Annotated in this window: 48 protein-coding genes and 3 tRNA genes (1 of these 51 running past the window's edge); 24 read left to right on the forward strand and 27 right to left on the reverse strand. The window is 61.8% G+C overall.

The annotated features are described in order from the left end of the window. Positions 1-79: 79 nt before the first annotated feature. From C6W91_RS14660 to C6W91_RS14675, 4 genes are all read left to right on the forward strand, one after another. A tRNA-Asp gene (locus tag C6W91_RS14660) sits at positions 80-156 on the forward strand. 81 nt (positions 157-237) lie between these two features. Then, positions 238-314 (forward strand) — tRNA-Asp (locus C6W91_RS14665). 75 nt (positions 315-389) lie between these two features. Beyond that, positions 390-466: transfer RNA gene (locus C6W91_RS14670), tRNA-Asp, on the forward strand. A gap of 41 nt (positions 467-507) precedes the next feature. Beyond that, on the forward strand, positions 508-732 hold the full coding sequence (locus C6W91_RS14675) for an RND transporter (RefSeq protein WP_274837236.1): 225 nt from the start codon (positions 508-510) through the stop codon (positions 730-732). A gap of 136 nt (positions 733-868) precedes the next feature. On the opposite strand, the gene C6W91_RS14680 is transcribed toward C6W91_RS14675, so the two are convergent. Further along, positions 869-1,747, reverse strand: coding sequence for an alpha/beta fold hydrolase (locus C6W91_RS14680; RefSeq protein WP_274837235.1), 879 nt, complete (start codon positions 1,745-1,747; stop codon positions 869-871). A 100-nt stretch (positions 1,748-1,847) separates the two neighbouring features. Next, positions 1,848-3,239, reverse strand: a complete 1,392-nt coding sequence (locus C6W91_RS14685; RefSeq protein ID WP_274837234.1) for a M20/M25/M40 family metallo-hydrolase — start codon at positions 3,237-3,239, stop codon at positions 1,848-1,850. Positions 3,240-3,624: 385 nt separating this feature from the next. On the opposite strand from C6W91_RS14685, the gene hemA reads away from it, so the two are divergent. The 3 genes from hemA (at position 3,625) to ispG (ending at position 7,417) form a co-directional block, all read left to right on the forward strand. Then, positions 3,625-4,848 (forward strand): 5-aminolevulinate synthase, encoded by a 1,224-nt coding sequence (gene hemA / locus C6W91_RS14690; RefSeq protein WP_274838992.1) that lies wholly within the window; start codon positions 3,625-3,627, stop codon positions 4,846-4,848. Positions 4,849-4,977: 129 nt separating this feature from the next. Then, a complete protein-coding gene (locus C6W91_RS14695; RefSeq protein ID WP_274828942.1) occupies positions 4,978-6,189 on the forward strand; it encodes a helix-turn-helix domain-containing protein in 1,212 nt (403 codons plus the stop codon). Between the two features lie 103 nt (positions 6,190-6,292). Next, positions 6,293-7,417, forward strand: a complete 1,125-nt coding sequence (gene ispG / locus C6W91_RS14700) for a flavodoxin-dependent (E)-4-hydroxy-3-methylbut-2-enyl-diphosphate synthase (protein ID WP_065270615.1) — start codon at positions 6,293-6,295, stop codon at positions 7,415-7,417. A 109-nt stretch (positions 7,418-7,526) separates the two neighbouring features. On the opposite strand, the gene C6W91_RS14705 is transcribed toward ispG, so the two are convergent. Further along, complete coding sequence (locus tag C6W91_RS14705; RefSeq protein ID WP_274836496.1) at positions 7,527-8,291, reverse strand: DsbA family protein; 765 nt, start codon at positions 8,289-8,291, stop codon at positions 7,527-7,529. Beyond that, the gene (locus C6W91_RS14710) at positions 8,288-9,667 is read right to left on the reverse strand and encodes a M48 family metalloprotease (protein WP_274836499.1); all 1,380 of its coding nucleotides are present in this window, start codon (positions 9,665-9,667) and stop codon (positions 8,288-8,290) included. Before C6W91_RS14710 ends, C6W91_RS14705 begins: the two co-directional genes overlap by 4 nt. Between C6W91_RS14710 and C6W91_RS14715 the strand changes: the two genes are divergently transcribed. The 6 genes from C6W91_RS14715 (at position 9,666) to C6W91_RS14740 (ending at position 18,433) form a co-directional block, all read left to right on the forward strand. Next, the gene (locus C6W91_RS14715) at positions 9,666-10,808 is read left to right on the forward strand and encodes a pyridoxal phosphate-dependent aminotransferase (protein WP_370570979.1); all 1,143 of its coding nucleotides are present in this window, start codon (positions 9,666-9,668) and stop codon (positions 10,806-10,808) included. The two genes, C6W91_RS14710 and C6W91_RS14715, sit on opposite strands and share 2 nt — an antisense overlap. Positions 10,809-10,886: 78 nt before the next feature. After that, positions 10,887-12,107 (forward strand): N-acetylmuramoyl-L-alanine amidase, encoded by a 1,221-nt coding sequence (locus C6W91_RS14720; RefSeq protein WP_274837232.1) that lies wholly within the window; start codon positions 10,887-10,889, stop codon positions 12,105-12,107. Between the two features lie 201 nt (positions 12,108-12,308). Further along, a complete protein-coding gene (locus C6W91_RS14725) occupies positions 12,309-14,810 on the forward strand; it encodes a penicillin-binding protein 1A (protein ID WP_274837231.1) in 2,502 nt (833 codons plus the stop codon). Positions 14,811-14,981: 171 nt separating this feature from the next. Further along, the gene (gene prfB / locus C6W91_RS14730; protein ID WP_065270609.1) at positions 14,982-16,106 is read left to right on the forward strand and encodes a peptide chain release factor 2; all 1,125 of its coding nucleotides are present in this window, start codon (positions 14,982-14,984) and stop codon (positions 16,104-16,106) included. A 107-nt stretch (positions 16,107-16,213) separates the two neighbouring features. Continuing rightward, a complete protein-coding gene (locus C6W91_RS14735) occupies positions 16,214-17,617 on the forward strand; it encodes an amidase (RefSeq protein ID WP_274836493.1) in 1,404 nt (467 codons plus the stop codon). A gap of 45 nt (positions 17,618-17,662) precedes the next feature. Then, positions 17,663-18,433: a DUF2189 domain-containing protein gene (locus C6W91_RS14740; RefSeq protein WP_274828954.1), complete on the forward strand. Its 771-nt coding sequence runs from the start codon at positions 17,663-17,665 to the stop codon at positions 18,431-18,433. A gap of 19 nt (positions 18,434-18,452) precedes the next feature. Here C6W91_RS14740 and C6W91_RS14745 read toward each other — a convergent pair whose 3' ends face one another. Continuing rightward, on the reverse strand, positions 18,453-19,211 hold the full coding sequence (locus C6W91_RS14745) for a helix-turn-helix domain-containing protein (RefSeq protein ID WP_065270606.1): 759 nt from the start codon (positions 19,209-19,211) through the stop codon (positions 18,453-18,455). 277 nt (positions 19,212-19,488) lie between these two features. On the opposite strand from C6W91_RS14745, the gene C6W91_RS14750 reads away from it, so the two are divergent. Beyond that, positions 19,489-19,896, forward strand: coding sequence for a hypothetical protein (locus C6W91_RS14750; protein ID WP_274837230.1), 408 nt, complete (start codon positions 19,489-19,491; stop codon positions 19,894-19,896). Between the two features lie 181 nt (positions 19,897-20,077). Here C6W91_RS14750 and ilvN read toward each other — a convergent pair whose 3' ends face one another. The 4 genes from ilvN to C6W91_RS14770 all read right to left on the reverse strand — a co-directional run bounded on the left by ilvN (position 20,078) and on the right by C6W91_RS14770 (position 25,002). After that, positions 20,078-20,638 carry an acetolactate synthase small subunit gene (gene ilvN, locus C6W91_RS14755; protein ID WP_065273495.1) on the reverse strand — a complete coding sequence of 187 codons (561 nt, stop codon included), beginning with the start codon at positions 20,636-20,638 and terminating at the stop codon, positions 20,078-20,080. 81 nt (positions 20,639-20,719) lie between these two features. Continuing rightward, on the reverse strand, positions 20,720-22,471 hold the full coding sequence (locus C6W91_RS14760) for an acetolactate synthase 3 large subunit (protein WP_274828959.1): 1,752 nt from the start codon (positions 22,469-22,471) through the stop codon (positions 20,720-20,722). 367 nt (positions 22,472-22,838) lie between these two features. Further along, positions 22,839-23,471, reverse strand: a complete 633-nt coding sequence (locus tag C6W91_RS14765) for a response regulator transcription factor (protein WP_274833384.1) — start codon at positions 23,469-23,471, stop codon at positions 22,839-22,841. 91 nt (positions 23,472-23,562) lie between these two features. After that, positions 23,563-25,002: a cache domain-containing protein gene (locus C6W91_RS14770; protein WP_065270602.1), complete on the reverse strand. Its 1,440-nt coding sequence runs from the start codon at positions 25,000-25,002 to the stop codon at positions 23,563-23,565. Between the two features lie 280 nt (positions 25,003-25,282). Here C6W91_RS14770 and C6W91_RS14775 point away from each other — a divergent pair, with 280 nt between their 5' ends. The 3 genes from C6W91_RS14775 (at position 25,283) to C6W91_RS14785 (ending at position 29,834) form a co-directional block, all read left to right on the forward strand. Then, positions 25,283-26,365 carry a TRAP transporter substrate-binding protein gene (locus C6W91_RS14775; protein ID WP_370570982.1) on the forward strand — a complete coding sequence of 361 codons (1,083 nt, stop codon included), beginning with the start codon at positions 25,283-25,285 and terminating at the stop codon, positions 26,363-26,365. A 149-nt stretch (positions 26,366-26,514) separates the two neighbouring features. Beyond that, on the forward strand, positions 26,515-27,462 hold the full coding sequence (locus C6W91_RS14780) for a TRAP transporter small permease subunit (protein WP_370570983.1): 948 nt from the start codon (positions 26,515-26,517) through the stop codon (positions 27,460-27,462). A 17-nt stretch (positions 27,463-27,479) separates the two neighbouring features. Continuing rightward, on the forward strand, positions 27,480-29,834 hold the full coding sequence (locus C6W91_RS14785) for a TRAP transporter large permease subunit (RefSeq protein ID WP_065270599.1): 2,355 nt from the start codon (positions 27,480-27,482) through the stop codon (positions 29,832-29,834). 224 nt (positions 29,835-30,058) lie between these two features. Here C6W91_RS14785 and C6W91_RS14790 read toward each other — a convergent pair whose 3' ends face one another. From C6W91_RS14790 to C6W91_RS14805, 4 genes are all read right to left on the reverse strand, one after another. Beyond that, the gene (locus C6W91_RS14790) at positions 30,059-30,874 is read right to left on the reverse strand and encodes an arginyltransferase (protein WP_274837229.1); all 816 of its coding nucleotides are present in this window, start codon (positions 30,872-30,874) and stop codon (positions 30,059-30,061) included. A gap of 145 nt (positions 30,875-31,019) precedes the next feature. Continuing rightward, the gene (locus tag C6W91_RS14795; protein WP_065270597.1) at positions 31,020-31,460 is read right to left on the reverse strand and encodes an RDD family protein; all 441 of its coding nucleotides are present in this window, start codon (positions 31,458-31,460) and stop codon (positions 31,020-31,022) included. 95 nt (positions 31,461-31,555) lie between these two features. Beyond that, positions 31,556-32,002, reverse strand: coding sequence for a DUF2852 domain-containing protein (locus C6W91_RS14800; RefSeq protein ID WP_274837228.1), 447 nt, complete (start codon positions 32,000-32,002; stop codon positions 31,556-31,558). Positions 32,003-32,344: 342 nt separating this feature from the next. After that, the gene (locus C6W91_RS14805; RefSeq protein WP_065270595.1) at positions 32,345-32,827 is read right to left on the reverse strand and encodes a MarR family winged helix-turn-helix transcriptional regulator; all 483 of its coding nucleotides are present in this window, start codon (positions 32,825-32,827) and stop codon (positions 32,345-32,347) included. A gap of 217 nt (positions 32,828-33,044) precedes the next feature. Here C6W91_RS14805 and ectA point away from each other — a divergent pair, with 217 nt between their 5' ends. Genes ectA through C6W91_RS14825 form a run of 4 tightly spaced genes read left to right on the forward strand, consistent with a single transcriptional unit; the run spans position 33,045 to position 36,745 of the window. Further along, entirely contained in the window at positions 33,045-33,575 is a 531-nt protein-coding gene (ectA, locus tag C6W91_RS14810) for a diaminobutyrate acetyltransferase (RefSeq protein WP_065270594.1), read from the forward strand. Between the two features lie 55 nt (positions 33,576-33,630). Next, positions 33,631-34,917 carry a diaminobutyrate--2-oxoglutarate transaminase gene (gene ectB, locus C6W91_RS14815; RefSeq protein ID WP_274828982.1) on the forward strand — a complete coding sequence of 429 codons (1,287 nt, stop codon included), beginning with the start codon at positions 33,631-33,633 and terminating at the stop codon, positions 34,915-34,917. A gap of 4 nt (positions 34,918-34,921) precedes the next feature. Further along, complete coding sequence (locus C6W91_RS14820; protein ID WP_065270592.1) at positions 34,922-35,323, forward strand: ectoine synthase; 402 nt, start codon at positions 34,922-34,924, stop codon at positions 35,321-35,323. A gap of 3 nt (positions 35,324-35,326) precedes the next feature. Further along, entirely contained in the window at positions 35,327-36,745 is a 1,419-nt protein-coding gene (locus C6W91_RS14825; protein WP_274837227.1) for an aspartate kinase, read from the forward strand. 169 nt (positions 36,746-36,914) lie between these two features. Here the strand turns inward: C6W91_RS14825 and C6W91_RS14830 are convergent, their stop codons facing one another. Then, complete coding sequence (locus C6W91_RS14830) at positions 36,915-37,412, reverse strand: MarR family winged helix-turn-helix transcriptional regulator (RefSeq protein ID WP_274837226.1); 498 nt, start codon at positions 37,410-37,412, stop codon at positions 36,915-36,917. Positions 37,413-37,574: 162 nt separating this feature from the next. On the opposite strand from C6W91_RS14830, the gene mnmH reads away from it, so the two are divergent. Beyond that, positions 37,575-38,642: a tRNA 2-selenouridine(34) synthase MnmH gene (gene mnmH / locus C6W91_RS14835; RefSeq protein WP_274837225.1), complete on the forward strand. Its 1,068-nt coding sequence runs from the start codon at positions 37,575-37,577 to the stop codon at positions 38,640-38,642. Here mnmH and selD read toward each other — a convergent pair. The 7 genes from selD to C6W91_RS14870 are packed head-to-tail and all read right to left on the reverse strand — an operon-like array spanning position 38,639 to position 46,774. Beyond that, positions 38,639-40,801, reverse strand: a complete 2,163-nt coding sequence (selD, locus tag C6W91_RS14840; protein ID WP_274837224.1) for a selenide, water dikinase SelD — start codon at positions 40,799-40,801, stop codon at positions 38,639-38,641. The two genes, mnmH and selD, sit on opposite strands and share 4 nt — an antisense overlap. A 54-nt stretch (positions 40,802-40,855) precedes the next feature. Beyond that, positions 40,856-41,242, reverse strand: a complete 387-nt coding sequence (locus C6W91_RS14845) for a Na+/H+ antiporter subunit G (RefSeq protein ID WP_065270587.1) — start codon at positions 41,240-41,242, stop codon at positions 40,856-40,858. Between the two features lie 7 nt (positions 41,243-41,249). After that, positions 41,250-41,519: a K+/H+ antiporter subunit F gene (locus C6W91_RS14850; RefSeq protein ID WP_065270586.1), complete on the reverse strand. Its 270-nt coding sequence runs from the start codon at positions 41,517-41,519 to the stop codon at positions 41,250-41,252. Beyond that, positions 41,516-42,013: a Na+/H+ antiporter subunit E gene (locus C6W91_RS14855; RefSeq protein ID WP_274835946.1), complete on the reverse strand. Its 498-nt coding sequence runs from the start codon at positions 42,011-42,013 to the stop codon at positions 41,516-41,518. Before C6W91_RS14855 ends, C6W91_RS14850 begins: the two co-directional genes overlap by 4 nt. Continuing rightward, positions 42,010-43,563 carry a monovalent cation/H+ antiporter subunit D gene (locus tag C6W91_RS14860; RefSeq protein ID WP_274835945.1) on the reverse strand — a complete coding sequence of 518 codons (1,554 nt, stop codon included), beginning with the start codon at positions 43,561-43,563 and terminating at the stop codon, positions 42,010-42,012. Before C6W91_RS14860 ends, C6W91_RS14855 begins: the two co-directional genes overlap by 4 nt. Beyond that, entirely contained in the window at positions 43,560-43,910 is a 351-nt protein-coding gene (locus C6W91_RS14865) for a Na+/H+ antiporter subunit C (RefSeq protein WP_274835944.1), read from the reverse strand. The genes C6W91_RS14860 and C6W91_RS14865 overlap by 4 nt, the downstream gene beginning before the upstream one ends. Positions 43,911-43,912: 2 nt before the next feature. Continuing rightward, a complete protein-coding gene (locus tag C6W91_RS14870; RefSeq protein WP_274837223.1) occupies positions 43,913-46,774 on the reverse strand; it encodes a monovalent cation/H+ antiporter subunit A in 2,862 nt (953 codons plus the stop codon). 297 nt (positions 46,775-47,071) lie between these two features. Between C6W91_RS14870 and C6W91_RS14875 the strand changes: the two genes are divergently transcribed. Beyond that, complete coding sequence (locus C6W91_RS14875) at positions 47,072-47,578, forward strand: rhodanese-like domain-containing protein (RefSeq protein WP_274833396.1); 507 nt, start codon at positions 47,072-47,074, stop codon at positions 47,576-47,578. A 59-nt stretch (positions 47,579-47,637) separates the two neighbouring features. After that, positions 47,638-48,453, forward strand: a complete 816-nt coding sequence (locus C6W91_RS14880) for a PHB depolymerase family esterase (protein ID WP_370570984.1) — start codon at positions 47,638-47,640, stop codon at positions 48,451-48,453. A 21-nt stretch (positions 48,454-48,474) separates the two neighbouring features. Here C6W91_RS14880 and mdoH read toward each other — a convergent pair whose 3' ends face one another. The 6 genes from mdoH to C6W91_RS14910 all read right to left on the reverse strand — a co-directional run. Next, the gene (gene mdoH / locus C6W91_RS14885; RefSeq protein ID WP_274837221.1) at positions 48,475-50,394 is read right to left on the reverse strand and encodes a glucans biosynthesis glucosyltransferase MdoH; all 1,920 of its coding nucleotides are present in this window, start codon (positions 50,392-50,394) and stop codon (positions 48,475-48,477) included. Then, the gene (locus C6W91_RS14890; protein WP_274837220.1) at positions 50,391-51,896 is read right to left on the reverse strand and encodes a glucan biosynthesis protein; all 1,506 of its coding nucleotides are present in this window, start codon (positions 51,894-51,896) and stop codon (positions 50,391-50,393) included. Before C6W91_RS14890 ends, mdoH begins: the two co-directional genes overlap by 4 nt. Then, positions 51,893-53,194 carry an OpgC family protein gene (locus C6W91_RS14895; protein ID WP_274837219.1) on the reverse strand — a complete coding sequence of 434 codons (1,302 nt, stop codon included), beginning with the start codon at positions 53,192-53,194 and terminating at the stop codon, positions 51,893-51,895. The genes C6W91_RS14890 and C6W91_RS14895 overlap by 4 nt, the downstream gene beginning before the upstream one ends. A gap of 103 nt (positions 53,195-53,297) precedes the next feature. Continuing rightward, positions 53,298-54,665, reverse strand: coding sequence for a tetratricopeptide repeat protein (locus tag C6W91_RS14900; protein ID WP_274837218.1), 1,368 nt, complete (start codon positions 54,663-54,665; stop codon positions 53,298-53,300). 248 nt (positions 54,666-54,913) lie between these two features. After that, entirely contained in the window at positions 54,914-56,113 is a 1,200-nt protein-coding gene (locus C6W91_RS14905; protein ID WP_370570985.1) for a CaiB/BaiF CoA transferase family protein, read from the reverse strand. Beyond that, positions 56,100-57,200 carry the 3' portion of a thiamine pyrophosphate-binding protein gene (locus tag C6W91_RS14910; protein WP_274837216.1) on the reverse strand. 519 nt of this gene lie beyond the right edge of the window, so the window shows 1,101 of its 1,620 coding nt (coding positions 520-1,620); its start codon lies beyond the right edge, outside the window; it ends in the stop codon at positions 56,100-56,102. Before C6W91_RS14910 ends, C6W91_RS14905 begins: the two co-directional genes overlap by 14 nt.

A 57,200-nucleotide genomic window follows, 5' to 3' on the forward strand; every position in this document is an offset into this window, starting at 1 on the left:
GCTGCCTGCCCGCCTTGGGCAATACCAGGGTCCGCTCCGGATGGGGGATGCCGAAAGGCAGATGATATGAGATCCATGCGCGGTTGTAGCTCAGCTGGTTAGAGTACCGGCCTGTCACGCCGGGGGTCGCGGGTTCGAGCCCCGTCAACCGCGCCACTGCTGCCTGCCCGCCTTGGGCAATACCAGGGTCCGCTCCGGATGGGGGATGCCGAAAGGCAGATGATATGAGATCCATGCGCGGTTGTAGCTCAGCTGGTTAGAGTACCGGCCTGTCACGCCGGGGGTCGCGGGTTCGAGCCCCGTCAACCGCGCCACTCATACGTCTGGTCCCATGTGACAATGGGAATTCCCGAAATGGGACCGGTCGGAACGCCTTATATAGGCCATGCGCGGTTGTAGCTCAGCTGGTTAGAGTACCGGCCTGTCACGCCGGGGGTCGCGGGTTCGAGCCCCGTCAACCGCGCCACTTCCTTTTTCCTCGAAAAATCAGGACCAGGTGCGAGCGTCATGAAACTGCTGGATTCCATCGACTGGACGACTGCGATCATTGTCGCACTGCTTCTGGGGCTGGCGCCTTTCTTCCCCGAACCGCACCTGTGGGAAAAGCTCAGGATGCTGTTTGCAGGCGAATTGCAGCGCGCCCTCGACTGGTTCGATCTACTGATGCACGGAACCCCCTTGGTGCTGTTGGTGCTCAAGGCCGCAAGAGACCTGCGCGCACGCAAGGGGTAGACTGCCTGCAGAGCGGGGTATTGGCAGTAAGGGTGGGTGGCCGCGCTGTGCCTTCTATCATCGGCCAAGGCCGCGAGAGTCTGCACAGGCTCAGTGCCCATGTAGCCGACACCATCGGCGCCAAGACCACCGGGTGTCAGAACGCTGGTTGTTCACTGAGAAAGTCCAGGAGCGCTTCCGCGGTTTCCGATGGGTGCTGGTCCACGAAGAAATGCCCGCCCGGAATGGCCGCAGCGCCCATGTTGGCTAGGCGGGGCGCCCAGGTTGCGTCCACATCGTATTGTTTCGCCATTGCGCCGGTGGCGCCATAAAGGACCAGCGCGGGGCAGGAGACCTGACGGTCCAGATCAGCGGCATCTAGCGCGAAATCCACATCGATTGCGGCGCGGTAATCGTTGCACATCGCATGGATGCAGGCCGGATCACGCCAGCTCTGGCGGTAGGCCTCCAGCGCCTCGGCCGGGAAATCCTCCAGCGTCGCGCCGCCCCAGCCCAACAGGCAGCTTTCAAAATAGTAATCAGGGTCCGCCCCGATCATCCGTTCAGGAAAAGGGGCGGGCTGCGCGAGGAAGAACCAATGGTAGTAAGCGCGGGCGACCTCCTGATGCAGATCGGCCAGCAGCAGGTGGGTGGGGACGATGTCCATCACCGTTAGGCTAGCGATGGCGTTTGGGCTATCAAGCGCCATCCGGTGTGCTGTACGCGCGCCGCGGTCATGGCCGACGAGGTGAAAGCTCTCATGGCCGAGTGAGCGCATCAGGGCCACCTGATCGGCGCCCATCTCGCGAAAGCTCATCGCGGCCATATCGTCTGGCTTACTGCTGTCGCCATAACCGCGCAGATCGGCGGTCACCACGGTGAACTGTTCGGCAAGGCGTGGTGCCACGGCATCCCACATGGCGCGGGTTTGCGGGAACCCATGCAGCAGCAGAACGGCAGGTCCGCTGCCTTGTCGGGTGTAGGCAATCGTTTGGCCGTTCACCTCGGCGCGGCCTGTTTCGATTTCTGTGGCCATCCACCTGACCTCCCTGAGTGGTGTGACTTCCCTGAATGAGGGATGCCCGGCCCACAGGGTCGGGCATGGCGGGGAGCCGCCGCTCCCCTATCTTGGCCCCTTACGACTTGGTCAGTGCCTCCAGAACCCGCGCCCAGGAGCGGATGCCTTTGTGAAAGCTCTTGAGGTCGTATTTCTCGTTCGGCGAATGGATCGCGTCATCTTCATTGGCAAACCCGATCAGCATCGATTCCATGCCGAGGATGGATTTGAAAAAGCCCGCGATCGGGATCGATCCGCCCATGCCGCAGAAGACCGCCTCGCGCTCCCATTCGTCGCTCAGCGCGCCGCGGGCGGCGGTGAATTCGGGGCGGGTGATATCCATCACCGAAGCGCGCGACCCTTCCAGATCGTTGTCCCAGACCACCTTGCAGTCGGGTTTCAGGCGATCTTCGATATGCTTGCGGATTTTCACGCGCAACGCGTCGGGGTCCATGTCCCCCACCAGACGGCAGGTGATCTTGCAATGCGCTTCGGAGGGGATCACGGTTTTCGATCCGGCGCCGTTATAGCCGCCCCACAGGCCGTTGACTTCCAGCGTCGGGCGCGCCCATTGCTGCTCTAGGATGCTGCGGTCCTTTTCTCCATGGGCCTGAGTGTATCCGGCGTTGCCAAGGTAGTCGTCTGCGTCAAAGCCGCAGCCTTCCCACTGGCGCATCTGGTCCTCGGGCACCTCTTTCACGCCCTCATAGAAGCCTTCGACGGCGATCTTGCCGGTGTCCTCGTCATAGAAAGAGGCGACGATGCGGCTGATTTCGCGCAGCGGGTTGAGGCCCGGGCCGCCATAGTGGCCGGAATGCAGGTCGATGCGCGGGCCGACCAGGGTGAATTCATCCTTCAGCATCCCGCGCAGCTGCGAGGCGATGGAGGGCACGCCGCGCGACACCATGGAGGTGTCACAGATCAGCGCGATATCCGCTTTCAGCTCTTCGGCGTGTTCTTTCATGAAGGGCACCAGCGACGGCGACCCCGATTCCTCTTCGCCTTCGAAGAAGAAGGTGATGCGGCAGGGCAGGGAGCCGTGGATCGCCTGCCAGGCACGGCAAGCCTCGACAAAGGTCATCAACTGGCCCTTGTCGTCGGATGCGCCACGGCCCCGGATGACGGTGCCGTTTTCTGTCTCTTCCAGCTGCGGCTCGAACGGCGGTGTCTTCCACAGGTTCAGCGGATCGACCGGCTGCACGTCATAGTGGCCGTAGAACAGGACATGCGGCGCGTCCTTGTTTTCCTGCCCCACGTGGCCCACCACCATAGGGTGACCGGGGGTTACGCGCTTTTCGGCGTCGATGCCGATGGATTTGAGATCTGCCACCAGCCAGTCAGCCGCCTTTTCGCATTCTGCCTTGTAGGCCGGGTCGGTCGAGACGGACTGGATCCGCAGAAGGTCCAGCAGCCGGTCCGTTGCTGCGTTCACATCGGCGTCGATCCGGTCCAGCACTTCATTCAATGACATGTCTCACTCCTGCGTTCTGATTATGGTTTGTGATGATTTGTCGCGGACCGTAGCAGCGCCGTCAAAGAGGCGCCAGTGGGGAAGCTGGACGAGGGGATGAACCGCCATAGCCGGCTGTCCATGCAGGTATTTTCCAGAGTTTCCGATCCTCTATGCCCGGCGCCTTTCAGCGCCGCGTGCCACGCAATTGTCAGGAAATAGCCGCCCGCGCCGGGTTGTGGGCTCAGTTGCTTAGGTCTATTTGACCTGCATCAATGTTGCGCAACATGCCTTTTGCGTAAGCAGTTGATCAAAATCGGCGTCTAGGGTAGTTATTCATAAATGTGAATGGGACTGCCTTCGCGCCAGCGCCCTGGGTGCCAGACTTACAGCTATGGAGATGCCGGTGGACTATACCGCGAAACTCGACGCAGCGATTGAAAGCCTTCACGAAGAAGGCCGCTACCGGACCTTCATCGATATCGAACGGAAGAACGGACAGTTCCCGCATGCGGTCTGGACCCGTCCCGATGGCAGCGAAAGCGATATCACCGTCTGGTGCGGTAACGATTACCTTGGCATGGGGCAGCACCCGGTGGTTCTGGCCGCGATGCACGAGGCGATCGATGCAACTGGCGCAGGCTCCGGCGGAACCCGCAACATCTCGGGCACCACCGTCTATCACAAACGCCTTGAGGCTGAACTGGCGGATCTGCACGGTAAGGAGGCATCCTTGCTGTTCACCTCGGCCTATGTGGCCAATGACGCAACGCTTTCGACCCTGCCCAAGCTGTTTCCCGGTCTGATCATCTATTCCGATGCGTTGAACCATGCTTCGATGATCGAAGGCGTGCGCCGCAACGGCGGTGCCAAGCGTATCTTCCGGCACAATGACGTGGCTCATCTGCGCGAACTGCTGGAAGCAGACGATCCGGAGGCGCCCAAGCTGATTGCCTTCGAATCGATCTACTCCATGGATGGCGATTTCGGTCCCATCGAAGAGATCTGCGATCTGGCCGATGAATTTGGCGCGCTGACCTATCTCGACGAAGTGCATGCGGTGGGGATGTACGGCCCGCGCGGCGGCGGTGTGGCTGAGCGCGACGGTCTGGCAGACCGTATCGACATCATCAATGGAACCCTGGCCAAGGCATTTGGCGTGATGGGTGGTTATATCGCGGCTTCGGCCAAGATGTGCGACGCCATCCGTTCTTATGCACCCGGCTTTATCTTCACCACCTCGCTGGCCCCGACGGTTGCAGCCGGGGCGGCGGCCTCGGTGGCTTTCCTGAAAACCGCGCCCGAGCTGCGCGAGAAGCATCAGGAACAGGCAAAGATCCTGAAAATGCGCCTAAAGGGGCTGGGCCTACCGATCATCGATCACGGCAGCCACATCGTGCCGGTCATCGTCGGCGACCCGGTTCACACCAAGAAGTTGAGCGATATGCTGCTGTCGGATTTCGGCATTTACGTTCAGCCGATCAACTTCCCCACAGTCCCGCGCGGCACCGAACGGCTGCGGTTTACCCCGTCGCCGGTGCATGGGCCGCTGGAAATCGACGCTTTGGTCAAGGCAATGGACGGTCTTTGGTCGCATTGTGCGCTGAATCGCGCCGAATTGGCCGGGTAGTGCACAGTTCTGTGTTCAAAACTGTTGAGTGTGTTATCGTTTCATCAACGGATTGGTCAGCTTGAGTCGTTAGGGTGATTCTGCAGACATCAAAATCCGGTTGCGGCAGGTAAAGATGGGACAGCAGGCATGATCGGGCGCCTTACTCAGCGCAAATCAAAAGAGCAGGGTGAGCCATCCGCGCCCAAAAGTTTTGACGACTTTGAGCTGCGGCTTGGCGACATGATGCGCGGCGAGCGCGCAACCATGGGGAAATCCCTGCTTGATGTGCAACGAGAGTTGCGCATCAAGGCGTCTTACATCGCTGCGATTGAAAATTCCGATCCTTCAGTTTTTGACACGCCCGGCTTCATCGCCGGGTATGTGCGCTCTTACGCGCGCTATCTGAACATGGATCCCGAAGAGGCGTTTGAGACCTTCTGCCGCGAAAGCGGCTTTACGGTTGCCCACGGCATGTCGGCCGAGGCCTCGGTGCGAAAGGCAAAGGCTGCACCCGGTGCACAAGCGGCAAATGCCAGTGGGCTGGGCAGCGACCCGTTCACCTCGCCCAACACGCCCTTTGCCCCCTCTGCGGGTGGTCTGTTCAGTCATGTGGAGCCACGCGCCATCGGATCGCTGATGGTGCTGGCGGCGCTGATCACTGGCATCGGCTACGGTGGCTGGAGCATCCTGAAAGAAGTGCAGCAGGTGCAGTTCGCACCGGTCGATCAGACGCCGCTTGTGCTGGCGGATGTGGACCCGCTGGAAGGCGCGCAGCTGAACCTGGCGAATGCGGATACGGATCCTGCGGCAGCGGCGCTGGACCGGCTCTATCGCCCCCAGGCGCTGGATATTCCGGTTCTCGAAGCCCGGGACGCGCCGATTGCAACGCTTGATCCGCGCACCTTTGGCAACTTTGCCGAACCCGATCTGCCATCCATCCAATTGGCCGAGGCCAGCCTGCCTGCGGACATCGCCGGGCAGCAGCTGACGGTACCGCAGGTCGTCGAAGAGGTGGCGCCGAGCGCGGAAATGCTTGCCGTACGTCCGGCATGGGTCGAGGTGACCGCCGCGGATGGCAGCGTCATCTTCGAAGGGATCATGGAGCCGGGCGACCGGTTCGAGATTCCCCTGACCGAAGTTGCGCCGACCCTGAAGACCGGGGAAAGCAGCGGCATCTATTTCGCGGTCAATGGACAGCATTTTGGTCCCGTGGGCCAGCGTGGACGGGTAACCAAGAATGTCGATCTGTCCCCGGATGCGATTTCGGGCCGGTTCGAGGTCGCCGATCTTGAGGATGACCGCAACCGCGCCCTTGCGACCCTGGTGGCGCAGCTGCAGGTCGACAGCGCACAGGACTGATCCTTTTTCCGCTTTTACTGTGTCTGACCGCGCCTGCCATTGCAGACGCGGCCCGCAGCACGTATCTACCGGCTGAGCAGCAGGACCATAGGGGACGGACCGCATGTCGCTGAATCACATTCGACCCTGGCGCCATATCGAGCGCCGCAAGAGCCGCCAGATCCATGTAGGGAACGTGCCGATTGGCGGGGATGCGCCCATCGCGGTGCAGACCATGACCAATACGCTGACCACCGATGTCGCCGCGACCATCGCCCAGGTGCAGGCCGCCGCGGAGGCGGGCGCGGATCTGGTGCGCGTCTCTGTCCCGGATGAGGCTTCGTCCAAGGCACTGAAGGAAATCGTGCGCGAAAGCCCGGTGCCCATCGTTGCGGATATCCATTTCCACTACAAACGCGGGATTGAGGCAGCCGAGGCAGGCGCCGCCTGTCTGCGCATCAATCCCGGCAATATCGGCGATGAAAAACGCGTCGCCGAAGTGATCAAGGCCGCCCGCGACCACAATTGTTCGATCCGGATTGGCGTCAACGCCGGCTCATTGGAAAAGCACCTGCTCGACAAATACGGTGAGCCTTGCCCCGAAGCGATGGTCGAAAGCGGTCTCGATCATATCCGCATCCTGCAGGATCACGATTTCCACGAGTTCAAGATTTCAGTGAAGGCCTCTGATGTCTTCATGTCGGCAGCCGCTTATCAGCAACTGGCCGAGGCGACGGATGCGCCGATCCACCTTGGGATTACCGAGGCAGGGGGCTTTGTCTCCGGCACCATCAAATCGGCCATCGGTCTGGGGCAGCTTTTGTGGATGGGCATTGGTGATACCCTGCGCGTCAGCCTCTCTGCGGATCCGGTCGAAGAGGTGAAGGTCGGCTTTGAGATCCTGAAATCTCTGGGCTTGCGCCACCGGGGCGTCAATATCATCTCCTGCCCCTCCTGCGCGCGGCAGGGGTTTGACGTGATCAAGACGGTCGAAGCGCTCGAAGAGCGTCTGGCTCATATTCACACCCCGATGAGCCTGTCGATCATCGGCTGCGTCGTGAATGGTCCGGGTGAGGCGCTGATGACCGATGTTGGCTTCACCGGCGGCGGGGCCGGGGCCGGGATGGTTTATCTGGCGGGCAAGGCCAGCCACAAGATGAGCAATGAAGAGATGGTCGACCATATCGTTGAACAGGTCGAACAGAAGGCTGCAGAAATCAACGCGGCTGAGGCAGCCGCCGCTGAATAAGCAGAGAGCCCGATACCGGTGCAATATGCAGGACTAACAAAAACGGGGCGCCAAGGGCGCCCCGTTTTGCGTTTCACCATGATGGCTCGGGCCGAAGCCGCAGCGCGGGTCAGCCGCGGTTCTTGCGGTTCTCCGCCACCAGGGCTTCCATCTGATCGGCAGGCAGGTAGCCGCGCAGCAGTTCCCCGCCCAAAACAAACGTCGGCGTGCCGGAGATCGACAGACGCTGGGCCAGATCGCGGGTCTGGCGCAATTCGCGGGTGACGTCCTCGGAATCCATATGGGCGAGGATGGCGTCGGCATCCAGATCAAGCCCGTCGGCCAGACGGCGCAGGGCAACTTCGCCCGGCTCGCCAGTCATTTCCATCAGGGCTTCGTGCACGGATTTGTAGGCAGCGTCGCCAGCCAGCTGTTTGGTTGCAACAGCAAAGCGCGACGACAGCACCGAGGCTTCGCCCAGGATCGGGAATTCCTTCACCACCCAGCGGATGTTGCCATCCTTGGCAAGCAGCTCCGCCACCTCGGGCGCGGCGCGGCGGCAATAACCACAGCGATAGTCCATGAACTCGACCAGGGTGATGTCGCCCTCGGGGTTGCCACCGACCCAGGAATAGCCGTCGTTTTCCAACTCCTGCAGGTTGTCGGCCACCAGCGCCTGATCGCGGGTGGCTTCGGCGGCGGCCTGACGCTGCTCCAGCAGGTTCACGGCCTCAAGGATCACCTCAGGGTTTTCCATCAGGTATTCGCGCACCTGAGCGCCAAACGCCTCGCGTTCGGCGGCGCTCATGTTCGAAAGGTCCAGCGCCTGCGCGGGGGCGCCAAGCAGCGCAAGAGCAGTGGCAGCACCTGCTGCTGCACGTGTAACACGGATCATTTTCGTTTCCTTTTCTGTGTTTTCTCATAGGCCACCAGCACGTCTTGCGCCCGGCGCCAGGCTGGCGATCCGGTGGGCAAAAGCGCGGTGGCGCGTTTGGCATGCAGACCGGCGTCGTCCAGACGCCCCTGCAGGGCATAGCGTTCCGCTGTCACCAGCGCGGCAAGCCCGGTCTGTTTGGTTTTGGCATAGGCCTGCGCCATGTCCCGCAGCAGCACCGTGTTGCGAAAATCGATGCCGCGGGATTTTTCCAGCGATTTGAGCGCGGCCCGGGGCTGCCCGGCAGCAAGTTGCGCCCGGCCATAACTGGCCAGAACCAGCGGGTCCGAGGGGGCCAGCGCGACCGCCTGCCCGTAACTGGAAAGCGCGGCATTCCAGTCGCGGTTTTCCATCAGGATCTGACCTTTGAGATCGTGATAAAACGGATCCTTGGGGCGCAGCGCGATGGCGCCGTTTATGGCGGTCAGCGCCTTCTTGCGATTGTTGAGCCGGTGATAGGCGATCGCCTCCCGCATGAGCCGGACATCCTTGTGGCTCTCGCTGCTTGCGCGCCGCAGCGTCCACTTCGGAGAGCGGACAAAGGCAGACAGCTTGCCGCGCAGCCGGGCGAACCAATACTCGGCCGCTGGGTCGGTCGCGATGTCGGTGCCGTGGCTGGCGACATAGGCCTGCGCCGCGCGGATGCGGTCGCGGCTGAGTGGATGCGAGCGCATGTAGGGGTCCTGATGCTGCGCGCTCAGCACTTCTTGTCCGGCAAATGTCTGGTGCAGATCAACCAGCCCCTGCGGATTGACGCCGGCGCGGCTCAGATACCCCGCCGCCGAGCGGTCGGCCGAAGCTTCCTCGGCGCGGGTGTGTGACAGGAAGCCGCGCAGGGCCGAACTTTGCGTGCCGATAGCGATCCCGGTCGAAGCCTCGCTTCCAGCGCCCGCAGCGGCGGCCAGAACCGCCAGCGCCATGCCCAGCCCGGCGGCACTTCCGGCCGAACGCATGTTCTGCATCCGCCGGGCCAGATGGCCGTTTGCGATATGGGCTGCTTCATGGGCCAAAACGGCCTGCAGCATCTCGGGGCTGTCGGACTTGAGGATCAGGCCGTAATGCACGAAAATCGTGCGGTTATCCAAAACAAAGGCGTTGTAGCTGGACTCGTTGACCACAAGGATCTTGGTGCGCCGCGCATTGAGCCCCGCCGCCTGCAGAACCGGCGCCGCAAGCCGGTTCAGCGCCTGTTCCACATCTGCGTCCCGCAACAGGGTGATCGATGCCGCCTGCACAGCCGTCGCCGCATAGGCCAGCAGGCAAAACACCAGAGCCGGGATTGACGCCAGACGAGAGAAACGGTCAAAAGTCATGCGCGCACCATGGGAGAACATCATGCGAAACTCAACCCGCTCAGAGGTCGATCCGTTTATTGTGATGGATGTCATGGAGGCCGCCCGCAAGGCCGAAGAGGCCGGGCGCCGTATCATTCACATGGAGGTCGGCCAGCCTTCGACCGGGGCGCCGGAGGCGGCGCAGCAAGCGCTGGTCAGGGCGCTTGAAAACGATGCGCTGGGATATACCGTGGCGCTGGGGATTCCGGCGCTGCGCGAACGTATCGCACGCATGTATGGCGAATGGTATAACGTGGATCTGGATCCCGGGCGCGTGGTGGTGACCTCCGGCTCGTCCGGGGCGTTCCTGCTGGCCTTCACGGCGCTCTTTGACAGCGGTGACAGGGTCGGCATCGGCGTGCCGGGCTATCCGTCCTACCGGCAGATCCTGCATGCACTGGGGCTAACGCCGGTGGATATTGAAACGGCAGCGGAAAACCGCCTTCAGCCGGTGCCAAGCGATCTTTCCGGGCTTGATCTCGCCGGGCTGATGGTGGCCTCTCCGGCGAACCCGACCGGCACGATGCTGAACCGCGATGCCATGGCGGCGCTGATCGGCGCGACGCAAGAGGCTGGCGCAGCCTTCATCTCGGATGAGATTTACCACGGGATCGAATATGAGGCCAAAGCGGTCACCGCTCTGGAGCTGACCAATGATGCCTATGTGATCAACTCCTTCTCCAAGTATTTCTCGATGACTGGCTGGCGCGTTGGCTGGATGGTGGTGCCTGAGGATCATGTGCGGGTGGTGGAACGTCTGGCTCAGAACATGTTCATCTGCGCGCCGCACGCAAGCCAGGTGGCGGCGCTGGCCGCGATGGATTGCGAGGAGGAACTGCAGGCAAACCTGGCGGTCTATGCCCGCAACCGGCAACTAATGCTGGAGGGGCTGCCCAAGGCGGGTTTCAGCAAGATCGCACCGCCGGACGGGGCATTCTACGTCTACGCGGATGTGTCGGAGCTGACGCAGGACAGCCGTGCATTTGCCGCCGAAATTCTGGAAAAGGCCGGGGTTGCGGTGACGCCGGGGCTGGATTTCGATCCGGTCCGGGGCGCCACAACGCTGCGGTTCTCTTATGCGCGCTCCACCGCCGATATCGAAGAAGGGCTGTCGCGTCTGCGCAGTTTCATGGAAAACCGTTAAGGTCCCCGTCAAAGGCGATGGGGGCGGTGGGTGCAAACACCCGCTGGTCAGAAGCAAAACAGAATGGGCAGGAACAGGATGACAGGCAGGATATTGGCGATCATCGCGGCGCTGTTTCTGGGCGGCGCGGCTATGGCGCAGGGGTTTTCCGGGCTCGCGCGCATTGATGCCGAGCAGAGCCGCATCAGGGACGCGGGGCAGGGGGCAGAGATTGATCTGCACCTTAGTCAGGGGGTGCCCTACCGCCTTTTCACGCTCGACAACCCTCCGCGTCTGGTGCTCGACTTTCAGGAGGTGGACTGGACGGGGCTGCGCCGGGAGAACCTGATCCAAGGCGAAAACCTGCGCGATGTGCAGTTCGGAACCTATGTGCCGGGCTGGTCGCGCATGGTTCTGGCGCTGGTCGGACCGATGCAGGTTAGTGCTGCTGGGATGGAGGTTGATCCGGTGACAGCGGGCGCGATCCTGTCGGTCACGCTGGACAAAACAGATGCCGAACAGTTTGCCGCCAGTGCTGGCGCCCCGCAGGACCGGCGCTGGGACCTGCCCGCGCCCGAGCCGCTGACACCGGCTGCTCCGCGTGATGACAATGCGCCGCTGCTGGTGGTGCTGGACCCGGGGCATGGCGGCATCGATCCCGGTGCGCAGGTCGAGGGCGGCCTCGATGAAAAGACCCTGATGCTGCAATTTGCCTTCGAACTCGGTGAAATGCTGGTGCGCTCGGGCCAGTTTTCGGTGCAGCTGACCCGTGATGGGGATTACTTCGTATCGCTGGAGCGCCGGATTGCGCTGGCGCATCAGGCCGGAGCGGATCTGTTCATCTCACTGCACGCGGATTCCCTCTCCGAAGGCGGCGCGCGGGGATCGACCATCTATACCCTGTCGAAAGAGGCTTCGGACAAGGCATCGGCCACCCTGGCCGAGCGGCACGACCGGTCGGATCTATTGTCTGGGACAGACCTTAGCGCGGCGGATGATCTGGTGACGGATGTGCTGCTGGATCTTGCCCGGCAGGAAACCCAGCCACGCAGCGAGGCGCTGGCGCGCGCCATCGTCGAAGGGCTGGCGGAGCAGGGCGGACCGCTCAACCGGCGGCCCATGCGCTCGGCCGGATTTTCGGTGCTGAAATCGGCGGATATCCCGTCGGTCCTGATCGAAATCGGCTTCCTGTCCAGCGCCCGCGATCTGAAGAACCTGAAGGACCCGGAGTGGCGCGCCCAGGCGGCGCGCGGTGTTCTGTCTGGCCTGATCGAATGGCGTATCCGCGATGATGCGCTGCGCCCGCTGGTACGCCAGTAGCCGGAAAGCAGGAAAAAGGCGCCCATGGGGATCGGCGCGCAGGTGCCGACTGACCCACTGGTTGCGACAGCACCTGTCGCTGCAGCCCCGAATCCTCTATGGTTTTCCTGACACCAGCGGCATATATTCGCCGCTTCCCGTTTTGACCCCGGTAACAGGGGCTCCTATATAGGCGGGACCGTGCGAGAGAGGCTTTATTCCGTGCTCAGGTTCATTCTATCCTTCTTCGGCTCCATTTTCAGTACCATCACGCTTGGCGTGGCGGTGGTTGCACTGACCATTGGCGCGGTCTTCTGGATGTATGGGCGCGACCTGCCCAGCCACGAATCCCTGGCGCAATACCAGCCCCCGACCATCAGCCGGATCTATTCGGGCGAAGGACAGCTGATCGACGAATTCGCCGAAGAACGCCGCCTGTTCACCCCGTCGCACGAGATCCCGGCGCTGGTGAAGCAGGCCTTCATCTCTGCCGAAGACAAGAATTTCTATTCCCACGCCGGCTATGATGCCCGTGGTATTGCTGCCGCCGCGATTGAAGCGGTTCGCTCGCGCGGGTCCAACGTGCGCGGTGCCTCGACCATTACCCAGCAGGTGATGAAGAACTTTCTTCTGTCCGGTGACCGTAAGGCCGAGCGCAAGATCAAGGAAATCATCCTCGCCACCCGGCTTGAGGAAACGCTCGACAAGGACCGAATTCTTGAGCTCTATCTGAACGAGATTTTCCTGGGTCAGAATTCTTACGGGGTCGCGGCGGCCTCGCAGACCTATTTCAACAAGACCCTTGGCGAATTGGCCCCGCACGAAGCTGCCACGCTGGCCTCCATGCCCAAGGCGCCGTCAGATTATCACCCGGTTCGGCGCAAGGACCGGCTGCTTGCCCGGCGCAACTACGTTCTGCGCGAGATGTACGAGAACGGCTATATCTCTGAAGACGTCTACAAGGTGGAGGTCGAACAGCCGCTGCGCTCGGTCCAGAATGGCGATTTCGAAAGCTTCCGTACCGCTCTGCCGCCGCGCGATTATTTCACCGATGAAATCCGCCGCCAGCTGTCGCAGGACTTTGGGGAAGGCGAGTTCTTTACCGGTGGTTTCACCGTGCGCGCCACCATCGACGAGGAAATGCAGACAGAGGCCGCGCTGGCCATGCGCAAAGGTCTGGAGAAATATGACCGTTCGCGTGGGATCTGGAAGGGCACAGGGGTAGCTCTCACCGAAGAGGAACTCGCCTCCGAAGAGACCTGGCGCGAGGCGCTGGGACAAGCCGATGTGTCCCGCGACATCGACTTGGGTGGCAAATGGCTGCCTGCCGTGGTGCTGACAGTGGCCGATCAGTCGCTTACCGTTGGCGTAGAAGGCGTTGCCGAAACCGGCAGCGTGCCGCGCTCTGACATCAAGTGGATGAAGGGCAATTTCAAGGACAACTTCACCCGCGGAGACGTGGTGCTGGTCCGCGCCGAGATGAAAGACGATGCCTTTAGCCATTGGTCGCTGCGGCAGGTCCCCGAAGTGCAGGGCGGTTTCGTTGCAATGGACGTCAACACCGGCCGCGTTCTGGCGATGCAGGGCGGGTTCTCCTATCAGCATTCGGTGTTCAATCGCGCCACCCAGGCGCAGCGACAGCCTGGGTCCAGCTTCAAACCTTTCGTCTATGCGGCGGCGCTGGACAGTGGATACAGCCCGGCGACCATCATCGTCGACGCCCCGATCGAGATCAACACGCCGCAAGGTCTGTGGCGGCCCAAGAATTCCAGCAACAAGTTCTACGGTCCGACGCCGCTGCGCACCGGGATCGAGATGAGCCGGAACCTGATGACCATCCGACTGGCGCAAGAGGTCGGCATGCCGGTGGTCGCGGGCTATGCGGAACGCTTTGGCGTCTATGACAATATGGGCACCTATCTGGCCAACTCGCTGGGGGCCGAGGAAACCACGCTCTACAAGATGGTTGCAGCCTATGCGATGTTCGCCAATGGCGGCCAGCGGGTGCAGCCGACCCTGGTGGACCGCATTCAGGATCGCTTTGGCAAGACGATCTACCGCCACGATGACCGCGACTGCGTCGATTGCGCCGTGGCTTCCTTGGAGCCTGGACGGGCACCGCGTATCGTTGCCGACCGCGAACAGGTGATGGATCCGATCACCGCCTATCAGCTGACCTCGATGATGAAGGGGGTTGTCGACCGCGGCACCGCCTCTAGCGTGATCAACCTGCCGGTGCCCACCGCGGGCAAAACCGGCACCACCAACGATTCGCGCGATGTCTGGTTCGTCGGCTTCACCTCCAATATCGTTGCGGGTTGCTACATGGGCTTTGACCAGCCCCGCCCGATGGGACGTGGCGCCTATGGCGGCACCATGTGCGGGCCGGTGTTCCAGCAGTTCATGACCAAGGCTGTCGAGAAATTCGGCGGCGGTCCCTTCGAAGTGCCCGAAGGCGGCCATTTCATCAAGATCGACCGCTATACCGGCGCGCCTTTGCCGGATGATGCTTCGGGTGCCTATGTGGTGGCGGAATACTTCCGCGACGGGGCTGAGCCGATCTTTGGCATGACCTTCGATGGCGGCTTTGCCATGGGATCCAGCCTGCCGTTGATCGAAGAGGTCGAACAATCCGGGCGCAAGGTTACCACCTCAAGCGGTGGAACCGCGGTTCTGGGGCCAAAGGCCAGCTTTGGCACCATCAGTTCGGGCGGCCTTTACTGACCGCCCGCCTGTGTCTTTGCGGGCACCGGCTTTGACGGGGGTATTGCGCGCGGGGTGCGATTGTCGGCCGCCTATACGCACTGCTTGGCGATGGACAGGCGCAGACCCTTGTTCTGCCTTGGTCTCTGGGCTATCACGCCAGCCTGAACGTCATGACAGGATACTCCCAAGATGCGCGCTGAAACCCAGAATATCGTGACCGAGATTGAAAAATCGCTGGAGCTTCTCGCCCAGCGGCTCGATTGGGAAACTGCGGAGTTCCGGCTGGAGGAATTCAACGCCCGGGTCGAGGATCCGGGACTGTGGGACGATCCCGAAGCCGCGCAGAAACTGATGCGCGAGCGCCAGATGCTGGTCGATGCGATTGATACCTACAAGGGCATCAAGCAGGATCTGGCAGACAATATGGAGCTGATCGAACTTGGCGAGATGGAAGAGGACGAAGAGGTCGTCACCGACGCTGAGGACGCTCTGAAGGCGCTTAAGGACAAGGCCGCCGAGAAGGAGCTGGAGGCGCTGCTGGACGGCGAGGCGGACGGCAACGATACTTTCCTTGAGATCAACGCAGGTGCCGGCGGCACTGAAAGCTGCGATTGGGCTTCGATGCTTGCGCGAATGTACGTCCGCTGGGCCGAGAAGAAAGGCTACAAGGTCGAGCTGCAATCCGAAAGCGCTGGTGAAGAGGCAGGCATCAAATCCGCCGCCTACAAGATTTCCGGCCCCAATGCCTATGGCTGGCTGAAATCCGAAAGCGGCGTGCACCGTCTGGTGCGGATTTCACCCTATGACTCGGCTGCCAAACGCCACACGTCCTTCTGTTCGGTCTGGGTCTACCCGGTGGTGGACGACAATATCGACATCGAGGTGAACCCGGCGGATATCCGTATCGATACCTACCGTTCGTCCGGTGCGGGCGGTCAGCACGTCAACACCACCGACTCGGCGGTGCGGATCACCCACCATCCCACCGGGATCGTGGTGACCAGCTCGGAAAAATCCCAGCACCAGAACCGCGATATCGCCATGAAGGCCCTGAAATCGCGCCTGTATCAACTGGAGCTGGACCGTCGCAACGCGGCCATCAACGAAGCCCACGAGAACAAGGGCGACGCGGGTTGGGGCAACCAGATCCGGTCCTACGTGTTGCAGCCCTACCAGATGGTCAAGGATCTGCGCACCGGGCACGAGACCTCTGACACCAAGGGCGTTCTGGATGGCGATCTGGACGGCTTCATGGCGGCGACACTGGCGATGAACGTGTCCGGCAAGAGCCGCGCGGACGCGCAGGCGGAGTAATCCGGCCTACGGGTGACCCGAGGTTAGCCTCGGGGCAAGTCACGGCTTTCCTTTGTAAAAATCTGCGGCTAGGCTCTGTTTAACAAATGAACGGAGTCACGCCGACTATGACAGATTACAGCTCTGCCAGCGATATTCTGGCCCAATTGCAAGATGGTAGCCTGACTGCCGCCGCGCTGATGGAGCATACCCTGGCGCGGATCGAGGCGGTGAACCCGGATCTGAACGCCATCGTGGGACTGCGCCCGGCAGAAGAGCTGATGGAAGAGGCGCGCCGTGCCGACGCGATGCGCGCCGCCAATGTACCGCTGGGGCCGCTGCACGGGCTACCGATGGCGATCAAGGATCTTGCCAACGTCAAAGGCATCGCATCGACCCAGGGCTCCCCCCTGATGAAGGATTTTGTACCGACCGAGGATGAGCTGTTCGTATCGCGCCTGCGCGCGGCGGGGGCGATCCTGATTGGCAAGACCAATACCCCCGAATTCGGCCTCGGCTCCCATACCTTCAACCCGGTCTATGGCGCGACCAACAACCCGTTTGATCCCACGCGGACCTGTGGCGGCTCTTCCGGTGGCTCAGCGGTGGCGTTGGCCGCCGGGATAGTGGCGCTGGCGGATGGATCCGACATGATGGGATCCCTGCGGAACCCGGCTGGCTGGAACAATGTCTACGGCTTCCGACCGACCTGGGGCTGGGTGCCGTCAGAACCCAAGGGAGACGTCTTCCTGCACCCTCTGGCGACGCTTGGCCCGATGGCGCGTAGCCCCGAGGATATCGGTCTGCTCCTGGACGTGATGAGCGGACCGGACCCGCGTCAGCCGCTGGCCTCGGGTGGGGCTCCGGTGATGCCGCTGCCGGAGGTCGAAAAGATGCGGATTGGCTGGCTTGGCGACTGGGGCGGGGCCTTTCCGATGGAGCCGGGAATCCTTGAGCTATGCGAGGCGGCGGCAAAGTCGTTCGAAGACTTGGGGCATACGGTTGAAGCCGTGGCGCCGCCGTTCCCGGCGGACCGCATCTGGGAGGCCTGGATCACCTTGCGCTCCTTTGCCGTTGCAGCGGGACTGCGGGTGTTCAACGATCGCCGCGAGCATCTGAAGGACACCGCCATCTGGGAGCTGGAGCGTGGCCTTTCTATGACAGCGCAACAGGTGCAGGAGGCGTCCGATGCGCGCTCTGACTGGCAGCGGGCCGCAGCGCGGCTGTTCCAGGACTACGACGCCCTGATCCTGCCGACGGCGCAATGCTGGCCGTTCCCGGTCGATATCGATTACCCGCGGGAGATCGCAGGCGTTGAGATGGACACCTATCACCGCTGGATGCAGGTGGTGGTGCCGGTCAGCCTGCTGGGGCTGCCCTGCCTTGGCGCGCCTGCTGGGTTCAGCGAGGCGGGCCTGCCGATGGGCATCCAGATCTTTGGCGCGCAGGGGCAGGATCAGAATATCCTGGCACTGGGCCAGCAGTATCACGCGGCCACGCAATGGCCGCAAAACGCCCCTCCACAGGGTTAAGGAGGACCCGGGGGAGGGGAAACGTTTCGGGGAGGAAGCGTTTCGATGACAGAAAAGGCATTTGGTGTACCGGAAATGCAGCCGATGACCGCAGGGATCCTGCGCGAGGCGCTGCGACGCGGCTGGGCGGATTTCCTGGCCAAGCCCGGATACGGGTTGTTCTTTGCCGGGTTTTACGTCTTGGCGGGCTGGGCGATGGCCTGGGTTACCGCGCAGACCGGCACCACCTTCTGGCTGGTGCTGGCGGCCATCGGATTTCCGCTGATCGGTCCCTTTGCGGCGGTGGGGCTTTATGAGGTCTCACACCGGCGCGAACAGGGGCAGGCAATGGACGCCCGGGCCATTCTGGGGGTGGTTCTGCAGCAAAGCCGCCGCCAGCTGCCGTCGATCTGCGCCATCATCATTGTGGTGTTTCTGTTCTGGTTTTTCCTTGGCCACATGATCTTTGCCCTGTTTCTGGGGCTGTCGACCATGACCAATATCTCCACCTCTCTGGATGTCTTCCTGTCGGTCGAGGGGCTTACGATGCTGGCGGTCGGAACTGTCGTTGGCGCGTTGTTCGCGCTGCTGCTCTATATGATCACGGTGATCTCTCTGCCGCTGCTGCTGGACAGGGAGGTCGATTTCGTGACCGCGATGATCACCAGCTTCACCTATGTGCAGCGGAATTTTGCGCTGATGATGCTCTGGGCGGTGCTGATTGCCGTGCTGACCTTTGCAGCCATGCTGCCCGCCTTTGCCGGTCTGCTGGTGGTGCTGCCGTTGCTTGGCCACGCCACTTGGCACATCTACCGGCTCGCCACATCACCGACCTAGGGCGGCAGGGCGTCCCTGGTCAGGAGAACGGTTCGTTGATGCGCAGCAGGCGGCGGTGGTAGGGCAGCAGGTCCTCTTCGCTCACAAAGCCCGCATTGCGGGCCACGGCCAGCGCAGGCCCCATGTCGCGGCCGAGGTATTCATAGACCATCCGGGTGACCCGTTCATCGCCGCTTTCACGCACGGTGCGGGCCACGTAGCCAACCCAGAAATTGTTTTCAAGCGAGGCCACGCGCGCCAAGTAGTTGAAGGAAAAGGTCATCGCGCGGCGCCGTGAAATCAGGAAGGCGACGCCGTCCTCGTGACAGCTGAGCACGCCGCGGAACTCACGCGATGCCGGGTCTTCGGGCAGGCCCTGAAACCGCATCGCATCCTTGGCCTCAAAACCCTTGATATAGGCGACGCCGCCTCCGTCACGGCTTACGCGCACCAGACCAACGACAAAACTGTCCCCGTTGATGAAGCTACGACGGGTAAAACGGTAATAGCCAGAGGGGAAGATCTGCTCGCTCAGCTGCTCGATCCCATGGCCCAGAAAATCATTGAGAAAGGCGCCGTGCAGGATCTTGTCCTGTTTGCCAACTGTGTCGACCGGCTCCAGCAGGATACGCGCATCCACATCAAAGAAGCAGCAGATCCGGTCTAGAACGTCCGGCCGCGGAAAGCTTTCGCCGGACATGTAGCGATTGAACTGCGTCCGGTTGATACCAAGGCGCCGCGACAGTTCGGAGATGGAGGGGTATTGCTGTGCCAGATGACGCAGGTTGGCGCCAAACATGTCGCGCAATTCTGCGGGAGAACGCGATTGCCGGGCGCGGTTGTCATCTCTTGCTGTTGCTATGGCAGCCATTGTGGCCTCAATCCCCGACCGCTGATCGCGACAAATATTTCCATTTTACGATGGGTTGTCGCTTTATCGCGTCAATGTTGTCTCTAAATCACGTCGGGATACTATCCTCGCTGACACAAATTGCAATAGTCCGACGCAGTATTTGCCATGTTGGCGCCTCTCCAATTGGCCCAGAATTGAGCGATAAACGAACGAGGCTTGCAACATGATCGGATATGTACTTTGGAGTGATGTCGCCGTCGGAAAAGCAATTATCTGGTGTGAGGATCAGGGGGATCTGGCCTATTATTCCCGGCACAGAGATGCCTCACAGACGGCGGTGTGTAAGGGAGATTGGGTACAGTTTGACCTGACCGAAAAAGGCAATATGCGGTTGGCAGCCAATGCGGTCATTCTGGAAGAGGTCGGGTATCCTGACCTGTCCGAGATGCTGGTCGAGGCAGCACCGCTGCCAAAAGCGGCTTCAACAGCGGTGACGGCCGATCATCCGGCTCGCGCAACAGGTGCAGGGCGGAGTTTTGAAGCGTCTGGCGGTGTCGAGGTGGTAACGGAAGGCAATGTGATACCCTTTCCGGCTTTCTCAAAATGGCACACGGCCGCGCGGTACGGGTAACCCCCGTACTGTCGGAACGGTCTGGCGCAGCGCTTTGTTACACGCGGACTTGGCGCTGCAGGCCCTGTGATTTTCTACTGACCCGGACGTCGCAAAAAGGCCGCCCAGATTGGGCGGCCTTTTGTGTTATCGGTGCAAGACATGTGATCGGAAGGGGCGGGTGGTCCTCCCGGCGCGGCAATCAGGTGCCGCGCAGCAGGGCAGCAACGCCGGTACGGGCGATTTCGATCAGACCCAACGGGCGCATCAGATCGGCAAAGGCGTCGATCTTGTCCGGGGCGCCGGTGATTTCGAAGATGAAGCTTTCCAGGGTGCTGTCCACGACATTGGCGCGGAAGATATCGGCCAGGCGCAGGGCCTCGACCCGCTTGTCACCATCGCTCACGACCTTGAGGATTGCCAGTTCCCGCTCGACCGCAGGGCCTTCGACGGTCAGATCGTGCACCTCGTGGACTGGAACGATACGGCCCAGCTGTGCCTTGATCTGTTCGATCACCTGCGGCGTGCCGGTGGTGACCACGGTGATGCGGCTCAGGTGCCCGGTGTGATCGACTTCGGCGACGGTCAGGCTTTCGATGTTGTAGCCGCGGCCGGAGAACAGGCCGATGACACGGGCCAAAACGCCGGGTTCGTTTTCAACCAGCAATGCCAGCGTGTGACGTTCCTGTACGTCGGAAAACGTGGGCCGCAGGTTATACGCCGAATGTTTGCTGGCGCCTTTTTTGATGTGTAGGGCAGACATGGAATTGTCCTTTTTCATTCCTATCGGGCCGTGTCGGCGATTGCCGGGCCCATCAATTCGGTGAAGGGGGAGCGGTGTGGATCAAACCAGCACCGCACCTCCGGCCTGAATGGCGCCCTGGGTTTCGGCTTCGCCCAGCAGCATTTCGTTGTGGGGTTTGCCCGAGGGGATCATCGGGAAGCAGTTCTCGTGCTTTTCGACCAAACAATCAAAGACAACCGGACCGTCGTGGTTGATCATTTCCATGATCGCATCGTCCAGATCCTTGGGGTCCTTGCAGATGATGCCCTTGGCGCCAAAGGCCTCGGCGAGCTTCACGAAATCGGGCAGCGCTTCGGACCAGGAGTGGCTGTAGCGTTCACCGTGCAGCAGTTCCTGCCACTGGCGCACCATGCCAAGGCGTTCGTTGTTGAGGATGAACTGTTTTACCGGCAAGCGGTATTGCGCGGCGGTGCCGAGTTCTTGCATGTTCATCAGCCAGGATGCCTCACCGGCAACGTTGATCACCAGCGCGTCGGGGTGCGCCATCTGCACGCCGATGGAGGCCGGGAATCCATAGCCCATGGTGCCAAGTCCGCCTGAGGTCATCCAGCGGTTGGGATCCTCAAAGCCAAGGAACTGCGCCGCCCACATCTGGTGCTGCCCAACCTCGGTGGTGACATAGCGGTCGTGACCCTTGGTCAGCTCCTCAAGGCGTTGCAGCGCGTATTGCGGTTTGATGGTGCCTTCGGACGGGGTGTAGGACAGGCAATTGACCGCGCGCCATTCGGAGATCTTGGCCTGCCATTTGGCCAGCGCCTCCTTGTTGGTCTTGCGACCGCGGGATTTCCAGACCTTCAGCAGATCTTCCAGCACGTGGCCCACATCACCGACGATCGGGATATCGACGCGGATCACCTTGTTGATCGAGGAAGGATCGATATCGATATGCGCCTTGGTCGATTTCGGGCTGAAGGCATCGATGCGGCCAGTGATCCGGTCATCGAACCGCGCGCCGATATTGATCATCAGATCGCAGTCGTGCATCGCCATGTTGGCCTCATAAAGACCGTGCATGCCCAGCATGCCGAGCCAGTTCGGGCCCGAGGCAGGATAGGCGCCAAGGCCCATCAGGGTCGAGGTTACGGGAATGCCAGTGGCATCCACCAGTTCGCGCAGCAGCTGGCTGGCGCCGGGGCCGGAGTTGATCACGCCGCCGCCGGTATAGAACACCGGGCGTTTGGCGGTCTCGATGGCGGCCACCAGTTCGGTGATCTCTTCCATATCGCCCTTGACCGGCGGCTGGTAATGCGAGGCCGAGGGGCGCGGCGTCGTGTAGGTTCCGGTGGCGAATTGCACGTCTTTCGGAATGTCGATCAAAACCGGACCGGGGCGGCCCGAGGTGGCGACATGGAACGCCTCGTGCAGGGTACCGGACAGCTTGTCGGTGTCCTTCACCAGCCAGTTGTGCTTGGTGCAGGGGCGGGTGATGCCAACGGTGTCCGCCTCCTGGAAGGCGTCTGAACCGATCATGAAGGTCGGCACCTGACCGGTCAGCACCACAAGCGGAATGGAATCGAGCAGCGCATCGGTGAGGCCGGTCACCGCATTGGTTGCACCGGGCCCCGAGGTGACAAGAACGACGCCCGGCTTTCCGGTCGAACGCGCATATCCTTCGGCGGCGTGAACCGCGCCTTGCTCGTGGCGGACCAGAATGTGGCGGATATCGTTCTGCAGGAAGATTTCATCATAGATCGGAAGCACGGCGCCACCGGGGTATCCGAATACCGTGTCCACGCCCTGATCCTTCAGGGCCTGAACAACCATTTTTGCGCCGGTCATTTCACGTGTCATCTGCTTTTGCTCCAGTTGGCGGCAACGTCCATTCCGCATAAAAAAAGCCCCCGATTTTCTAGGTCGGAGGCGCATGGGTCAGATTATGGTCAACCGTTACCGGCCCATGCGCTTGGTTCCTACAATGACGACTAGGGAGGTCATTTACCCCAGGCTCCTCTTTTGCGTTGAAGCGCAGACTATGACCGGCCGGCAGGGGCGTCAACAGGCAAACCCATCAAAAATGCCCGTCTTTCGACATTTTCTTGCGCTCAAGGGGCGCGTTGCGACATTTCTCAAAAGGAGAATCCCGGAAATGTGACCGAAACCCGAGCCGCAGGGACTCAGCCGCAGGTGTCGCGTGCTCCAGAAATGGGGGGAGCAGGGGCTACAGCCCGACGCCAGTGCCCTGTAGAACGCCGTGTTGCAGCGCATAGCGGGTGAGGCCGGCGGTCGAGGAAATGCCCAGCTTGCGCTTGATGTTCTTGCGGTGGGTTTCCACTGTGCGCACCGAGATATCGAGCGCAAGGGCAACTTCCTTGTTGGATTTGCCCTGAGCCAGTTCCAAGAGGATGGTCTGTTCGCGCCCGGTCAGCGCCTCGCGCAAACCGCTGTCCTTGGGCTTCAGCGACCCTTCGGCGCCGGTGCAGAGATAGCGTTCACCGCGCATCACCGCGTCGATAGCATCCTTGATCTCTTCGGTGGGCACGTCCTTTAGCACATATCCCATGGCGCCATGGCTGAGCGCGGTAGAGATATATTCCGGGCTGTCGTGCATCGACAGGATCAGGATACGAGTGCTGGGGCTGCGCTCCAATATGATTTCGGTGGCGCCGAGGCCACCCAACCGGGGCATGTTGAGATCCATCAGGATCACATCGGGCGCCAGCTCGGCGACGCGGCTCACCGCTTCTTCGCCGTCGGTCAACGATCCGACCACCGCGATGTCATCATAGCTTTCGAGAATCGACTGGATGCCCTCGGCGACCATCGGGTGGTCGTCCACGATCAGGACACGCACAGGCTCGCAATTTCCGTCTTTCAGCAGAGTGCCATCCCCCAACTGCCTATATGCTTCGGACCCGGCAGAGATACGGATCCTGCATCTGCCACTACGACACGCGTTTCGGAGCGGCTTCGTTCCCCGGAGGCAGCAGATGGCTCAAAGGGAGTGTCGCTTCGATCACCGTGCCGCTCTGGGTGCCCCGTGATGACAGAATCCGCAAGGTGCCGTCAAGCTGATCGATCCGCTCTTGCATGTTGCGCAGGCCGATGCCCGGCTCGCCTTCGGGCTTTTTCTGGGGCAGGCCACGGCCATTGTCGCTGATGCGCATGGTGGCGCCGCGGGCGTGGCCACGCAGGTCTATACTGACATGGCTTGCATCCGCGTGCCGTTCTATATTGGTCAGCGCCTCCTGCGCGATGCGGTACATGGCGATCTTGGCGTCCTGATCCAACCGGTTGCGGAAAACCACAGTGGTAAAATCCGTTTCGATTCCGGTGCGGGCCGCAAAATCATCGGTCAGCGCCTTCAGCGCAGGACCAAGGCCCAGATCATCCAGCACTCCCGGGCGCAGATCCCGGCTGATGCGGCGCACTTCGGAGATGGCGATGCCAAGGTGTTCGATGCCCTTGTCGAGCGGATCCGAAGCGCCATCGTGATCGCCCCGCATCAGGCGCCGCCGGGTGTTGTCCAGCGCATAGCGCACCCCGACAAGAAGCTGGCTGATCCCGTCGTGCAGCTCGCGGGCCACGCGTCCACGCTCTTCTTCCTGCGCGTCGAAAACCCGCTGTGTCAGTTCCTTCAGCTTGGCATCGGCAAGGCGGCGTTCGCGGATGTTCAGAACCATGCCCGATGCAAAGACAAGGACCAGTGCGACAAGGGTAATTCCGCCAATATAGATAAAGGTCCGGCGCACCCGGGCTTCCACCTCGGCGCGGCTGGCGGCGACCGAGGCCAGTACATCGTCGATGAAGACGCCGGTCCCGACCGCCCATTGCCAGTCCTGCAGGCCAAGGACGTAGGTTACCATCTGCGCTTCTTCGCCAGTCGATGGTTTTTCCCACATGAAACTGTGCCAGCCTGCGCCTTGGCGCGCCTGCTCGATGAAGGTGTCCACGACCGGCGTGCCCTGGCTGTCGGTAAGCCCGCGCCAGTTCTGATTGATGAACTCGGTCTGTCGGGGGCTGACCAGATTGTTGCCGTCATAATCATAGACGAAAAAGAACCCGTCCTGGCCGTAGATCATCGCGCTAAGGATTTGCGTCACCCGTTCCTTTGCATCCGCATCATCCGGCGCAGCCAGACCATAGATATGGGAAAAGGCATTGCGGGCCTGGGTGACATAGTTGCGCAATTCGGCCTTCTTGGCTTCGATCAGCTGGCGCTCCAAGGCCTTGATCTCCCGCTCGGCGAGGGCGCGGGACTGATTGGCCACCAAGAGCGCAATCGCCGCCACTGCCACCACCAGAGGCAGCGTCGCCAGAAGCGAAAGTTTCTGCGCATAGTTTGGTCGAAACAGGCTGGAAAACAGGCTGGAGAACGGGGGCATAGGGCTGTCCGGCGGCTGTGAGAGAGGGAAGGCGAATCGTTACGCAATCGAAATCCGAAAGCAAAGGGGGCTTTGAGGCAGATTTTGCCGTCACCTGCGTAACAAAAGAAGCCTGCGCTCAAAATTAGTGCAACAATCGGACTGAAACTTACCAAAAAAGCGCCGATCTACGCAGTACTAGGTATTCACAAGTTTGGCCCCGTGGCTAGGCTGACGCCACTCGAACCGATCCGCCCAAGGCTTTGCTGCGGGCAATCCATATATCTGGGAGGAAAACATCATGGATCGTCGTTCCTTTTTGAAAACATCCGCTCTGGGCGGTACCGCCGCTGCTGCGTCCACTCTGGCAGCTCCGGCTTATGCTCAGGGTAAGCGCACCCTGACCATGGTTACCACCTGGGGTCGTGGCCTGGCTGGCGTGTTTGACGCCGCGCAGCGCGTTGCAGACAACGTCACCGCCATGTCCGATGGCAACCTGACTGTCGACATCAAAGCCGCAGGCGAACTGGTTGGCGCGTTTGAAGTGTTTGACGCCGTTTCCTCGGGTCAGGCTGACATGTACCACGGCGCCGACTACTACTTCATTGGTCAGCACCCGGGCTATGCCTTCTTTACCGCCGTGCCCTTCGGCATGACCGCGCAGGAACTGTCCAACTGGTACTACTTCGACGGCGGTATGGAGCTGCACGACGAGCTGGGTCAGATCTTTGGTCTGAAATCCTTCCTCGGCGGCAACACCGGCGCGCAGGCTGGCGGCTGGTTCTCCAAAGAGATCAACAGCCCCGAAGACTTCAACGGTCTGAAGTTCCGTATGCCGGGTCTGGGCGGCAAGGCACTGGGTAAACTGGGCGCTTCCGTTCAGAACATCCCGGGTTCCGAAGTGTACCAGGCTCTGTCCTCTGGCGCCATCGACGGCACCGAGTGGATCGGCCCCTGGGCGGACGAAAAAGCCGGCTTCCAGGAAATCACCAAGACCTACTACACCGCTGGCTTCCACGAGCCGGGTGCGGGTCTGTCGGTTGCAACCAACCGCGACGTATTCGAGAGCCTGAGCCCCGCGCATCAGAAGATCATCGAAATCGCGTCGGCTGAATGCCACCAGTGGAACCTGGCACAGTTCCTGGCCAACAACGGTGCCGCTCTGCAGCGTCTGCAGGCCGGTGGCGTGAAACTGATGGAATTCCCGGACTCCGTCTGGGATGCCTTCGGTAAGGCTTCCATGGAAGTGCATGCGGAAAACATGGGCGACGATCTCTACAAGAAGATCCACGACAGCGCCATGGCTTCGATGAAGTCCTCCTCTGCCTGGATCAAGACTTCCTCGGGCACCTACGTGTCGCAGCGCGACCGCGTTCTGGGCTAAGCGGCGTACTTACGCTTTCATCGGATCCTCCGCCATTGTGCGGGGGATTCCTTTTCCATTGCAGCAGGTCGAACCGGGCAAGCCAGCTCCTTGTGGAGCACCGCCAGCTCATCTAAAGACCCGCCGCAATCAATGATCCCGGGGGAACAATGCAGGACGACAGTGGCATTTCCTTTTTCGGCGCCCTGTGGGGTGGTCTTGTCTGGCTGGTCCAGAACATCGCTGGCGCCTTTTACAATCTTGGCTACGCGCTCTCCCATACCAGCGAATGGCTGGCATGGACCGGAGGGCTGGAGTCCGTAGAGGACAAACAGTCGCTTATGCGCTTTGTCTACTTCGGTGGCTCGGTCGAGTTCTTCTTTGTAGTGTTTACCGCGTTTCTGGTTCTGACAGCGGTGGGGATTTACCAGCGCCAAGTCATGTGGGGCGTGGTGCGCGGGCTGGAAGGCTTTGCCAATACCATCGGCCGCCTGTTCGCCTGGGCCGGTCTGATCATGGTGATCCAGCAGATCATCATTGTCTTCATGCAGCGGGTCTTTGCCCGGCCGGACATGAGTTTCGGTCTGGGGATCGAACTGCAGATGGACATCTCGTGGTTTGCCGAAGAGCTGAAGCTCTATAACGCGCTGGTGGTCTGTATGTGCGTTGCCTACACATTCGTGCAGTGCGGCCATGTGCGGGTTGACCTGATCTACTCCGGCATCAGTTTCCGCGCCAAGCGGGTCATCGACATGATCGGCTCGCTGATCTTCATGATGCCTGCGGCTGTTCTGACCTGGATGTATGGCTGGTTCTTCCTGTGGCGCCACCTGATCGTGCCGAAGCCTTCGGCCTCTGATGGGCTTGACCGGCTGGTGATGAAAGCACGTGCGCTGCGCTGGAACGTGGAAACCATCGGGTTCAGCCCGAACGGCTTCAACGGGTACTTCCTGTTCAAGATCCTGCTGGTCTCGTTTGCAGGCATCGTCTTCCTGCACGCCATTGCCTTCTTCTACCGCTCGTTCCTCGAGTTCGTCGAAGGTCAGGGTAGTGAAAACAAATACCTCGACAAGGATACCCTTGGAGAGGGCGAAGAAGCCTATGAAGGCGCGCATTAAACTAAGGGACAGCTGACATGCTATTCGGTCTTGATGGCGTCGAAATCGGCCTGATCATCGTATTCTTCTGCCTTTTCGGAGGCATTCTTTCCGGCTTCCCGGTGGCCTTTGCCATCGGCGGCGCCGGCATCATCTCCTTCGGGATTATCGCGGCGCTCGACAGTGCCGGGCTTCTGGTTCACCAGGCCATCGACACCTCGTCGCAGGTCTACCGGGATCTGGTGAATTCGGGCGTCAAACCCGATGTCATATCCATCTTCCGATATCCGGATCTTCCACGCGTTGCCGAGCATGTGTTCCCGCAGGGCTGGGAAAGCGCGATGGATCGCAACGTCTCCTTCATCGTGAACCGCATGAACGAGCGGGTTCTGGCAGGGGCGTCGATTGAAACGCTGCTGGCGGTTCTGATGTTCGTTCTGATGGGGATCACCCTGGAGCGGTCGAAGATCGCCAACGATCTGCTGACCACCATGGCGCGCGTCTTTGGCCCGCTGCCCGGCGGTCTGGCCGTGTCCATCGTGGTTGTGGGGGCCTTCCTGGCCGCTTCGACCGGCATCGTGGGCGCGACTGTGGTGACCATGGGGCTTCTGGCGTTGCCCACCATGCTGCGCAACAACTACTCGCCGGAGCTGGCGACGGGTGTGATTGCGGCTTCGGGCACGCTGGGGCAGATCATCCCGCCCTCTATCGTGATCGTTCTTCTGGGCACGCTGGCAGGGGATCTTTACTCCACTGCGCAGGAAAACCGTGCGCAGGAAGCGGGCTGTACCGATGCGCTGACCTTCCTGGGTGAGCCTGCGGTCGTTTCGGTCGGGACCCTGTTCCAGGCGGCGCTGCTGCCGGGCATCATGCTGGCGCTTCTTTATGCGCTTTATGCCTTTGGCTATGCGCTGATGAACCCGGAAAAGGCACCTGCGGTTGAGCTCGGCGGCGCCAGTGACGAACCGGTGACCCGCACCGAGGCCCTGACCTGGTTCCTGGGCGCGCCTGCTGCGATCATCGTCGGTACCGTGCTGCTTGGCTCGTTCGGCGTCGTTGGCTCGCAGAACATCAATGTGTCCAGCTTCTCCGACGCTGGTCAGACCGCGTCGCTGCGCACCTCGGTCGGGGCGGAATGTCAGGCCTCGATGATCGAACTGCATGGTCAGGAAGCCTGGGATGCAGCGGTGGAAGAGCAGAAGGCGATTGATGCCGCTGGCGGTGTCGCCTCGGCTGAGCGTCTGAGCGAGGAAGAGATCGCTGCGGCAGAGGTTGAGAAGATTGCCAACGCGGCGCCGATTGGCACCGGTATCGCGGTGATCATCGTTCTGCTGGGCCTGGTTCTGGCCGTTGGCCGCGGTGTTGCGCCGTCGCGCGATACCAAGCCGCTGATCGTAGGGGCCATCGGTCTTCTGCTGCTGGCACTGGTCGACATTCTGCTGATCGCGCCGACCACGTCCCCCGGGGCGACGGTGCTGCTGATGCTGATCCCGCTGGCGATCGCGCTTTACGGCTGTAAAGAGGCGGCGATCCGCTGTGCGCGCAACGATCTGATCCGGGTGGTCTTCCCGCCGCTGGTTCTGATCGTGGCCGTGCTCGGCTCGATCCTTGGCGGTATCACCAACCCGACGCCCGCTGCGGCGCTGGGGGCAGGCGGTGCCATCATGCTGGCGGCGTATCGCCGTCTGCAGGACGAGGGACGCTCGGGCAAGGTGATCATCTGGTCCACCTTCGCGGTGATCCTGTGCATCCTGATCGGGGTGAACTTCGATCTGCGGATCAATCAGGACAATGTGTCGTTCGAAAGCTGGGTGGCCTTCTTCTTCGCTTATGCGGCCTACCTTTATGCGCTGTTCGGCCTGCTGTTTGGCTGCTGGGTGCTGTTCAAGGGCGGCGTTCTGACGCCGATCGTGCGTGAGACGGCGAAGGTGACCTCGATGGTCTTCACCATTCTGATCGGCTCGCAGCTTCTGAACCTGGTGGTGATCTCCTTTGGCGGTGAGCACTACATCCAGCAGTTCCTGAAGAGCTTTGATAACGAGATGACGGTCTTCCTGATCGTGATGCTGGTGCTGTTCTTCCTGGGCTTCGTGCTCGACTTCCTTGAGATCATCTACATCGTGATCCCAATTGTCGGGCCGGTGATCTACGGCGGCTCCTTCGATCCGAAATGGGTGACCATCATGGTTGCGGTGAACCTGCAGACCTCGTTCCTGACACCGCCCTTCGGCTTTGCGCTTTTCTACCTGCGCGGGGTTGCACCGAAGGAGGTGACGACGGGTCATATCTATCGCGGGGTTCTACCCTTCGTGCTGATCCAGGTGGTGGGTCTGGCGATCCTGTGGCTGTTCCCGTCGATCGTGACCATCGTACCGGCGCTGATGCCGGGCTGATCCGGTTCAGGATATCACAAAGACTTAAGGGGCCCCTCGTGGGCCCCTTTTTCATGGCGGCGGTGCAGATGGTAGTGACTGGAGCGCACAGGCAGACAGGCCGGACCCGGCGAGATCCGCCGGATAGCGTAGAGGTCGAGCTGTGGAGACGCACGTGCAGCCCCAAGGGGCGCCTTCAGCCGTTGGCTGCGTGGTTGGGGGCTAGGGCCCCGACTGCTGGAGAGTTACCGCCCGCGGTGGACCGGCTGCTGGGGAAGCTGAATATTGGCGACCTGTTCGGAAATCGTATCGGTCGCAGGGCTGTCCGCAGTATCTTGAACCTCGGACATCGCGGTCCACTTGCCCCCTTGATAGACCTCAAGGCCCGAGAACTTGACCTTATACCCCATCTTGGGGCTGCCTTTGACCCAGTAGCCGAGGTAGACATAGGGCAGCCCGGCATCGCGCGCGATGTCAATGTGATCGAGGATCATATAGGTGCCCAGCGAATTCTGCGGCAGGTTCGGGTTGTAGAAGGAATAGACCATGCTCAACCCGTCTTCGAGCACATCGGTCAGCGACACCGCAGTCAGTGCGTTGTCTTCGGGATTGGTGTATTCCACCACCCGACTGCGCACCGGAGTTTCCTCAATCATCGCGGCATATTCGAACACGTCCATATCGGCCATGCCGCCATCCGCATGGCGGTTGTCCAGATAGTCGCGGAACAGCTGGTACTGATCCTCGGTCGCCCAGGGCGATGTCGCCCGGCGGACCAGATGCGCGTTGCGCTTGCTGGTGCGTTTCTGGCTGCGGCTGGGCGTGAACTCTGCCACGTTGATGCGCGCCGACAGGCAGGCCGAACATTCCGAACAGGACGGACGATACAGCACGTTCTGAGAGCGCCGGAACCCCTGTTGCGAGAGGCTATTGTTCAGCTGCTCGACACCATCGCCCTGCAACGCCGTGAACAGCTTCCGCTCCATCCGCCCCTCCAGATAGGGGCATGGTTGGGGCGCAGTCACATAGAACTGCGGTGCGATCGGAAGTGTATGGCGCATAGGGTCGGGCTTGAGTCCAAGGCTTGTCAAAAAACACAATAAGGCTGAAGTTCACGATAGCAACGACCAACCCGCCCGCCAAGGCCGGTCTGCACAAATGGTTTAACAGTGATTGCCAAGCGGGATGTTTGCCCCGAGTTGACCGCTATCGCTGGATGCTGCGCCGGTTCAGCATCACCGTGCCGAGAATGGCATCGCCCAGCCCCTGACCGCGTGCCGATGTCAGCATCATGATCACCGAGACCACCTGCAAAAGCGGCACGGCCAGAGCAACCGTATAAGCACCCGTATGCAGCGCGGCCATCTGCAGATCCATCCGCTGGCCGGAAAGGTCGCGCAGCTCGATCCCGGCAAAGCGCATCCCCAGCGTGGCAGAGCCGTTGGCGATGGTAATCGTCCGGTAGGCAAAGCCGATCGTCAGATAGAGCAGCGGCCAGATGAAGAGCCCGACAAAGGCAGTCATCACCACTGTCGCCATACACAGGCCGAATATGATCAGGCTGTCGACGACCCAGGCCAGCAGCCGTTTGGGGGCAACCGATGCGTAGAATTCAGCTTGGTAATCCGGGTCGGGCAGGGCGGTCATCTCAGGTGTCCTGTTTTGCGGGCGTGTGGGGCAGGCAAGCAAGCGAGCGCCTCCCACCCGTATCTATGGGCGGGAGGCGCTGATGTCAGTAAGGATCAGTGGCGTTTGTCGCCGATATCCTCGTTGCCGATGTCCTGCGCTTCGGCAGGGGCGGCGGCGCGCTGTTCCATGAATTCGTCGAATTCCGCCTTGTCCTTGGCTTCGCGCAGGCGCTGCAGGAAGGCGTTGAAATCATCCTGTTCCTGTTCCAGGCGGCGCAGCGTATCGGCCTTGTAGGCGTCAAAGGCACTGTTGCCGCTCGAGGTCATGGCGGACATGCCGTGGCGGGTCCAGGATTTGCGGTGGCGGCAGGATTTGTTGAACATACGTTTGCTCCAGATCATGTAAAACAACAGGGCGAGGCCGATTGGCCAGAAGAACACAAAGCCAAGCACCATGGCAGCAATCCAGGCGCCTTTGCCCTTGCTGTCCAGCCAGGCCTCGCTGCGGGAAAACCAGCCCTGGTCATGCGGGGCGGCTGCGGTGGGGGTGATACTCGTCATTGGAACCTCCGGTATTGGGTTGATGTAAATCACCTTCACATCCTCAATATCGTGCGCTCGCCTGCGCCCTGCAAGTCTGCAAGTAAATGTTTTTTACATTTACTTTGTAGGTCATTGATAAATCGTCTTAAAATATTGCCGTGAAGAGGGATGAGTGGCTGGGGTTTCCATGCCTCCGTGGGGCAAGGGGGGCTATGTCTGGGCTCCAAAACCGCCCGACCCCTGCAAAAGGGGAAGGCTATGCGCGCCCGCCCTTGGGGTCGTCTGTCTGTATGGGGTCGCGTTTTCGCAAGGGGCACTTTGCGCGGCGCAGTGTAAGCCCGGCGCCCCGCGGTGCCCGGCCTAGTGGTCGACGGCGTGGCGGATGTCGCCTGTGTCCAGCACTGGGGACGCGTCGATGTCGTCGGCATCCAGCATCGCCGCCACGCGTTCAAGGCCCGCCACCAGCATCGCCTGCTCCCAGTCTTCCATCGCGTTGAACTTGCGTACAAAGCGTTGTTGCAGCGGATCGGGTGCCTCAGTCAGGACCTGACGACCGGCATCGGTCAGCAGGATATTGGTCTGCCGCCGGTCCTGGCTCGACTTTTCACGCAGCACCAGACCGTCACGCACCAGCTTGTCGACAAACGAGGTGATGGTGCCCTGGGACACCCGCATCCGCAGAGAAATCGCCTTGGCAGTGCTGTAGCCCTGTTCTCCGATGATCTGAAGAACCCGGAACTGTGCAGGTGTCACGCCAGTGGTTTGTCGTATCTCACGTCCGAACAATTCGGTGGCCCGGACGATGCGCCGAAGCGCGATCAAGCTGCTGTCGATGCGATCCATGAAGACTCCGTTGTTTTGATCATCAAACTATATAGGAAGATATGACGCTATTCAAAGCAGAATACACTTTGAAATATAAAGGATGAAGGGGGCTAAATGCGACGATATCCGCGACATAATGCCTAAAAGCGACGTTTGTGTCGCAAATTTTGCTTTGCCTGTTGAAGTTTTCGTGAGGCGCTGCTATTTCGATTGCCGAAGCGAAAGGAGCGAACACATGCAATACCACGCTGACCCGAGGCGGATCCCGCTGCCCACTCTGCGCAAACCGACAGCGTCGGATGGCGCGGATATCTGGGAGCTGGTCCGCAGCTGCAGGCCGCTTGACGAGAATTCGATGTACTGCAACTTGCTGCAGTGCGATCATTTTGCCGACACATGCGTACTGGCCGAGCTGTCGGGCGAGGCTGTGGGGTGGATCTCTGCCTACGTCATGCCCAATGATCCCGAAACGCTGTTTGTCTGGCAGGTTGCCGTGTCCGAAAAGGCACGTGGTCGCGGTCTGGGCGCGTTGATGCTGCAATCGATCATGCAGCGTGAAGCCTGTGAAGGCGTCACCCGCCTGCAAACCACGATTACCGCCGACAATGACGCCTCCTGGGCGTTGTTCCGCAAGTTCGCCAAGCTTCAGGACAGCGGTCTGGATATTCAGCCCTACTACACGCAGGCGCTGCATTTCCAGGATCGTCACAAAACGGAAAACCTGGTGACCATCCCCCTGGACGAGCGCGCTCAGCTGGCTGCTTGAGCCGCGCAGACGTCGGTTTTCACTTTCAACTCTTCTCCCACCCAAAAGAGGTCGTATGTCTACGAACACCTCCACCACAACTGTATTCAAACGTCGGGAATCCGAGGCACGCAGCTATTGCCGCGGCTTTGATACCGTCTTTACCTCCGCGCAGGGCTCTGAAATGACTGCCCGCGACGGTCAAACCTATATCGATTTTCTGGCCGGCTGCTCGTCGCTCAACTACGGGCACAACGACCCGGACATGAAAGAGGCGCTGATCGCGCATCTGCAGGCCGATGGCATCGCCCATGGTCTGGACATGCACACCGATACCAAGGCCGATTTCCTCGAGACCTTCGAGAACGTCATCCTGCGTCCGCGTAACATGGACCACAAGGTGATGTTCACCGGTCCCACCGGTGCCAACGCGGTCGAAGCGGCGATGAAAATTGCCCGCAAGGTGACCGGACGCAGCAATATCGTGGCCTTCACCAATGGGTTCCACGGTGTGACGCAGGGTGCGCTGGCCGCCACCGGCAACGGCTATCACCGCGGCGGCGCCGGGCTGCCCCTCAATAACGTGACCCGTCTGCCGTTTGACGGCTACATGGGGCAGGGCACCGACACTGCCGATTACCTGGAGGCGATGCTGAACGATCCGTCTTCGGGTCTGGACGCACCTGCCGCAATCCTGCTGGAAACCGTGCAGGGCGAAGGCGGCCTGAACGCTGCGCGCCCTGAATGGGTGCAGCGCGTTGCACGTCTTGCCAAGGAAGCAGGCGCTCTGCTGATCATCGACGACATTCAGGCCGGTTGCGGCCGCACCGGCACCTTCTTCTCTTTCGAGGAGTTCGGCATCGACCCCGACATCGTCACCATGGCGAAATCGGTTTCGGGCTTTGGCCTGCCGATGGCGCTGGTTCTGGTGAAGCCCGAGCATGATGTGATGGGCCCGGCCGAACACAACGGCACCTTCCGCGGCAACACCCATGCCTTTATCACGGCCCGCGTCGCGATCGAGAAATTCTGGTCGGATAACGCCTTTCAGGATGACATCGCCCGCCGGGCGAAGATCGTCGAAAAGGCCCTGCAGGAAATCGCCGACATGGTGCCCGGCTCGCGGCTCAAGGGTCGCAGCATGATGCGCGGTGTCGATGTCGGATCTGGTGAACTGGCTGGCGATATCTGCGCCCGTGCGTTCCAGAATGGCCTGATTGTCGAAACCTCCGGCCCCAATGATGAGGTCGTCAAGATCCTCGCCCCCCTGACCACGCCCGACGCCCAGCTCGAAGCTGGCCTCAGCATTCTCAAGGATGCCGCGCGGGACGTGATCGGAACAACCAAAGTTGCAGCGGAGTAAGACAATGATTGTCCGTGACTATAACGATATCCTTGAAAAAGACCGCGACCGCGTGGTCAGCGATGCGGAGTGGACCAGCGTCCGTATGCTTCTGGCCGATGATGGAATGGGCTTCTCGTTCCACATCACCTTCCTTGAGGCAGGCTCGGAACATACGTTCGAATACAAGAACCACTTTGAAAGCGTCTATTGCATGCAGGGCAGCGGGTCGATCACCGACCTGGCGACCGGCGAGACGCATCACATCCGCCCCGGTGTGATGTATGCGCTCGACAAACACGACCGCCACGTGCTGAAGGCTGACGAACAGCTCGTGATGGCCTGCTGCTTCAATCCGCCCGTTACGGGAACCGAAGTACACCGGGAAGACGGATCCTACGCGGCGCCAGAAACCGTCGAGGCTTAAGCCATGACCCATACTGTAGAAAAGATCGGCGGGACATCCATGTCCCGCCTGAACGAGCTACGGGATACGCTGTTCATCAAGAACGATGAGCCCGAATACGGGCGTATTTTCGTGGTGTCCGCCTTTGGTGGCATCACCAACCTACTGTTGGAGCACAAGAAGACCGGTGCCCCTGGTGTCTATGCCCGCTTTGCCAATGCCGAGGATGACCACGGCTGGTTCGATGCCCTGAACGAGGTGTCGGCCGCGATGATCGCCGCGCATGAGGCGGTTCTGGACAATGCCGGCGATGTTGCCCAGGCAACGGCCTTTGTGCAGGAACGTATCGAAGGCGCCCGCAACTGTCTGATCGACCTGCAGCGCCTGTGCTCCTACGGACATTTCCGCCTCAACACGCATCTGCTGCAGATCCGGGAGCTGCTCTCTGGTCTCGGCGAGGCGCATTCGGCGCTGGTGGCCGTGCTGATGTTGCAGCGGGCGGGCGTCAACGCGCGCCTGGTGGATCTGTCCGGCTGGCGCGGCGATGCGGATATGTCGCTGGAACAGCGGATTGAAACGGCTCTGGAAGGGGTCGACCCGGCGCAGGAAATGCCCATCGTCACCGGCTACGCGCAATGCACCGAAGGCCTGATGCGGGAATTCGACCGGGGCTATTCTGAGGTGACCTTCTCGCAGTTGGCAGCACAGACCGGCGCGCGTGAGGCGATCATTCACAAGGAATTCCACCTGTCCTCTGCCGATCCCAAACTGGTCGGTGCCGAGAACGCCCGCAAACTGGGCCACACCAACTATGACGTGGCGGACCAGATGGCAAACCTCGGCATGGAGGCGATCCACCCCTCGGCGGCAAAGACCCTGCGTCAGTCCGGTGTGCCGCTGCGCGTCACCAACTGCTTTGAGCCCAATGATCCGGGCACGGTTATCGACGATCAACCCGCGCCCAAGGCAGCGGCCGAAATCGTCACCGGCCTTGATATTATTGCGCTGGAGCTGTTCGAACAGGACATGGTCGGCGTCAAAGGCTATGACGCTGCGGTGTTGGACATCCTGACACGCCACAACGTGCGGATCGTGTCGAAGGTGACCAATGCCAATACGGTGACCCACTATCTGGACGCCTCGCTAAAATCGATGCGCCGGGTCGAGGCCGATCTGCTGGCCCGCTTCCCGCAGGCCGAGGTCAACAGCGAAAAGCTGTCGCTGATCTCCGTCGTGGGACGCGATCTGAGTGGCCTGCACGTCCTGGCCCGCGGGATGAATGCCCTTGAGAAGAAGGATATTCTGCCGCGCGGTGCAACGCAGGGGCCACGCAATGTGGACACCCAGTTCATCCTGCAGCGCGAGGATAAGGACGCAGCCATTGCACTGCTGCATTCGGAGTTCTTCGGAGCCACCGAGTCCCAGGCGCTGAAAGCGGCCTAAGAGCGCAGGCGCTTTAGGCAAAAACGACCGGTTTTCAGTCGGGTGGCGCGTTTCGCGCCCCGCGTTCTGAAAACTGGTCGTTTTGCGTTTTTACAGACGTGTTCCGGGGCTGTCGAAACACGCGGCCAAAGCATAAGCCTTCACGCGAATGCCTTTTAGGCTATACGCGCTAGGGCTGCCGGGGCGGTCTGCGCAGGGGGGCGCGGCTGCGTTCGTTGCCAGCGGCTGTCGCCTTTTGCAGCAGCGCCATGAATTGTTCCTGCTCTTCAGGGCTGAGGCCGGTCAGGATCTCGCCTTGCACCTCGCGCACAAGGGGGTGCGCCCGGGCCAGAACCTCTTTGCCAGTTTCGGTCAGGGTCAGCTGTCGCGCGCGGCGATCCCGCGGGCTGACGGTGCGGTCGATCAGCTGTTTCGCTTCCAGCCGGTCGATCACCTTGCCGAGTGTCGCCCGGTCATAGGCAATAAGCCCCGCAACCGAGGCCTGATCAATGCCAGGGTTGGCATCAATGGCTTTCAGCGCGGCGTATTGAACAGGGGTGAGGTCGATGTCGTGGGCGGCGACCTTTTCGGTGAACTGGGCCACTGAAATCTGATGCAAGCGGCGGATCAGGTGACCGGGAAACTGATGCAGATCCAACGCGTGATCATCCTCGTCTTGTGCGTCCATAAACCCTGTTCCGGCTGTTGCTGTCTCGTCCGACTGTGATGCACAGATAAACCAGAATAGTGGGTAAATGGCCACCATATACGGTGTCGCAGCCGGTCAATCGGCGGCCTGGCCGGTAAAACCCGCTTTCCCTTGTGGATGCAGCGGGCTAGACCCTGTTTCATGGTAAAAAGTTTTTCTTCCCTTCAGGATATGTACGATCATGGCTATGACACCATCATTGATGTACGTAGCCCGGCCGAATTTGCAGAGGATCACGTCCCCGGTGCCATCAACCTGCCGGTCCTGAACAATGAAGAACGGGCCGAGGTTGGCACGATCTATGTGCAAGAAAGCCCCTTTCTGGCGCGCAAGCTGGGTGCTGCCATGGTGTTCCGCAATGCCGCGCGGCACATCGAAGAGACGCTGAGCCAATACGAAGGCGGCTGGCGGCCGCTGGTCTATTGCTGGCGCGGTGGGCAGCGCTCCGGCAGTTTCACCTATCTCTTGCAGCAGATCGGCTGGCGGGCCGAGATGATCTCAGGCGGCTACCAGTCCTACCGCAGGCTGGTGCATCAGATGTTGTATGAGGATGATCTGCCTTACCGGCTTGTGCTGTTGGATGGCTATACCGGCACGGCGAAGACCGACCTTCTGAAGCATGTGGCAGAACTGGGCGCGCAGGTGCTGGATCTGGAAGGGCTGGCCAACCATCGCGGCTCGCTTTTGGGGGGCATGCCGGAGGACCAGCCCGGCCAGAAGGCCTTTGAATCTGCGCTTGCGGGTGCGCTGAGCCGTCTGGACCCCAGCCGCCCTGTGCTTGTCGAGGCGGAATCGAGCAAGGTTGGAGACCGGATCATTCCCCCCAGCCTCTGGAGCCTGATGAAACAGGCGCCACGGATCGAGGTCAGCGCCTCGGTCGAAGAACGCTGCCGCTACCTGCTGCGGACCTACAGCGACGGTCTGCCAGATGCGGATACACTGTCCGAAATGCTGGAGCGGCTTCGTGCGCGTCGCTCGAATGCGGTGGTGGATGGCTGGCTGTCCCTGATCGAAGAGGGCGATATGGCAGGCCTGGCACGGGCCCTGATGGAACAGCATTACGATCCGGCCTACCGCAGTTCACGCCGCAACATCGGCGCTGATGCCGTGGCAGAAGTACAACTGAAGGATCTGGACGATCAGACGCTGCAATCTGCCGCCACAACCATCTGCGACACGCTTGAAGGTCTGGCCGCAAAGGGCTTTTAAGTCAGAACAATTTGCCCTGCGCCTTGGGTAATCTTCCCGATGATCGCCGCCGGGTAACCTGCCTCTTTCAGCTGCTGCAGCACCCCTTCGGCCTTGTCCTGCGGTAGGGCCGCGAGCAGGCCGCCAGCGGTCTGCGGGTCGAACAGCAGATCCTGCGCGCCATTGGTGCGCCATTCCGGCAGCAACGCGGCGTTTTCCGGGAATAGCGAGGAGCGGATGCCGCTGTCGGCCAGTTGAGCGGCGCCCTCCATCAGCGGCACGGCGGCAAAATCAATCTCTGCACTGACGCCTGAAGCCTCGCAGATGCCAAGGAGATGCCCGGCCAGACCAAAGCCAGTGACGTCGGTCATCGCGTGGGCTTCGGGTGCCAGAATGCGGGAGGCTGCGGCCTGCGGCTGTGCCATCTGTTCAAGCGCAGCGGTGACCCAGGCGCCTTCGGCCTTGCCTGCCATTTCGGCGGCCATGATTACGCCGGAGCCGAGCGGTTTGGTCAGAACCAATGCATCGCCCGGCTGCGCCCCGGCAAGGGTCACAGGATCCTGGTTGCAAAGCCCTGTGACGGTGAACCCCACAGTCAGCTCATCCCCCAGCGAGGTATGACCGCCGATGATCTCGGCGCCTGCATCCTCCATCACGCTGCGCGCGGCGGTCATGATTTCAATCAGGGTCCGTTGCTGCAGGGCTGGCGCCAGACGCGGCAGGATCAAGTTGGCTGTGGCGGCCTGCGGGGCGGCGCCCATGGCCCAGATATCGCCAAGCGCGTGCACCGCTGCGATACGGGCCATCACGAAGGGATCAAGGCTGAAGGCGCGCAGATGGTCGGTGCTGATCACCTGCCGCACATCGCCCATGGTCAGTAGCGCGGCATCATCTCCGGGCAGGGCGGTGACATCCTCACGCAGACTTGCCACGCGCGACACGCCTGCCGCATGCAAGGCGGCGCGCCCGGCCTTGGCACCACAGCCGCCGCACATGGGTTTGTCGCCCAGCACTGCGGGCAGGTCCAGCGTATGTTCGGGCGGCAGATCCGGCACCTCCATTTCGGGCAGGCTGCGGAATTGCTCCATAAAATTCTGATCGATCCGGTCCTTCCAGCGCCAGATCATCGGGCCGGAAAACTGGGTGCCGAACCTTTCTCCCAGCGCTTCCTTGGCGCCCATGGAGATCAGTTTCAGGTAATCCTTCTGCGGCCGGTAGTGGCGCATCGGATCGCCGGTGATGGCGGCGCGCAGATTGTGCAGCAGAACCGGGGCTTGCCGCACCGCGTAGACGCCGGCCTTGGGGCGCGGGGCATAGGCCAGATGGGCGCAATCCCCGGCAGCAAAAACCTGCGGGTCCGAGGTTTGCAGGCTGTCCGAAACCGTAAGGAAGCCGTCCTGTACCTCAAGCCCGGTATCGGCCAGCCAGTCATGAGGGCGCGCCCCGGCAGCGCCGGTGGTGAAATCGGACAGGATCTCGCGCCCGCCTTCCAGCTCGATATGGCTGGAATGGATGCGATTGACGGCGGTGTTTTCAACGACGGTGACGCCTTGCTCGGAAAAGGCGCGGCGCAGCCGCTCGCGGATCCCGGCGCTGGCGGTGCCCAGAACCGGGCCGCTGTCGATCAGGGTGGCTTGTTCCAGACGGCCCCGGCTGCGCAGGGCATGAGCCATCGCCAGAACCAGCTCGGCTCCGGCCACGCCGCCGCCGATCACCGCGATGCGGGCAGGGCCATCGCCGCCGCGGAACGCGTCCCAGCGGCGGGCAAAACTACCAAGCGGCTTCGCCGGGATGCCATGTTCTGCAAACCCGGGCAGGTTTGGCATGTCAGAGGTAATCCCCACATCGACCGAGGCCACGTCATAAGTGATGTCAGGTCGGCCCGGCACCCGGACATTGCGGGTTTCGGGATCAAGTCCCTCGGCCGCGCCCTGCACCAGTCGCGCCCCGGCAAAGCGCGCCAGCCGGACCAGATCGATATCAAGATCGCCCCGCGCGTAGTGACCGGCGACAAAGCCGGGCAGCATCCCCGAATAGGGCGCGGTGGGGCCGGGGTTGATCAGCGTCAGCCGCGCGCCGGGCAGCGGGCGCATCCCCCATTTCAGCAGCACCAGCGCATGGGCATGCCCGCCTCCGATCAAAACCACATCTTTGGTTTGGGGCAGGCGGGAGGTATCCATTTCGGTGGCTCACTTTCTGTTTCTGGGGCCGTGGGCCAATGGCCCGGGGTGGGGCTATTGCGGCTGATCTGTGCTTTCGGGATCTTCCGGCGGGGTGTTGTGGGTGGCCCAGATCGCATCCGGTCCAGCCGAAGGCAGAGTGCCTGTTTCCTCGCGACGGTGAATGTGCACCTTGGCGATGAAATGCGCGGTCACCGGGGCGGTCAAGAACAGAAACAGCGTGATCATCAATTCGTGTAGCGACAGGCGCCCTTCAAAGGCGATAGCGTGCACCATCGAGGCTAGAAGGACCCCGCCCACGCCCAGCGTCGTCGCCTTGGTCGGAGCGTGCAGCCGCGACATCGGGTCATTGAGTTTCAACAGGCCGTAGGAGCCAACAAAGCCGAACACACCGGCCATGACCAGAAAGCCTGCAATCAGAACGTCGAGTATCATATCCATAAGAGCCTCACTCGATGATATTGCCGCGCAGGATAAAGCGCGCGTAGGCCACGGTTGAAACGAAACCGAGCATGGCGATGATCATCGCCGCTTCGAAAAAGATCTCGGTTCCGAGCGCCAGCCCATAAAGAACCATCAGCGCGATTGCGTTGATGAACATGGTATCAAGCGCAAGGATACGATCAGCCATGGCGGCGGCGAACATCACCTTCCAGAGGTTCATCAAAAGCGCCAGCGCAAAGCAGACAAAAGCAAAAAGAGCCGCAGTTTCAATCATTCGAAAATCTCCATCAGGCGGCGCTCGTAGCGCTCTTTGATTTCGTCCCGAACCGCATCAGGGGCGTCGCAATCAAGGCAATGCACCAGCAGGGCGTGACCTTCGGCGGAGACGTCTGCGGTGACGGTGCCCGGCGTCATGGTGATGGTGCCGGCCAGCACGGTGATCGCCTCGGGGGTGCGCAGCTCCAGCGGAACGGTGACCCAGTTGGGGTGCCGTTTTGCGTTGGACTTGAACACCACGATCCGCGCCACGGTGATATTGGCAACAACGATGTCCCAGATCACGATCAGGATATAGGCTGCGATCTTGACCGGGTGTTTCATGCGCAGTTGCTGCGGCCAGAACGGCTGGGTCAGGAAGGGGATCAGCAGGCCCAGCAGAAAGCCGAAGACCAGCGAGTTCAGCGTGAAGCTGTTGACGATGAGAACCCAGGTGAGGGTCAGCAGCAGCGTCAGCACCGGGTGCGGCAGAAGTCGATGCATCAGTTTCATTCCCCGGTCCTCCCCAGGACGGTGTCAATATAGGCATCCGGCGCAAAGAGTTGCGCGGAGGTGGCCTCGGCGTAGTCCATCATCGGACCTGCAAAGACGGTCAGCAGGATCAGCCCGGCCAGAAGACCGAAGCTGGCCACGAAAGGCAGGGACGAGCCGCGTTGCGCCTGCACCGGCGCCTCTTCTGTGTCATCCGCTTCCACTTCGCTTTCAGCATCCTCTTGCGGAGCAAGTCCGTGACTTTTCCAGAAGATCAGGCTGCCAGCCCGCGCCAGACCGATGATGGTAATCAGCGACGACACCAGAATGACGCCCCAGATCCACCAGACCAGATCATGCCCGCGCGCCGCATCCATCACCAGAAGCTTGCCCAGGAAACCGGACAGGGGCGGCATACCCGCCATGGCGATGGATCCCCCAAAGAACAGCGCCGCGATCAGCCCGCTTTGCTTCATCACCGGTTTCGGGGCGATCTCGCCGCCTTGACGTTCCATCACCATGTCGGCGACCAGGAACAGGAAGGCCGTCGCAAGCGTCGAATGCACGGTGTAGTAAAGCGCAGCGCCTACAGAATCCGGGGTGAAAAGCGCCACCGCCGTCAGCAGGGTCCCCATCGAGGTGATGGCGCCAAAGGCGACAAGCCGCCCGATCTCACGCGCGCCAAGAACACCGATGGCCCCCACGGCAAGCGTCAGCAGCGCCGCGGGCAGCAGCCAGTCGCCGGCCAGACCCGCGGTGATCTCGGCCTCGGGGCCAAAGACCAGCGTGTACATACGCAGGATGGCATAGGCGCCGACCTTGGTCATGATCGCAAACAGGGCCGCCACCGGCAAAGGCGCGTTGGCATAAGAGGCTGGCAGCCAGAAATGCAGCGGCAGCACCGCGGCTTTGATGGCAAAGACCAACAAGAGCATGATCGCGCCGACCCGCAACAGGGCAGTGTCCTCGGCCGGAAGCTCGGCCACCCGCACCGCCAGATCGGCCATGTTGAGCGTGCCGGTCACGGAATAGAGCGTGCCAAGCGCAAACAGGAACAGTGTCGATCCCAGCAGGTTGTAGACGACATATTGCACACCGGCCTGGAACCTTGTGGCGCCGCCTGCGTGGATCATCAGACCATAAGAGGCGATCAGCAAAACCTCGAAGAAAACGAAGAGGTTGAAGGCGTCGCCGGTCAGGAAGGCACCGATGATGCCCATCAGCTGGAACTGGAAGAGCGCATGGAAATTGGCGCCGCGCGCGTCCCAGCCGGTTCCGATGGCGTATAGAACCACCGCCAGCGCAAGCACCGCCGTCAGGACGATCATCATCGCCGACAGCCGGTCCAGCACCAGCACGATGCCAAAGGGCGCAGGCCAGTCGCCGAGCTCATAGACCTGTACCGTGCCATCGGCGGCCTGACTGGCCAGAACGAGGGTAATCAGGGCAATCGCAACCGTGCTGGCAATCGAGAAGATGCGCTGCAGATCCAGATGGTAGCGCACCACCATGATGATGAAGGGTGCAACGATCGCGGGCAGAACGATAGGGGCAATCAGAAGATGGTTCATGTGTCCTCTCCCGTCTGCGTATCGCGGGTCATGTCGATGCGGTCATCGCGCGAGGACAGGAACGCCCCCAGCGCGATCATCACCACGACCGCCGTCATCCCGAAAGAGATCACGATCGCCGTCAGAACCAGCGCCTGCGGCAGCGGATCGGTGTAGGCGACTTCCTCGTATTTGTTGAGGATGGGCGGCGCGTTGACCATCAGGCGCCCAGTGGCGAACAGGAAGACGTTCACCGCATAGGATACCAGCGACAGGCCCAGAATCACCGGAAAGGTGCGTTTGCGCAGGATCAGGTAAATCCCTGCGGCGGTCAGGATACCAACAGCCGAAGCAACCAGAAGTTCCATGCTCAGACCTCGTTTTCGTTCTTGGGCTCGTCATCGCGGGCCGGGTTGATGTCCATGGCGTACTCCGAGGAAATCCCCGGCTGCCAGGCAAAGCGGGAGAGGCTTTCCAGTGCCAGCAGCACCGCGCCGACCACCGCAAGGAAGACGCCGAGGTCGAACAGGGCGGCGGTTGCCCATTCGAATTCTTTCAGCGGCGGCCAGTGGATATAGCCAAAGGCCGAGGTCAGGAACGGCATGTCGTTGAACCAGGCACCGATACCGGTGGCGGCGGCGATCAGCACGCCGGAGCCGATGATACCGTGGTAGTAGAACCGCTGCCGTTCAGAGGTCCAGGCAAAGCCCGAGGCCATGTATTGCATGATGACAGCAATGGCCGCGATCAGACCGGCGATGAAACCACCGCCCGGCAGGTTGTGGCCGCGGAAGAAGATATAGGCCGCCACCATCAACGCCAGCGGCATCATCACGCGGGTCGCGACTACCATCATCATCGGGTGGGCATCGCCTGCCTGCGGCAGATCCGGTTTGCGGTTCAGCAGATAGGCCCGCACGCGGGTGCCCAGAACCGCCTCGGTCAGGGCATAGATGACCAGTGCCGCGATGCCGAGAACGATAATCTCGCCAAAGGTATCAAAGCCCCGGAAATCCACTAGAATGACGTTCACCACATTGGTGCCGCCGCCGCCCTTGTAAGAGTTGGCGAGGTGGAATTCGGAAATGCTGGGCGCCGCGAAATCGCGCGTCATCAGCGCATAGATCAGCCCGCCTGCGCCAAGACCAGCCACAACGGCGATGGCACCATCGCGCAGCCGGATCAGCGCCGGGGTCTCGACCGGGGTTTCCTTGGGCATGAAGTTCAGCGCCAGAAGCATCAGCACGATGGTCACAACCTCGACCGACAGCTGGGTCAGCGCCAGATCGGGGGCCGACAGGTAGTTGAACGACATGGAGACCACCAGACCCACGACGCCGATCAGGACCAGTGCCAGCAGGCGGTTGCGGTGACGCGCAACGATCAGCAGCGTTGCGAGAACCAGGCTGAGCCACCCGAGTGCCGGGATCGCGCCGATTTCCTGCAGGCTGCGGGTTGCCGGGCCAGTGGTGCCGGTGGAATAGGCATACCAACTGATCGCCACGGTAAAGCTGATCATCACCGCGCCATAGCGGGTGATGGAGCCATTGTGCAGCCCGTCGGTCACCGCCTTTGCCAGACGCGCCAGCACCGCCATCAGGGCATCAAAGATATCCTTGGCCTCGGGGCGGGGGGCGGCGTTCCAGGCGCGCATCAGGGGCTTGTGCAGCGCGAGCAGCAGCCCACCGCCGCCCACAGCCACCAGCGACATGTAAAGGGCGGGCGTCAAACCATGCCAGAGTTTCAGCGAGTAATAGGGCAGTTCTTCTCCACCAATCACGGCGCCAGCGGCCACGGCCACCAGTGGCCCGGCGATCTTGGCCGAGAACAGGCCGATCAGCACCACCAGCGTGATCAGGAAGGCCGGGGCCAGCCACATGCCCGCACCCGGATCATGGGGATGCGCGGGATAGTCGTCCCGCTTGGGGCCAAAGAAGACATGAACGATGAAGCGGAAGGAATAGGCTGCCGAGAACAGCGCCGCGATCAGTGCAAGGCCCGGCACCAGATAGTGCGATCCGGCCCAGACCGTGTGTACGGTTTCCTCCAGCATCATCTCCTTGGACAGGAAGCCGTTGAAGGGCGGGATACCCGCCATCGACAGGGCGGCGACAAAGGCGATGGTGAAGGTCACCGGCATCAGGTGGCGCAGACCGCCCAAACGTTTGATGTCGCGGGTGTGCGCTTCGTGATCGACGATTCCGGCCGACATGAACAACGCCGCCTTGAAGGTGGCGTGGTTGATGATGTGGAATACTGCGGCAACCGCTGCGATCTTGGTGCCAAACCCCAGAAGCATGGTGATCAGGCCCAGATGGCTGACGGTGGAAAAGGCCAGCAGACCTTTGAGATCATCCTTGAACAGGGCAATCACGGCACCGATGAGCATTGTCACAAGGCCGGTGGTCGCCACGATATAGAACCACTCGGGCGTGCCGGCCAGAACCGGCCACATCCGCGCCATCAGGAACAGGCCTGCTTTCACCATGGTGGCGGAGTGCAGATAGGCCGAAACCGGCGTCGGCGCCGCCATGGCGTGGGGCAGCCAGAAATGGAACGGGAACTGTGCCGATTTGGTGAAACAGCCCAGCAGGATCAGGATCAGCGCGGGCAGGTAGAGCGGCGACGCCTGGATAAGGTCCTTGTTCTCCAGGATCACGCTCAGATCATAAGAACCGACGATATTGCCGAGGATCAGCATGCCCCCGATCATCGCTAGGCCACCGGAGCCAGTCACGGTCAGCGCCATGCGCGCGCCCTGACGCCCTTCGGGCAGGTGTTTCCAGTATCCGATGAGCAGGAAGGAGGACAGCGAGGTCAGCTCCCAGAACACCAGCAACAACAAGATGTTATCTGAGAGGACGATGCCGACCATCGCACCCTGGAACAGCAACAGGTAGGTGTAGAACTGTCCCATAGGATCTTCGCGCGACAGGTAAAACCGCGCGTAGAGGATGATCAGCATTCCGATCCCAAGGATCAGCGTAGCAAAGAGAAACCCAAGCCCATCCAGAAAGAAATTCGCATTGAGCCCCAGACCGGGCAGCCAGTCGAATGTGGCTGTGATGACCTCTCCGCGAAATACAGCGGGGGCATGCAGCAGAAGGCCGGTTAGGGCCAGGAAGGTGGTCAGACCAGCCGCCGAAGCGGAGGCGTTACGCCCCGCCCGGATCAGCAGAGCGGGAAAGACCGCTCCTAGAAAAGGCAGGGCCGCAATCAAAAACAGGGACACGTGCAGATCTCCTGGTAGGGCTAGGCGAATTTTGACTTTGCCTAAGCAATTTTTCGCTTCTGTGCCAGCCCCGCAGGCCCGGTTCTGAGGAAGATCGGGCAAATGACGCTGGAATTGTTGGACGTTGCGCCACTACTTGGGGCTGGGGGGCGGAGTTGACAAGATTTTGAATGGCCAAAATTCGCCCTCTGTGCTGATCGGGAATACAAATGCTGCTAGAACGGTGTCCAAAGGGATGACACCCGCCTGAAACACGGCGCTGCGGGGCGTGTTTTCCCGGTTATTGGAGAGACGCAGATGCAAGACCCAATCAGTGCGGAGACGCAGGAGGCCAGCGGGCGGCCGGTCACTATGTCGCGGCGCAAGCTGTTGTCCTCTGCGGGCATCCTTCTGGGCGCTGCGGCGGTCGGCGCGGTGGCCTGGCGCTATCGGCCCGCGCCGGATCACGACCGTCCGCGCCTGTCCGTGGCCGAGGCGTTTTCCGCTGCCGGAGCGGGGTCGATTACCTTGGTGGACATCCGCACACCCCGGGAATGGCGCAGTACCGGCGTTCCGGTCGGTAGCGTCCAGATTGACATGCGTCGTGACGATTTTACTGAGGCGCTGTCCCGCGCTTTGGGTGGAAACCGCGCCGCGCCGGTGGCGCTGATCTGCGCCCGCGGTGTGCGTTCGGCCCGGATGGTGCGGCGCATGGCAGAGGCAGGGTTTTCACAGATCATGGATGTACCCGAAGGTATGCTCGGCTCTGGTGCCGGACCGGGATGGATCGCGGGCAACCTGCCGGTGGCGCGGTGGCAGGGCTAGGCCCCACGCGCCACTGGCGCAGCCTGTTCCGGCGCCGGGCCGGAAGAATTCTTCTTTCGTTGTTCGTGACGGCACTCTGCTCGGGCTCTGCGCTGGCAGGCTGCGGCGCTGCAGCAGAAGCTTGCGATCTGCCGTCCGGTGACTACCACATCGCCACACCCGATCCGGGCGCCTCGGCCAGTGCGGAAGCAAAAGGCACTCCGGCGGTGGTGTTTCTGCACGGCTATGGCGGTTCGGGCGCCGGGGTGCTGCGCAACCGCGCCTTGGTTCAGAAGTTGCAGGACCGGGGCTATGCGCTGATCGCGCCGACCGCCTTGCCGCGCTGGAATGGCAAGAGGTCGTGGAACTTCCTGCCTGGCGCCGAGGGACGGGATGAGGCGCAGTTCCTGCAACAGGTCCTTGGCGATGCGGAGTCGCGGTTCGGCATCGACCGGCAGCGGGTTGTTCTTGCTGGATTTTCCGCCGGGGCCTTTATGGTGAACTACCTCGCTTGCGCCCATCCCGGGGATTTTGCCGCCTTCGCTCCGGTGGCGGGGGGATTCTGGCGGCCACGGCCCGAGACTTGCGCCGGTCCGGTGCGGTTGCTGCATACTCACGGCTGGGCCGACAAGGTCGTGCCACTGGAGGGGCGCATTCTGGGCAGCAGCACGCGCGAACAGGATGATATCTTTGCCGGGCTGGCCCTGTGGCGGCAGGTGAACGGCTGCGCCGATGACGCGCCTGATCGCCTGTGGGTTACCGGAGCAGAGCTGCATCGCCGCTGGGATTGCCAATCCGGGGGCGATATTGAACTGACGCTCGGTCCGGGGGGGCACCGCATTCCGGACACTTGGCCGACGCGGGTAGTCGAGTGGTTTGAGCGTACCCCGGACTGACGCCCGGGGTACGGGGTTCTTCTATTCCGCCGCTGAACGGTGGTCAGGTGCCCCGGCAAAGACGCGTTCAACCGCTTTGCGATAGGTCCGGGCGGTCTGGGCGATACGGGGTTCGGCAAAAACCTCGCGCGTGCCCATCCAGAACCTGAGCCGAAGTGCGGGACGCATCCCCGACAGGGCCGACAGCGGCAGCACCAGTAACAGCGACAGGGCAATTGGCGCCAGCCAGACGGAAACCATCCCGGCCAGGATCCCGGCGCTGAGCGCAAGACCGCTGGTGAATTCGAGTGCATGACAGATCAGCATGGTCTTCAGCCCATAGCGCCCGCCGTCACGCGCCTGCGGCGCCCAGCCCCGTTGCAAGCGCAAGGCGCTACGCAGGACGGCGATCATCTGCTGCACCATCAGGATCGGCGCATAAAGGATTGCCAGCAGGATTTCGGAGGTCACGGAGAGCGCGAAATGTCGCCCTCCGCCATAATCCGATAGCCGCGCACCAGTCAGGGGCAGCGCGGCAAGGGCCAGAAGTTTCGGCGCCAGCAGCATCGCATAGATAACCAGGATCACGGCGACATGGCGCGGCTCTGACATATCCGGCCAGGAGGGGCGCAGCGGGTCGGCGGGGCTGAAATACTGCAGCGCCGATGTCTCTCCGTCTTCACCGATCAGCGCCCATATCACCAGAAGCGCAAACCAGATCGGCGCCATCAGGTACCCGATCGCCCCATGCAAGAGATGGAACCGTGAAATCGCGCAGAAACCCTGCGCGCTTAGCAGTTTCAGGTGCTGCAGATTGCCCTGGCACCAGCGCCGGTCGCGCAGGATGTGATCGATCAGGGTCGGCGGCGTCTCTTCATAGGAACCTTGGATACGGGGCAGGAAATGCACGCCCCAGCCGGCCCGGCGTAACAGACCAGCCTCGACGAAATCATGGCTCATGATCAGGGTCTTGCCGCCGAATGTCTGTTGCAGCTCGGGCAGTCCGGCGCAGGCGGCAAAGGCGCGGGTGCGCAGGATGGCGTTATGGCCCCAGTAGTTACCCTCGGCGCCGACCCAGCGTGCCAGCCCTTCGGCCATGGCAAGGCCATAGACCCCGTTGGCAAACTGCTGCATGCGGCCAAAGACGGATCTGGCGCCGATCAGCTGTGGGAAGCTCTGGATCAGTCCGGCTGCCGGATCTCGGCGCAGCGCATCGGCCAGTTGGGCAATCGCCCGGCCAGTCATCAGACTGTCGGCATCCAGCACCAGCATGGCGTCATAGCCGCCACCCCAGCGGCGCACCCAATCCGCGATATTGCCCGCCTTGCGCCCGGTGTTGTCCTCGCGGTGGCGATAGTAGAGCCGGATACCGGGCGGCAGCGCGGCGCGCAGCGCCTCTACGCCCGCCAGTTCCTGCGCCGCGATCAGGTCATCCCGTGTGTCGGACAGGATGAACATGGCGTAATCATGCGCACCGCCCCAGGCATGCAGATCCTCCAGCATAGTGCGGGCGTTGCCGAACACGGCGGCCGGATCTTCGTTGTGGACGGGCACCAGCACCGCAACGGTAAGCGGCGGCGTGTCGGGTGCGATGGTACCGGTCGGAACCCGGCGTTCGGCCTCTTGCCCGCGCTGCCACAGGCTGAACAGGCCCAGGAGCACGGTGGAGACCGAAAAGCAGATCCAGAAGAAATTGAAGGCAATGAGCGCCAGAAGCAGAACCTCGATCATCATGAAGCCGCCATCGGCAAACCAGCCTTGCATCACGAAGGTCAGCAAGGCGGTTGCAACCATCGCCGGTGAAAAGGCAATGACCCGCCAGAGCGCCACGCGCATCTGCGGCGCGGTCCCGGGGGCGCTCATGTCGCGGAAAGCGGCGCCAAAGTTCTGCTCTGGCATCGCCATGGGCTGTTCGGGCGGCAGCATTTTCGCCGCAGAGGGGGCGGAGATCAGATCTTTCATGCGGTCCACCTGTAAAGCCAGACTTCGGTGGCAGGCTGCCCGTCCCGGCGCAGCGCCGCCCGTAGCTCCACAAGGGAGCGGTCACCGGGTTCAAAGCTGAAGGCGAGCCGCAGGCCACCGGTGGCCGGATTGCGCTGCAGGACCCCGGTGCTGAGCTCGACATGCGGCGAGGAAAGCACGACGTCGACGTTTTCGGGATCGCCTGCCAAAAGCGGATGATCTTCGAAATCCACGGTCATGATCCGCCCCGGATCGCCAAAGACACGTGCGCCCGCGGCGGTGTCCACCACCTGCGCCAGCGTACCAGTGGGGCCGGTGCCCCAGGTCAGGCGGTAATCAAGCCGCACCTCGGCTCCGGCAGGATAGGGCGTGCGCGGGCGCCAATAGGCGACGATATTGTCGTAGATTTCCTTGTCCGCCGGGATCTCTACCAGCGTGACGGCTCCCTTGCCCCAATCGCCCTTGGGTTCGACCCAGAGGCTGGGCCGGTCCTGATAATGCGCCTCCAGATCGGCGAAGTCCGACAGGTTGCGGCTGCGCTGCATCAACCCGAAACCTCGGGGGTTCTCGTCGACAAAGGAGGACACCTGCAGCTGCGCCGGATTGGCCAGTGGTCGCCACAGGGTTTCGCCGTTGCCATTCTCGATCAAAAGCCCGTCGCTGTCGTGCACGGCGGGGCGGAAATCGTCGAACCGGTTGCGGTTGGTGCGATCAAACAGGAACATCGAGGTCAGCGGCGCGATTCCCGCGTGGGTCAGCTCTTCGCGTGGGAACAGCGTTGCTTCGACCTCCATCACGCAGGCGGCGCCTGGGGTGATGGTGAACCGGTAGGCGCCTGCGGCCGAGGGCGAATCCATCAGCGCATGCACGACCATGTGGCGTTGGCCGGGGGCAGGGGCCTCCAGCCAGAATTCGGTGAACTCGGGGAATTCCTCGCCTTCGGCGTCGCCGGTGTGAAGGGCCAGCCCGCGCGCCGACAGCCCATAGGCCTGCCCGATGCCGATGGCCCGAAAATAGCTGGCGCCCTGAAAGACGCAGAATTCGTTCTTCTTGCCCGGCTCGCTCAGTTCGGTGCGCAAGCGAAAGCCCGAATATCCCAGCGCTCCTTTGGTGCTGAGATCCGGCGCCTTGTCTGTCTTGTCGAACAGGGTCAGATCAAAGGCAACAGGCTGCGCCAGCCCGTCCGCGACGCTGTGCATCTGCACCGCACGGGGGAAATAGAGGCCCGGCAGGAAGAAATCGACATTATAGCTGCGTTCCGTCTTGCTCCACAGCGCGTCGCGGCTGCGGAACCAGCGGGTCTGATAATCCTCATAGGTGAGATCCAGCCAGTCCTGCGGCACCTTAGCACGCGTGTGATAAGGCATCTGTGCCAGCATGCGGGCCTTGTCGATAACATCCTGATGCCGGAACGGAACGGAGGCGGCCTTGGCCGCGAGCGGAGCTGTCAGCGCAAGGCCGGAGACACCGGCAAGGAAACCGCGGCGCGAAAGACGGCTCATCGCTTTGCCCTCCAGGGGTGGGATTTGAACCAGGCGGCGGCAAAGGCACAGGCGATGATCAGGCAGAACCCGGCGATATTTGCCGCAGCGGTGATCAGGATGCCCCGGTCAGTCTGATCCAGCGCAAAGCCGATCAGCCGGGCCAGCGCCATCGAGAAGACGAAGACCGCAAGGGACTGTTGCCCGACCTTGGTGATGATGCGCAGGGCAAAGGACCAGAGCCGCGCCAGCTCCGAATGGCCGGAGGCGATCAGCCGCTGACCACCAGCCCCGGCGGCCACCCAGCCGAGATAGGCCAGTGCCAGAAAGTGCGCATAGCGCAACAGGCCGAAATCGGTTTTCTCGCGCCACTGGTCGGTAAATGCCCAGGCCGGGCGGATGGCGGCGGCCAGATCGTCGTTCCAGGCCTCAACCCACAGGAAGACCTTCCAGGAGCCAAAGGGGGCAGAGAAGATCAGGAAGGCTGCAGATACAAGCACCAGTGCCCGCGACACGGGCGGCGCCGGAAGCCAGCCTTTCATGAAGGCAAAGCCGGTGAAAAACAGCAATTGCCAGCCGAAGGGGTTGAAGAACCATTCCCGCGCCGACCAGGGTTCGGCAGGCAGGGATGCTCCGTCCGGTCCAAGGCCGATCATATAGGGGTTCGCGGCCAGCCAGATCAGCGCCGAAGCTGCGGCAACGGTCCAGAGACCGATGCGCTCCAACCCTATCATCAGCGGCATCAAGGCCAGAACCACAAGATACATCGGCAGGATGTCAAAGTAGTTCGGCACATAGGTCAGGGTGAACAGGCCCACCAGCTGCGGCATCGGGTCATTGAAGAAATGGCCAAGGTTCAGAGAGTTGACGTAGCTTTTTTCAAAGGCACCGGTCAGGTCCAGTGCCGCCATGGTCATGGCGACAAAGAAGAACAGGCCGATATGAGCCCAGAATACCTGCCAGCAGCGGAATACCACCCGCGCAGTGCCCATCAGCCAGCCCCGGCGGGCAAAGGACCCACCAAAGGCGATGGCCGAGGCCATGCCCGAGCAGAAGACAAAAATCTCGGTCGCATCGGAAAACCCGAACCGGGCCGGGATCCAGCCGGTCCAGCGGTTGCCAGGAATATGAGCGACCAGGATGATGAACATGGCAATGCCGCGATAGAAATCGAGCCGCGGGTCGCGGACGCGTTTTTGCCCGCCTGCCGGGGCTGGGGCATGCTCCGATGCGGGCGCACGGCGGGTGTTGGCCGCTGCCGGACCTGCCACGGCCGGAATCTCTGCTGCGGGAGAGGGGAACTTGGAAATACGCGCCATCGTTAAGCGGTGTCCTTCCTGTCAATCAAACTTTGTGGCGGCGATGTAAGGGCGCGCCCGAGGCCAGGACCGGCATCCGGGCGCGCTCGGATCATTTCGCAGATCACTCGGCCGGCAGGCTGCGGCTGTCCGGCTGATTGCGCGCCTCGCTGATCAGGGCGCGGCGGGCCAGAGCATAGTTGTCCTCGGCGCCGCCGCGCTGGGCGCGGCGGCTGTCCAACATGCGGGATACCTCGCTCAGGCGACCTGCGCGGATCCCGGCATCGATGGTCATGCGTTCAAAAACGTCGCGCTGGGCGTGGCTGCCACCGGCCAGTTGCATGGAGCCACGGGCCTGCGCCAGGTGGTCAAAGGCCAGCGCGAAATCACCTTCGCCAAATGCCTCCAGCCCGCTGGCGGCGGCGCGGCCGGGATCTGCCATGCGCTGCCGCGCCTCGTCCCCGCCTGCGGCTGCCGCATCGGCGTGGATACGCTGCACCATCCGGGTGGTTTCATCCGGGCGCCCGCGCCCGGCCAGCGCCAGAAGGTAGTGCAGATCGGCAAAGATCAGGCTGCCATCCTCGGTCCGGGCGGCGCAGAGGTCGGAAAGTTCTTCCCAGCGGTTGCCGACGGCAATGCCTTCCAATTCCAGCCGCATCAGCAGCGAGGTGGCATTGGAAATATCGCGGTAATCGTCGGTCTTGTCCTGGCGGATCTCGCGGTCGTATAGGTCCAGAACGGTGTCAGTCTGGCCCAGGTCCAGATGCATCAGCGCCTTGTGCCACCAGACGTGATAGCGGAAGTTGTTGCAATGGCTCCAGGCCTCTTCGCGGCCGGTCAGCCAGTCGAGCCCGGCCTTGGCATTGCCGGTCATGTCATGCACATGCGCCACCGCATGCAGGCCCCAGGCATCATCCGGCGCCATCCAGAGTGCCTGACGCCCCGCAGTCTCCGCCTTATTATAGTCGCCGGTTTCCTCCAGCGCGAAGGCGTGACAGCCAAGCAGATAGCCGCGTCCGGGGTGATCCGGCGCATAGGCGGGCATCACCCGTTCCACTGACCGGCGCATCCCGGCGCTGTCGCCAAGGACGAAACGGATCGCCTGGCTCATCTTCATGGCAAGGCTGTCGGCAGGGTGAGAGCGCAGGACCTGCTCCAGCTTCTCAACGGCGGCGGTGGGGCGGCCCGCCAGCCACAGCTCCAGCGCATCGGCGAAGAGCCGCTCCCGGGGCAGGGCAGAGGCATAGGCGATGCGGGCAGCAGCCAGCGCATCGCGGGCAGGGGTGCGCATTTCGCGGCGGCCCAGCAGCAGCAGGAACAAACCCTTGGCTGCCTGCCCAAGGGTGAATTCGGGGGTAGCCTCCAACAGCTTACCCAGATGCACCGGGGCCTCTGCGCTGTGCGACAGAACCCCGATCTGAACCGCGTTCCACAGATCCAGCATTTCGGGATCTTTCAGGCTCGTCTCCTGTCCGAAGAGATCATGTGTCATTTGGGTCCAATCCTTACCACCGGTGTTGTTCACTAGGGGAAGGTTAGAACAGTGGTTTTCATCGCGCGACGGGCGCTCTCGCTTTGGTGAAGGCGCGTGTTTGAAGGTGGGGAAACCCGCTGAAACCTGTAATATTTGCGGGCAATTTCCCGCCAGACGGGTCTTTGAAACGCAAAACGCCCACCACGAAGGCAGGCGTTTGCCGGTTTTTGTAACATTCGGCCGGATCGTGCCGGGCAGAATATGGCCTAAGCCTTGGAAAACGGGTCCTCGGAGCCGAGAATCCGGTCGCTGTCAGCGCCGCAGCTGGGCGGTGCGTGGCGGTATGTGACCGGGGTGCGCGAGAAATTGAGCGGATTTCCAAGCAGTTTCACGGGAGTGTCCCCGGCCTGCATGTCGATGGCCATGCCCCGCGCAGCCACCTGATCGGAGGCGAAGACCCGGTCGAGCGTCTGCACTGGACCGGCCGTCACCTTGCGGGCCTCCATCGCGGCGATCACCTCGTCCATGGTGAAGCGTTTGAGCGCCGGGATCATGATGTCGTTGAGCGCTGCGCGATGCTCCAGCCGCGCCGGGTTGGTGGCAAAACGGGGATCGTCTGCAAGGCCTTCGAGCCCGAGGAACTCCATCACGCGCCGGAACTGGGCATCGTTGCCCACCGCCAGGATGACGTGGGAGTCCGAGGTCTCGTAGACGCCATAAGGCATGATGCTGGGGTGTTCGTTGCCGCGCCGGGTCGGCAAGGTGCCGGTGTTGAGATAGGCGACGCCTTCGTTGATCAGCCAGGCAATGGTGCTGTCGACCAGAGCGAGGTCGATCTGCTGCCCTTCACCGGTTTTTTCCTGGTGGCGCAGCGCAGCCAGAATGCCAATGCAGGCATACATACCGCACATCACATCGGCGATGCCGGTGCCAACCTTCACGGGCTGCCCCTCGGGATCGCCGGTGAGTGACATGATGCCGCTAAACCCCTGTGCCACAAGATCATATCCCGGGCGGTGGTTGTTGGGGCCGGTCTGCCCGTAGCCCGAGATCGAGCAATAGACCAGCCGGGGAAACTCATCCTTGAGGCTGGCGTAATCCAGCCCGTATTTCGCCAGTCCGCCGGGTTTGAAATTCTCGATCAGGATATCGGCCTCGGCAGCGAGCCTGCGGATCTCGGCCTGACCTTCGGAGGTGGTGATATCCACCGCGACCGAGCGTTTGTTGCGGTTGGCGGCCATGTAGTAGGCCGACAGATCCGTGGGGTTGCCGTCGGCGTCCACGGCATAGGGTGGGCCCCATTGGCGGGTGTCGTCCCCCCCCGATTTCGGGTTTTCCACCTTGATGACCGTGGCGCCGAGATCGCCCAGCAGCTGGGTACAGGTGGGGCCGGCCAGAATGCGCGACAGGTCGAGAACCTTGACCCCGTCAAGGGCCCCGTGTGGCAGCGTGTCAGATGCGTCCATCATATCCTCCGGGTTCGATTTCGGCAGAGATGACAGTGAAACGATCAGAAGCCAAGGCATCGGTGAGGGCGGCGCGCAGTTCCGTCCGGTTACGTACCGTCACGCCGTTGCCGCCAAAGGCCCGGCCCATCGCGGCAAAATCGTGCCGGGCGAAATCGACGCCGCGGTTTTTAAGCTGGCGTTGACGCTGTTTCAGCTCAATCAGGGCGAGGCTGGCATCGGCAAAGACCACGAAGATCGGCGCCACATCCAATTCGGCAGCGATGGCCAGATCCCCGGCCACCATCAGGAAGCCTGCATCGCCGGAAAAGCTGACGACGGGACGGTCCGGTTGCGCCAGCTTGCGCCCGATCGCCATCGGCACGGCGCAGCCCATTGTGCAAAGCCCGGATGACTGGATCAGCCCGCGCGCCTCGTTGCACTGCCACATCTGGCTGAGCAAGATCCGGTGGGCCCCACTGTCTGCCGTGGCCAGCGTCTCGGCAGGCAGGATGGCGCGGCATTCGGCGATCACTGCCGCCGGTCCCCAGCTGTCATCCTGCGGATCAAAGGCGGCGTGCAGCGCCTGTTGCACGGTGCTCAGCTCTCCGCCGGGCCAGCGCGTTGGCGCTGTCTCGGCTTTTTCCGTTAGGGCATCCAGCGCGGGGGTAAGCGGCGCCACGATGTTGAGGCTGGCCTGATGCATGTAATGGGTGTTGGGTTCGGCAGCGATCTCGATCACGCGCTGGTGGGCAGGGTCCCAGGCGTTGCGCCAGCCGGGGCGCATTTCGATAGGATCATAGCCAAGCGACAGGATCAGATCCGACTGCGCCGCCAGCGGCAACAGGTGACTGTCCGCCAGGGGGGACAGCCCGGCGCCGCCAAGGCACAGGGGGTGATCTTCGGGCAGGATGCCCTTCGCCTTGTAGCTGGTGACAAAGGGGATCTGATGCGCCTCCAGAAAGGCGCGAAGGGCAGGACCCGCGCCTTCGGCCACCGCATCAAGTCCGATGATGGCAAAGGGACGCTCGGCCTGCGCCAGCCAGCTGCGCGCCTGCGCCAGTGTGTCATTGTCTGGCTGGGTGGGCGCAGCAGGCGCGCGGCGGAT

The sequence above is a fragment of the Phaeobacter sp. SYSU ZJ3003 genome (genome assembly GCF_041300735.1).
GTDB classification, from domain to species: Bacteria; Pseudomonadota; Alphaproteobacteria; order Rhodobacterales; family Rhodobacteraceae; genus Phycobacter; species Phycobacter gallaeciensis_A.

What these genes read in the sequence shown, in the direction of transcription:
- C6W91_RS14705 (WP_274836496.1), bottom strand. Translation starts at nt 8,291, where the DNA reads ATGATCCGTGTTACACGTGCAGCAGCAGGTGCTGCCACTGCTCTTGCG.
- ectA (WP_065270594.1), top strand. Translation starts at nt 33,045, where the DNA reads ATGCAATACCACGCTGACCCGAGGCGGATCCCGCTGCCCACTCTGCGC.
- C6W91_RS14760 (WP_274828959.1), bottom strand. Translation starts at nt 22,471, where the DNA reads ATGACACGTGAAATGACCGGCGCAAAAATGGTTGTTCAGGCCCTGAAG.
- mnmH (WP_274837225.1), top strand. Translation starts at nt 37,575, where the DNA reads ATGGTAAAAAGTTTTTCTTCCCTTCAGGATATGTACGATCATGGCTAT.
- C6W91_RS14750 (WP_274837230.1), top strand. Translation starts at nt 19,489, where the DNA reads ATGATCGGATATGTACTTTGGAGTGATGTCGCCGTCGGAAAAGCAATT.
- C6W91_RS14735 (WP_274836493.1), top strand. Translation starts at nt 16,214, where the DNA reads ATGACAGATTACAGCTCTGCCAGCGATATTCTGGCCCAATTGCAAGAT.
- C6W91_RS14740 (WP_274828954.1), top strand. Translation starts at nt 17,663, where the DNA reads ATGACAGAAAAGGCATTTGGTGTACCGGAAATGCAGCCGATGACCGCA.
- C6W91_RS14710 (WP_274836499.1), bottom strand. Translation starts at nt 9,667, where the DNA reads ATGATGTTCTCCCATGGTGCGCGCATGACTTTTGACCGTTTCTCTCGT.
- C6W91_RS14770 (WP_065270602.1), bottom strand. Translation starts at nt 25,002, where the DNA reads ATGCCCCCGTTCTCCAGCCTGTTTTCCAGCCTGTTTCGACCAAACTAT.
- C6W91_RS14795 (WP_065270597.1), bottom strand. Translation starts at nt 31,460, where the DNA reads ATGACCGCCCTGCCCGACCCGGATTACCAAGCTGAATTCTACGCATCG.
- ilvN (WP_065273495.1), bottom strand. Translation starts at nt 20,638, where the DNA reads ATGTCTGCCCTACACATCAAAAAAGGCGCCAGCAAACATTCGGCGTAT.
- C6W91_RS14780 (WP_370570983.1), top strand. Translation starts at nt 26,515, where the DNA reads ATGCAGGACGACAGTGGCATTTCCTTTTTCGGCGCCCTGTGGGGTGGT.
- C6W91_RS14830 (WP_274837226.1), bottom strand. Translation starts at nt 37,412, where the DNA reads ATGGACGCACAAGACGAGGATGATCACGCGTTGGATCTGCATCAGTTT.
- C6W91_RS14745 (WP_065270606.1), bottom strand. Translation starts at nt 19,211, where the DNA reads ATGTTTGGCGCCAACCTGCGTCATCTGGCACAGCAATACCCCTCCATC.
- C6W91_RS14805 (WP_065270595.1), bottom strand. Translation starts at nt 32,827, where the DNA reads ATGGATCGCATCGACAGCAGCTTGATCGCGCTTCGGCGCATCGTCCGG.
- C6W91_RS14720 (WP_274837232.1), top strand. Translation starts at nt 10,887, where the DNA reads ATGACAGGCAGGATATTGGCGATCATCGCGGCGCTGTTTCTGGGCGGC.
- C6W91_RS14800 (WP_274837228.1), bottom strand. Translation starts at nt 32,002, where the DNA reads ATGACGAGTATCACCCCCACCGCAGCCGCCCCGCATGACCAGGGCTGG.
- C6W91_RS14850 (WP_065270586.1), bottom strand. Translation starts at nt 41,519, where the DNA reads ATGATTGAAACTGCGGCTCTTTTTGCTTTTGTCTGCTTTGCGCTGGCG.
- C6W91_RS14680 (WP_274837235.1), bottom strand. Translation starts at nt 1,747, where the DNA reads ATGGCCACAGAAATCGAAACAGGCCGCGCCGAGGTGAACGGCCAAACG.
- selD (WP_274837224.1), bottom strand. Translation starts at nt 40,801, where the DNA reads ATGGATACCTCCCGCCTGCCCCAAACCAAAGATGTGGTTTTGATCGGA.
- C6W91_RS14825 (WP_274837227.1), top strand. Translation starts at nt 35,327, where the DNA reads ATGACCCATACTGTAGAAAAGATCGGCGGGACATCCATGTCCCGCCTG.
- C6W91_RS14890 (WP_274837220.1), bottom strand. Translation starts at nt 51,896, where the DNA reads ATGAGCCGTCTTTCGCGCCGCGGTTTCCTTGCCGGTGTCTCCGGCCTT.
- C6W91_RS14860 (WP_274835945.1), bottom strand. Translation starts at nt 43,563, where the DNA reads ATGAACCATCTTCTGATTGCCCCTATCGTTCTGCCCGCGATCGTTGCA.
- ectB (WP_274828982.1), top strand. Translation starts at nt 33,631, where the DNA reads ATGTCTACGAACACCTCCACCACAACTGTATTCAAACGTCGGGAATCC.
- C6W91_RS14865 (WP_274835944.1), bottom strand. Translation starts at nt 43,910, where the DNA reads ATGGAACTTCTGGTTGCTTCGGCTGTTGGTATCCTGACCGCCGCAGGG.
- C6W91_RS14905 (WP_370570985.1), bottom strand. Translation starts at nt 56,113, where the DNA reads ATGGACGCATCTGACACGCTGCCACACGGGGCCCTTGACGGGGTCAAG.
- C6W91_RS14855 (WP_274835946.1), bottom strand. Translation starts at nt 42,013, where the DNA reads ATGAAACTGATGCATCGACTTCTGCCGCACCCGGTGCTGACGCTGCTG.
- C6W91_RS14695 (WP_274828942.1), top strand. Translation starts at nt 4,978, where the DNA reads ATGATCGGGCGCCTTACTCAGCGCAAATCAAAAGAGCAGGGTGAGCCA.
- prfB (WP_065270609.1), top strand. Translation starts at nt 14,982, where the DNA reads ATGCGCGCTGAAACCCAGAATATCGTGACCGAGATTGAAAAATCGCTG.
- C6W91_RS14775 (WP_370570982.1), top strand. Translation starts at nt 25,283, where the DNA reads ATGGATCGTCGTTCCTTTTTGAAAACATCCGCTCTGGGCGGTACCGCC.
- C6W91_RS14785 (WP_065270599.1), top strand. Translation starts at nt 27,480, where the DNA reads ATGCTATTCGGTCTTGATGGCGTCGAAATCGGCCTGATCATCGTATTC.
- ispG (WP_065270615.1), top strand. Translation starts at nt 6,293, where the DNA reads ATGTCGCTGAATCACATTCGACCCTGGCGCCATATCGAGCGCCGCAAG.
- C6W91_RS14845 (WP_065270587.1), bottom strand. Translation starts at nt 41,242, where the DNA reads ATGGATATGATACTCGACGTTCTGATTGCAGGCTTTCTGGTCATGGCC.
- mdoH (WP_274837221.1), bottom strand. Translation starts at nt 50,394, where the DNA reads ATGAAAGATCTGATCTCCGCCCCCTCTGCGGCGAAAATGCTGCCGCCC.
- C6W91_RS14875 (WP_274833396.1), top strand. Translation starts at nt 47,072, where the DNA reads ATGCAAGACCCAATCAGTGCGGAGACGCAGGAGGCCAGCGGGCGGCCG.
- C6W91_RS14685 (WP_274837234.1), bottom strand. Translation starts at nt 3,239, where the DNA reads ATGTCATTGAATGAAGTGCTGGACCGGATCGACGCCGATGTGAACGCA.
- C6W91_RS14820 (WP_065270592.1), top strand. Translation starts at nt 34,922, where the DNA reads ATGATTGTCCGTGACTATAACGATATCCTTGAAAAAGACCGCGACCGC.
- C6W91_RS14895 (WP_274837219.1), bottom strand. Translation starts at nt 53,194, where the DNA reads ATGGCGCGTATTTCCAAGTTCCCCTCTCCCGCAGCAGAGATTCCGGCC.
- C6W91_RS14715 (WP_370570979.1), top strand. Translation starts at nt 9,666, where the DNA reads ATGCGAAACTCAACCCGCTCAGAGGTCGATCCGTTTATTGTGATGGAT.
- C6W91_RS14675 (WP_274837236.1), top strand. Translation starts at nt 508, where the DNA reads ATGAAACTGCTGGATTCCATCGACTGGACGACTGCGATCATTGTCGCA.
- C6W91_RS14790 (WP_274837229.1), bottom strand. Translation starts at nt 30,874, where the DNA reads ATGCGCCATACACTTCCGATCGCACCGCAGTTCTATGTGACTGCGCCC.
- C6W91_RS14900 (WP_274837218.1), bottom strand. Translation starts at nt 54,665, where the DNA reads ATGACACATGATCTCTTCGGACAGGAGACGAGCCTGAAAGATCCCGAA.